Annotated in this window: 49 protein-coding genes (2 of these 49 only partly in view); 4 read left to right on the forward strand and 45 right to left on the reverse strand. The window is 43.3% G+C overall.

From position 1 onward, the window contains the following. The 39 genes from IQ13_RS11865 to nusG all read right to left on the reverse strand — a co-directional run. Window positions 1–233: the 5' end (the start) of an acyltransferase family protein gene (locus IQ13_RS11865; protein ID WP_144886592.1), read on the reverse strand. The gene continues 862 nt to the left of window position 1, outside the view; 233 of the gene's 1,095 nt are visible here — the first part of the coding sequence; its start codon is at window positions 231–233; its stop codon lies off the left edge, out of view. 47 nt (window positions 234–280) lie between these two features. Then, window positions 281–1,549, reverse strand: coding sequence for a glycosyltransferase family protein (locus tag IQ13_RS11870; protein ID WP_144886593.1), 1,269 nt, complete (start codon window positions 1,547–1,549; stop codon window positions 281–283). A 6-nt stretch (window positions 1,550–1,555) separates the two neighbouring features. Further along, window positions 1,556–2,776 carry a glycosyltransferase family protein gene (locus tag IQ13_RS11875; protein WP_144886594.1) on the reverse strand — a complete coding sequence of 407 codons (1,221 nt, stop codon included), beginning with the start codon at window positions 2,774–2,776 and terminating at the stop codon, window positions 1,556–1,558. Window positions 2,777–2,797: 21 nt separating this feature from the next. After that, a complete protein-coding gene (locus tag IQ13_RS11880; protein WP_144886595.1) occupies window positions 2,798–3,562 on the reverse strand; it encodes a hypothetical protein in 765 nt (254 codons plus the stop codon). Window positions 3,563–3,575: 13 nt separating this feature from the next. Beyond that, the gene (locus IQ13_RS11885; protein ID WP_144886596.1) at window positions 3,576–4,289 is read right to left on the reverse strand and encodes an FkbM family methyltransferase; all 714 of its coding nucleotides are present in this window, start codon (window positions 4,287–4,289) and stop codon (window positions 3,576–3,578) included. Window positions 4,290–4,302: 13 nt separating this feature from the next. After that, complete coding sequence (locus tag IQ13_RS11890) at window positions 4,303–5,319, reverse strand: glycosyltransferase family 4 protein (protein WP_144886597.1); 1,017 nt, start codon at window positions 5,317–5,319, stop codon at window positions 4,303–4,305. After that, window positions 5,316–6,365, reverse strand: a complete 1,050-nt coding sequence (locus IQ13_RS11895; protein ID WP_242009549.1) for an acyltransferase family protein — start codon at window positions 6,363–6,365, stop codon at window positions 5,316–5,318. Before IQ13_RS11895 ends, IQ13_RS11890 begins: the two co-directional genes overlap by 4 nt. Window positions 6,366–6,638: 273 nt before the next feature. After that, window positions 6,639–7,964 (reverse strand): glycosyltransferase, encoded by a 1,326-nt coding sequence (locus IQ13_RS11900; protein ID WP_144886599.1) that lies wholly within the window; start codon window positions 7,962–7,964, stop codon window positions 6,639–6,641. A 293-nt stretch (window positions 7,965–8,257) separates the two neighbouring features. Then, window positions 8,258–9,223 (reverse strand): glycosyltransferase family 2 protein, encoded by a 966-nt coding sequence (locus IQ13_RS11905; protein WP_144886600.1) that lies wholly within the window; start codon window positions 9,221–9,223, stop codon window positions 8,258–8,260. Continuing rightward, the gene (locus tag IQ13_RS11910; protein WP_144886601.1) at window positions 9,220–10,344 is read right to left on the reverse strand and encodes a glycosyltransferase family 4 protein; all 1,125 of its coding nucleotides are present in this window, start codon (window positions 10,342–10,344) and stop codon (window positions 9,220–9,222) included. The genes IQ13_RS11905 and IQ13_RS11910 overlap by 4 nt, the downstream gene beginning before the upstream one ends. A gap of 256 nt (window positions 10,345–10,600) precedes the next feature. Continuing rightward, the gene (locus IQ13_RS11915; RefSeq protein WP_144886602.1) at window positions 10,601–11,500 is read right to left on the reverse strand and encodes a glycosyltransferase family 2 protein; all 900 of its coding nucleotides are present in this window, start codon (window positions 11,498–11,500) and stop codon (window positions 10,601–10,603) included. Continuing rightward, window positions 11,490–12,389, reverse strand: coding sequence for a putative nucleotide-diphospho-sugar transferase (locus IQ13_RS11920; protein ID WP_144886603.1), 900 nt, complete (start codon window positions 12,387–12,389; stop codon window positions 11,490–11,492). Before IQ13_RS11920 ends, IQ13_RS11915 begins: the two co-directional genes overlap by 11 nt. Then, the gene (locus IQ13_RS11925) at window positions 12,386–13,300 is read right to left on the reverse strand and encodes a nucleotide-diphospho-sugar transferase (protein WP_144886604.1); all 915 of its coding nucleotides are present in this window, start codon (window positions 13,298–13,300) and stop codon (window positions 12,386–12,388) included. Before IQ13_RS11925 ends, IQ13_RS11920 begins: the two co-directional genes overlap by 4 nt. Window positions 13,301–13,341: 41 nt before the next feature. After that, window positions 13,342–14,487, reverse strand: coding sequence for an acyltransferase family protein (locus IQ13_RS11930; RefSeq protein ID WP_144886605.1), 1,146 nt, complete (start codon window positions 14,485–14,487; stop codon window positions 13,342–13,344). Between the two features lie 35 nt (window positions 14,488–14,522). Then, on the reverse strand, window positions 14,523–15,497 hold the full coding sequence (locus IQ13_RS11935) for a hypothetical protein (RefSeq protein WP_144886606.1): 975 nt from the start codon (window positions 15,495–15,497) through the stop codon (window positions 14,523–14,525). After that, window positions 15,494–16,489 (reverse strand): glycosyltransferase family 2 protein, encoded by a 996-nt coding sequence (locus IQ13_RS11940; protein WP_144886607.1) that lies wholly within the window; start codon window positions 16,487–16,489, stop codon window positions 15,494–15,496. Before IQ13_RS11940 ends, IQ13_RS11935 begins: the two co-directional genes overlap by 4 nt. A gap of 5 nt (window positions 16,490–16,494) precedes the next feature. Continuing rightward, window positions 16,495–17,325, reverse strand: a complete 831-nt coding sequence (locus IQ13_RS11945; RefSeq protein WP_144886608.1) for a glycosyltransferase — start codon at window positions 17,323–17,325, stop codon at window positions 16,495–16,497. Window position 17,326: 1 nt separating this feature from the next. Beyond that, window positions 17,327–18,040: a class I SAM-dependent methyltransferase gene (locus IQ13_RS11950; RefSeq protein ID WP_144886609.1), complete on the reverse strand. Its 714-nt coding sequence runs from the start codon at window positions 18,038–18,040 to the stop codon at window positions 17,327–17,329. A gap of 22 nt (window positions 18,041–18,062) precedes the next feature. After that, on the reverse strand, window positions 18,063–18,896 hold the full coding sequence (locus IQ13_RS11955; RefSeq protein ID WP_144886610.1) for a sialate O-acetylesterase: 834 nt from the start codon (window positions 18,894–18,896) through the stop codon (window positions 18,063–18,065). 52 nt (window positions 18,897–18,948) lie between these two features. Beyond that, window positions 18,949–19,509 (reverse strand): acyltransferase, encoded by a 561-nt coding sequence (locus tag IQ13_RS11960; protein WP_144886611.1) that lies wholly within the window; start codon window positions 19,507–19,509, stop codon window positions 18,949–18,951. A 23-nt stretch (window positions 19,510–19,532) separates the two neighbouring features. Continuing rightward, window positions 19,533–20,699, reverse strand: coding sequence for a glycosyltransferase family protein (locus IQ13_RS11965; RefSeq protein WP_144886612.1), 1,167 nt, complete (start codon window positions 20,697–20,699; stop codon window positions 19,533–19,535). Between the two features lies 1 nt (window position 20,700). Continuing rightward, window positions 20,701–21,810, reverse strand: coding sequence for a DegT/DnrJ/EryC1/StrS family aminotransferase (locus tag IQ13_RS11970; protein ID WP_144886613.1), 1,110 nt, complete (start codon window positions 21,808–21,810; stop codon window positions 20,701–20,703). Between the two features lie 97 nt (window positions 21,811–21,907). Beyond that, window positions 21,908–22,390 (reverse strand): acyltransferase, encoded by a 483-nt coding sequence (locus IQ13_RS11975; RefSeq protein WP_144886614.1) that lies wholly within the window; start codon window positions 22,388–22,390, stop codon window positions 21,908–21,910. After that, window positions 22,371–23,384 (reverse strand): Gfo/Idh/MocA family protein, encoded by a 1,014-nt coding sequence (locus tag IQ13_RS11980; protein ID WP_144886615.1) that lies wholly within the window; start codon window positions 23,382–23,384, stop codon window positions 22,371–22,373. Before IQ13_RS11980 ends, IQ13_RS11975 begins: the two co-directional genes overlap by 20 nt. Beyond that, on the reverse strand, window positions 23,385–25,307 hold the full coding sequence (gene asnB, locus IQ13_RS11985) for an asparagine synthase (glutamine-hydrolyzing) (protein WP_144886616.1): 1,923 nt from the start codon (window positions 25,305–25,307) through the stop codon (window positions 23,385–23,387). Further along, entirely contained in the window at window positions 25,295–26,380 is a 1,086-nt protein-coding gene (locus IQ13_RS11990) for a glycosyltransferase family protein (protein ID WP_144886617.1), read from the reverse strand. Before IQ13_RS11990 ends, asnB (IQ13_RS11985) begins: the two co-directional genes overlap by 13 nt. Continuing rightward, window positions 26,370–27,503 carry a non-hydrolyzing UDP-N-acetylglucosamine 2-epimerase gene (wecB, locus tag IQ13_RS11995; RefSeq protein WP_144886618.1) on the reverse strand — a complete coding sequence of 378 codons (1,134 nt, stop codon included), beginning with the start codon at window positions 27,501–27,503 and terminating at the stop codon, window positions 26,370–26,372. Before wecB ends, IQ13_RS11990 begins: the two co-directional genes overlap by 11 nt. Window positions 27,504–27,526: 23 nt before the next feature. Then, window positions 27,527–28,810, reverse strand: a complete 1,284-nt coding sequence (locus tag IQ13_RS12000; protein ID WP_144886619.1) for an ABC transporter ATP-binding protein — start codon at window positions 28,808–28,810, stop codon at window positions 27,527–27,529. Between the two features lie 103 nt (window positions 28,811–28,913). Beyond that, window positions 28,914–29,870 (reverse strand): glycosyltransferase family 2 protein, encoded by a 957-nt coding sequence (locus IQ13_RS12005; protein ID WP_158637382.1) that lies wholly within the window; start codon window positions 29,868–29,870, stop codon window positions 28,914–28,916. Continuing rightward, window positions 29,854–30,984 carry a dTDP-4-amino-4,6-dideoxygalactose transaminase gene (gene rffA / locus IQ13_RS12010; protein ID WP_144886621.1) on the reverse strand — a complete coding sequence of 377 codons (1,131 nt, stop codon included), beginning with the start codon at window positions 30,982–30,984 and terminating at the stop codon, window positions 29,854–29,856. Before rffA ends, IQ13_RS12005 begins: the two co-directional genes overlap by 17 nt. Continuing rightward, the gene (locus tag IQ13_RS21605; protein WP_144886622.1) at window positions 30,968–31,630 is read right to left on the reverse strand and encodes an acetyltransferase; all 663 of its coding nucleotides are present in this window, start codon (window positions 31,628–31,630) and stop codon (window positions 30,968–30,970) included. The genes rffA and IQ13_RS21605 overlap by 17 nt, the downstream gene beginning before the upstream one ends. Next, window positions 31,611–32,549 carry a beta-keto acid cleavage family enzyme gene (locus tag IQ13_RS12020; RefSeq protein WP_317129342.1) on the reverse strand — a complete coding sequence of 313 codons (939 nt, stop codon included), beginning with the start codon at window positions 32,547–32,549 and terminating at the stop codon, window positions 31,611–31,613. Before IQ13_RS12020 ends, IQ13_RS21605 begins: the two co-directional genes overlap by 20 nt. After that, a complete protein-coding gene (locus IQ13_RS12025) occupies window positions 32,467–33,312 on the reverse strand; it encodes a hypothetical protein (RefSeq protein ID WP_144886624.1) in 846 nt (281 codons plus the stop codon). Before IQ13_RS12025 ends, IQ13_RS12020 begins: the two co-directional genes overlap by 83 nt. A gap of 62 nt (window positions 33,313–33,374) precedes the next feature. Next, complete coding sequence (locus IQ13_RS12030; RefSeq protein WP_144886625.1) at window positions 33,375–34,241, reverse strand: ABC transporter permease; 867 nt, start codon at window positions 34,239–34,241, stop codon at window positions 33,375–33,377. 121 nt (window positions 34,242–34,362) lie between these two features. After that, the gene (locus IQ13_RS12035) at window positions 34,363–35,472 is read right to left on the reverse strand and encodes a glycosyltransferase family 4 protein (RefSeq protein ID WP_144886626.1); all 1,110 of its coding nucleotides are present in this window, start codon (window positions 35,470–35,472) and stop codon (window positions 34,363–34,365) included. Then, window positions 35,473–37,248, reverse strand: a complete 1,776-nt coding sequence (gene asnB / locus IQ13_RS12040; RefSeq protein WP_144886627.1) for an asparagine synthase (glutamine-hydrolyzing) — start codon at window positions 37,246–37,248, stop codon at window positions 35,473–35,475. It lies immediately after the preceding gene. Between the two features lie 355 nt (window positions 37,249–37,603). Beyond that, the gene (locus tag IQ13_RS12045; protein ID WP_144886628.1) at window positions 37,604–39,994 is read right to left on the reverse strand and encodes a GumC family protein; all 2,391 of its coding nucleotides are present in this window, start codon (window positions 39,992–39,994) and stop codon (window positions 37,604–37,606) included. 9 nt (window positions 39,995–40,003) lie between these two features. Further along, window positions 40,004–40,813, reverse strand: coding sequence for a polysaccharide biosynthesis/export family protein (locus IQ13_RS12050; protein ID WP_158637383.1), 810 nt, complete (start codon window positions 40,811–40,813; stop codon window positions 40,004–40,006). An 897-nt stretch (window positions 40,814–41,710) separates the two neighbouring features. After that, window positions 41,711–42,226: a transcription termination/antitermination protein NusG gene (gene nusG / locus IQ13_RS12055; RefSeq protein ID WP_144886630.1), complete on the reverse strand. Its 516-nt coding sequence runs from the start codon at window positions 42,224–42,226 to the stop codon at window positions 41,711–41,713. Window positions 42,227–43,688: 1,462 nt separating this feature from the next. Here nusG and IQ13_RS12060 point away from each other — a divergent pair. Continuing rightward, window positions 43,689–44,840 carry an acyltransferase family protein gene (locus IQ13_RS12060; RefSeq protein WP_144886631.1) on the forward strand — a complete coding sequence of 384 codons (1,152 nt, stop codon included), beginning with the start codon at window positions 43,689–43,691 and terminating at the stop codon, window positions 44,838–44,840. A gap of 237 nt (window positions 44,841–45,077) precedes the next feature. Here IQ13_RS12060 and IQ13_RS12065 read toward each other — a convergent pair whose 3' ends face one another. Both IQ13_RS12065 and IQ13_RS12070 read right to left on the reverse strand, forming a co-directional pair. After that, window positions 45,078–45,812, reverse strand: coding sequence for a sugar phosphate nucleotidyltransferase (locus IQ13_RS12065; RefSeq protein WP_144886632.1), 735 nt, complete (start codon window positions 45,810–45,812; stop codon window positions 45,078–45,080). 364 nt (window positions 45,813–46,176) lie between these two features. Next, window positions 46,177–47,631, reverse strand: coding sequence for a RapZ C-terminal domain-containing protein (locus tag IQ13_RS12070; protein WP_144886633.1), 1,455 nt, complete (start codon window positions 47,629–47,631; stop codon window positions 46,177–46,179). A gap of 157 nt (window positions 47,632–47,788) precedes the next feature. Here IQ13_RS12070 and IQ13_RS12075 point away from each other — a divergent pair, with 157 nt between their 5' ends. The 3 genes from IQ13_RS12075 (at window position 47,789) to IQ13_RS12085 (ending at window position 52,533) form a co-directional block, all read left to right on the forward strand. Then, window positions 47,789–50,569 (forward strand): TonB-dependent receptor, encoded by a 2,781-nt coding sequence (locus IQ13_RS12075; RefSeq protein WP_144886634.1) that lies wholly within the window; start codon window positions 47,789–47,791, stop codon window positions 50,567–50,569. Between the two features lie 81 nt (window positions 50,570–50,650). Beyond that, window positions 50,651–51,739 carry a metallophosphoesterase family protein gene (locus IQ13_RS12080; protein WP_144886635.1) on the forward strand — a complete coding sequence of 363 codons (1,089 nt, stop codon included), beginning with the start codon at window positions 50,651–50,653 and terminating at the stop codon, window positions 51,737–51,739. A gap of 23 nt (window positions 51,740–51,762) precedes the next feature. After that, complete coding sequence (locus IQ13_RS12085) at window positions 51,763–52,533, forward strand: DUF2490 domain-containing protein (protein WP_144886636.1); 771 nt, start codon at window positions 51,763–51,765, stop codon at window positions 52,531–52,533. A 516-nt stretch (window positions 52,534–53,049) separates the two neighbouring features. On the opposite strand, the gene IQ13_RS12090 is transcribed toward IQ13_RS12085, so the two are convergent. From IQ13_RS12090 to IQ13_RS12105, 4 genes are all read right to left on the reverse strand, one after another. After that, window positions 53,050–53,349: a GIY-YIG nuclease family protein gene (locus IQ13_RS12090; protein ID WP_144886637.1), complete on the reverse strand. Its 300-nt coding sequence runs from the start codon at window positions 53,347–53,349 to the stop codon at window positions 53,050–53,052. A gap of 466 nt (window positions 53,350–53,815) precedes the next feature. Next, on the reverse strand, window positions 53,816–55,759 hold the full coding sequence (locus tag IQ13_RS12095; protein ID WP_144886638.1) for a M1 family metallopeptidase: 1,944 nt from the start codon (window positions 55,757–55,759) through the stop codon (window positions 53,816–53,818). A 157-nt stretch (window positions 55,760–55,916) separates the two neighbouring features. Next, window positions 55,917–57,341: an APC family permease gene (locus IQ13_RS12100; RefSeq protein WP_144886639.1), complete on the reverse strand. Its 1,425-nt coding sequence runs from the start codon at window positions 57,339–57,341 to the stop codon at window positions 55,917–55,919. 32 nt (window positions 57,342–57,373) lie between these two features. Beyond that, window positions 57,374–57,671, reverse strand: the 3' portion of a protein-coding gene (locus IQ13_RS12105) for a hypothetical protein (protein WP_144886640.1). Its footprint extends 311 nt past the window's final position; 298 of the gene's 609 nt are visible here — the last part of the coding sequence; the start codon falls outside the window, past its right edge; its stop codon occupies window positions 57,374–57,376.

A 57,671-nucleotide genomic window follows, 5' to 3' on the forward strand; every position in this document is an offset into this window, starting at 1 on the left:
AAAGCAGAAAAGAAGTTGGCAGATGCTCTGGTCGATAGTAAAATACGGGTAATCAGGAAACCTGATAAAACAAAAAACAACGAAACGCCGGTTTGTCCGAATACCGCAACCTTCGATATAAAATGAACAACCGCAGAACCATCAGTTGCAGTAATGAAAAAATGAAAAAATAGTACCATCAAAGCAGCAATTGCCCGGATACCATCTAACTCTTTCAGATAAGAAACGTTCACAGGTAGATGAAACGGTTTAATAATTAAAAATAAGCATCTCCCAAAGCTTAAGCCATCGCCTTGTCCAGCAAACTGGCAAGTGTACGTGTTACTTCTTTGGCTGAATATTGTGCAAATGTTTGCTGATCTACCTCCTCCGGCTTAAACGCATTTCGGAACAATTGAAAACGGGTAAACTGTTCAACAAACCCATGGCTGATCGCCGAAACCGCTGCTGCTCCATCAAAGGCGAGCACGACACCTGCACGGGATTGTTCAAGTACGGCCACAGCTGTGCTGGCACTGTGCAATACCGCCAGAATCGGCTTCTTACTCAACACTCCCTGATAGGTTTTAGAGGGTGTATAATGCGGCTCGGTACTGCCCAATATAAACACAGCATCTGCAGCTTCTAAATGAATCAACACATCCAGGTAAGGAATCCGTTTCGGATACTCAAATACCACCGTTTGCCACAAGCCATAATGCTCGGCCAATGCCTTAATGTTATACCCCTGCGGATCATTCGGTGTTTTACCCGTACCGATAAAATGAAACGCCACCTGCTCAAACAAGTCCCGATGGGCAGCAATGGCTTTGAAAATTTCTTCCAATGGTCCGTATGCCTTCGGCAACATAGCACCGGCATACACAAATTGTAATTTGCTGTTGGCTTCAAACAAATAAGGCTTCAGCTGCAATTGCTTTAATCCGCTGTGATCAGCCGCTTCGCCGCCATAAGGCATCGCACCGGTTACACAACGTTGTAAATGCGGATTCCGGTCAAGTACCCCTTTGTAATACCCTTCGGCCACACCGGTGATCAACGAAGCAGACTTCACCGCTTTCGGCTCCAGCCATTTGGCCAGCTTGGTGCTGAACCAGTGACGGGAAAAAACCCGATCCGAGCCGGGAAACACATGCACCCACGGATCAATATAATCAATACCATACCGCACCCCCGTTTTACGCTGCAGGTAAGGACCAATCAGCGATACATAAAATGAAGGAATAGGTATGTAAACAAAAGCGATTTTTTCTTTTTGCACAAGCGCCAAAGCCTTTTTCCGCAGCTGAAAAAAAGCACGCAAACCAATATCGCCAATCAGTCTTGGTCGGGTTACAGGATAAGCCCGCACTTTTTCAATACGCTGCCCTGCCGGCAACAGCTTGTGCAGGTTCCAATCCAATTCCTCTTCGTAAAAATCTTCGTGTACGGTAAGGATGATTGGCTCCCAGCCAAACGCAGGCAAATGCTGCGCAAACAATCGGCTGCGATGCACCGCTGCCAGGTTGCTGGGCGGATAATGCGGTGTGATGATGAGAATTTTTTTCACAAAAAACTATAAATCAGAAACCAGCTTCAGTAACTGTTGTTGCTCGGCCTCCCAGTTGAAAAATGTTTTACCTAATAATAAAGCTGTTGCCCGCTGTCTGTTTAAAAGTTGTCGGTCTTGTGCATATCGTTGCAGGATTACAGCAAGCTCCTCTGCATTATCATGCGGATAGATAGTGCCTGTTTCCGGATAGCTTTTATAAAAAAGTGTTTGTGCTTCGGTATTTGAAAACAGAATGGCATTACCTGCCAATAAATACAAAAAGATTTTATTGGTTAAACAGATTTCACGGTTAACCACATGCGGTATCTCGCAGGCCAGGCCAAGATCATGTGCGGCTGCAATGGAAGGAATGGATTCTTCAGCGACTGCAGGCATAAATAAAAGTTGATCTTCGGCTAATCCTTTTTCGTTTGCAAAAGAAACAAAATAGGCTTTGATATCTTCGGAACAATTACCTAATAAAGTGAGAGAGATATTTTTCTGTCCGGTCTTTCCAATCGCTTCAATAATTGTTTCAAGACCTCTTTTTTTCCCTACAAACTGCGAAAACCAAAATAGTTTTAATCGGGTAGTGTCATGCAAACGCAATGCGGATTGCAGGTAACGGATCGAAAAACAATTATTAATGGTTGTAAACTTCACTGAAGGATATAATTGAGCATAAGCTGCGGTAATAAGCGGGCTGGCAGTTGTTGCATGATGAAGCAGGGAACTATATTGGTCTTCCACAATCTTCGTTTTGATCCAATGTAGTGAACCCTCCTGATCCTCCCCTCTGTGAAAATCCTCAAAATCAAATATTGCAGGCACACGATGCATATGCGCTGCATCAACAACCGCCGGTAAAGCACTTAAATTGTGTCCGGCATAAACATCACCCTTGATACGCTTTGCAGCAGAAATTAATTCCTGTGTAAATAAAGACATGGAGCGTACTGCTGTAAATGCATTATGGATGCCTGCACGAAAAAGGTATTGATAAAATTTTTGACGCAATCGTGCAAATACATACAAGGCTTTCTGTTCGGTGGAATGATACCCTGCACGAACCCATTTAATGGATGCGTATTTTTTAAATAAAGCCCTGTCATAAGCATCAGCCCAAGGTGATAAAGGACAATAAACAACGGTTACGGCATACCCTGCCTCAGAATAAGTAACAGCCTCCTTCACCAAACGGGGATTGGCAGAAGGTTGACCGGAAGAAACTAAAACAATATGCATGAAAAATAAACGACCCGGATATTAAAACCGCTTACGAAAAGCCAGTTTGTTATAGAGTAATTCAACGTAAGGAATAAACCGGCAGTTAATCAAATGGATGACATAAGCCTGTTGCATCCGCTTTCTGTTGCGATGAAAAGGAATCATCAGCGTAAAATAGTAGCGCAGTCGATACATTGTTGAACGTACCCATTTTTTTCGGTTTGCATTCAGCCAGTATTCCGGTACCAGTGAATAATTGTAACGGGTATCCAGTTCCTCGACAATACCCTTTGAAAAAGCAAGCTCATTAATAGCTCCCTGATCGAATGGTCCCCATACCTCGAAACCATCGGTTGTAAGATGAATTCCCTTTGCAACATGTTTTTCAAAAACTTCTTCAAACAGAGAACAATGATTTTTACCAAAAAGTAAAAAGCCGGTATTGCCATTAAAGCGGATATAAGGAGCTGTGGTATGTCCCTGGTTTGCATCCCTCGCCATAAAAAAACTGTCATCTGTTGTTGCAGGTAATGCAGGAGCAAATTTTGAAACAAGAATATCATCATCTGCGATGAGGTATGTATCGTAACCTGGAAAATATCTCGTCACTAAACATTTATTAAAATGTGGAGGACGTTCATACCCATACTTTTTCAAAAGATCTTCTTTCAATAGTACACACTTATATCCATGCCGCTTGCACCAGTGTTCAAAACGGGGCCAGGTAATATCCGTAAGCCTGCTGCGTTCACCAACCGATACCATCACACATAGAGTATTTCTTATTGCATTATTTTTCATCATTGATGCCAATCAATTAATCCCAATTCCTGTTTGTTACAAACTGTGAATCTTTTTTTGCAAATAATAGATCAATTTGATATAAAGCATTGTCATAAGGCCGTCTCATCAGTTCGGCAATGTCATACGCCTGAAAATTATGTTTATCCATAAAAGTAAGTACCTCTAATAGGATCGGCTCATCAAACAGATTTAAAACCGTAACTTCTAAAAGGCAAAACTCTGCATGTTTCAATGACTTTTCTGCACCGGCTAAAACCATCAACTCAAATCCTTGCACATCCAGTTTTATAAAATCAGGAAAAGGCAATTGTTTTCTTTCCAGCAAAGCATCCAACGATTCGCTCACACGACCATTTTCACTGCTATCAGATGACAAAACAACATGACTCGCTGTTTCGTTTTCAATGAAATTCAGCATTCTGCCGTCTTCATCCGATAACAAACAATGATGAAGTAAAACATCGGGATATTCTCTTGTAATAGCGGTAAGAACAGCAGATTTGGATTCCTGAGCTTCAATCATGATAATTTTTGCCGAAGGAAAAACTTCTTTAAAAGTAAGTGTCCACTTCCCTTCATAAGCACCGCCATCAATGACGAACGTTGGACGATACCCTCTTTGTTTCAACATCTGTAAACAACCATGCAGCCCCGGTACACCGAGCTTCTCTTTAATCGAACGCTTTCTTTTTGAGCTTAAGAAAAATTTCAGAATAGTGCTGATCATATGTTTCAGATGTTTATAACCTTAGATAATGCGCTGCCACCATCGGTACATCAAACTGTGCTTCTGCAACAGTCCTGCACCGCAGCCTGTTAATTGAACCAACTTTTTCAACAGCTGCAATCATCTCTTCTTTATTCTTAACAACAAATCCGGTTACGCCCTCCTGAACAACTTCGGGCACCGATCCGCTGCCAAACCCGATCACGGGTGTGCCGCAGGCCATGGCTTCGGTCATCACCATGCCAAATGGTTCGTTCCATTCGATGGGAAACAGCAATGCTTTCGCCTGGCCTAAATAATGATTCTTCTGTTCATCATTCACCGCACCCACATATTGTATTTGTGCACCATCAATCAATGGCTCAATCTCCTGTTCAAAGTAAGCACGTTCATCAGCCAGCGGCGATACATTGCCGGCTAGGAGCAAACGATGCCCCGTTGCTTTCGCAACAGCAATGGCCGTATGCGCTCCTTTGATCCGTTCAATACGCCCCAAAAACATCAGCGGCGCATCAGCAGCTACGGTAGGCTGTACAGTATATTGCTGAAAGGGAATAGCATTGTAAACGGCTTCCCAACGTCCGCCTGCATCAACACGGCTGATCAGATCTTTACTGCAACCGGTATACACCAGGTTCCGGTTGGGCAGCTTGTTGATGAGCTGAATATTACGGCTGCTGATCTCACGGCCGTAGGTCATGATCTTTTTGATCGGGTGATTCAGGAGCGGTAATAGGTAAGCCAAGCGGCCGAAATTATGCACCAGGTCAAACGTATTTCTGTTCTGCCATAAAAACTTCCAGGCAGTAGGTATGGCCATACGTGCATCCCATTTCTTTGGTGGAAATCCTTCTTTACCGAAAGGATGAACAGTACATCCTTCCACCACCGATCCGCTGGTAACAAGCAAATGCACTTCGTGCCCTAAACGGGCATACTCTTTCGCAAACATGTACACCAAACGTTCATGACCGCCATATCCTTTCGGAGGCACCAGAATACCCGGGTCCATTACAAGTAATATTCTCATATACTTATTGACTTAGAAAAACGATTACGTAAAAAAATACGGCTGGGCTTCTCAATCAGCTCATAACAAACAGCCGATACCAGCAACAACACCAGTAAATAGAAATAAAAAAAACTCGTGGCAGATAAACTGGCTTTCAATCCAAAAGTTTGCGTAAGCAACCGGTAAACAGGCACCTGCAGTATATAAAGTCCATAACTGATTTCCCCAAGATAAACAGGCACCCGTTTGCAAAATCCGTTAAACAATTGATGCCGGTTGAGTGACACAATAAAAATAAACAACAAAAAAACCGGTGCCGGCAACCCGTCATGATACACCTGGCTGAAAACCACATTACCGGTAAACATCAAAAACAACAACAGCAAAGCGCTCACAAGAAAAATGCGTTCAAGCAAGGCTTGATGGGCCATCACCCATGCCTGTTTTTCTTTATACAGCATACCACCCAAAATACCCACTACAAACGTGCTTAAATGAAACAATGGATGATAGAGTACCCAGGCTTCTTTTTGTTGTGCAAACACAATAAACAATGTTTGCATCACAACCCAGAACAAACCCACCACAAGAACCCGATGTTTAAAACGCAGCAACTGTAATCCTTTAAACAAAAAGGGAAACAACAGGTAGAAAAAGATTTCGACCGATAACGACCAGCCGGGATAATTATACACCAGTGCATATTTCTCCGTCCATGACTGCACTAAGAAAACGGAAAGTACTACCCGGTGAAAATCCAATTCAAACTCAAACGGTCGTAGACTGCGTATCAGAGCCAATGTAGCCAGCAGTGCAAACAAATACAGTGGATAGATGCGTGCAAAGCGGTTAAAATAAAACTGCTTCAGATCGATCTTATCTTTTGCATTGATGGCTAAAATAAAACCCGACAATACAAAGAAATAACTCACCAGCACATTCAGGAAAACCGTAAACCGATCAATACCGGTTACAGTAAAAGGAAACACATCCTTGTTGAAATGAAAAACAACAATGGCGATCGCCGCCACAAACCGGGTAAACGTCAGCTGCTCAATCTTCATCAATCCTTCACCATCTTAAATTCCATCAAATCAAATGTATTCTAATCAACCATTGCCAGCGCAGCGCCGCAATCCTCTTTTACTTCTTCTCCTTCTTTACTCCTATCAATTCTTCTTCATGAACCTCTGCGCCTTTGTGTCTCTGTGGTTCAATCATTGCAAGCGTAGCGCCGCAATCAAATCTGTGTTCATCCATCCCATCTGTGTCATCCGTGATTCTATTTCTTCATTGCCAGCGCAGCGCCGCAATCCTCTTTTACTTCTTTCCCTCCTTTATCTCTTAGCACAAACCTCCCCATACAACTCCACATACCTCCTCCCCACTTCCTCAAACCCCATCGGCCCCTTCACCCCATCCTGCAATCGCTCATACAATCCCTCCTCTTCAAGCAATCGGATCAATTGTGCTTGCAACGATGCCACATCATTAAACCGAAACAACAACCCGTTCACCCCATGCTGTAGCTGCTCTGCATTGCCATACACCTCACTCGCCAGCACGGGTATTCCTGCAGCAAACGCTTCCTGTATCACCAGCGGACTCATCTCCGAAAACGTAGAACACAAACACAACACATCATGCTGCTGCATCGTGGTTACCACTTCGGCCTGTTGCAGCTTTCCCTTCCAATAAATATTCGGCTGTTGAGCTGTGGAAGCTCGCAACGCATGTTCATACGCTTCATCATCTGAGTTGCCATAAACAGAAAGCTCTATCAATGCAGAATCAATATGCGTTAATGCTTCCAGCAGCAAATGCAATCCCTTGAACTTGTTGATCCGTCCCAGGAAAAGTAACCGCAATGGTTGATGAGCAGATTTATTTTTTAAAGGCACTGCTGTTGTTGCCAACGGCAACCCCTGCAGGATAGTACTGATTTTTTTTTCTTCAACCCCGTTTGCCAACAACACACGCTTGTACCAGTTAGTGATCGTTACTACACGATCGCAGGAGTCAACAAGTTTATGCAGATCCGACTTTAGTTTTGCTATGATCGGCACTGTTCCCAACGCAGTTCCAAGCTTACTGTTCCACTTCGATGCATCGATGGTCAATTGATGCAATACTGCAGAAGCACCGGTTATAAAAGGAGTTGCTGTGGCATAGCCTCTGTTATGCAGGTAACAGGTACTGCATTTCTGCAGATCAATCACGCCGTCACACAAACTTTCTCCTTTATAAACCAAGGTTCCTGTTTTGCAGGAGTAACCCGCCAAATGAAATGTCATGATGACTTTGGCACCGCCTGCTTTGGCCGCCTGCACATGTTGCAACGTAATACCATTACTGCCGGCCAGTTCATGAAAGTGAACAAGATCGGGTTGTTCCTTTTGCAAATACGCAACAAAATGTTTCAACCCATCCGGTGCACGAAAGCCCATGATGAGCGAACGGTCTACAACCGACGGTTCGGCGTATTGATGCACTGCCAATCCATCATATACATAATCTGCATCAACTGTTTTTCCATAATGCGGAATCAGCACCTGCACATCTACACCCTGCTGCTGCAATTGCTTACTAAACGCCCACGTGTACACTTCGGTACCAGCTGTTTGCTGCGGAAGAAAATGATTAAGGATCTCAATGACTTTCATCTGTAATGACAATCTTTAAAAACACTATCTCTATTAAGTAAGCTGATTCTCTTAAGCAAGCAAATCATTTGTTGGTTTTAAAAAATATCAATTATGCAGGAAAAGAGTTTTCTGATTCGTAAATACAGTTAATATAATTTGGCTTTAAAGCAGTTCTGTTTTGTAATTTCTCGATCTGTGGAAACTTTACCTTTTGTGATATTAATTTCAGAAAATGCAGAGTAACTATTTTGATTTACGGATATAATACCCAACTTTTTATGCTAAACGGAAATATGTTTTTACAGTAAAAATCAGCTGTCTTTTAAAACATGATGCTTAAAATGATACTTATTCATAAGTGGCTCTCCTAGTACCGGAGATGGTCTATAACTATAATCACCTTTTTTAAACAATAATGGCAAATCATTCCAGGACAACTCAATTTTTTTAGCTAGTACAAAAAAAGAATAAAAATGTCCTTTTAACATCGTGGAAGAAATAAAAATTTTAACAACCCCAATGCGAATATTTCTTACAATAACATCTTTCTCTTTGCCTGAAAGAGGAAAAGATAGATGATTGATTATTTCTTTATCAATTGAAACTCTTTCAAAAAATCCATCCAGACCATTTGCGATTTTTTTTGAAGCCTGATAATCACTCTGCCGCCAGAATATTAATCCAATAGGTACAAATAAAACCGGAGTTATAATAGCTAGTTTCTTTTTAATATAGGTATCCCCAATTTTATACTTTTCACTCATACCACCGCAGCTTCGTAAAACTTCTGTTTTAAAAAGCATTTCACCAAACCCGATTGTAGAAATCGGAATCATAGTTTGATAAATCAACTTAATAGATTCTTTAGGATGAACGAGGTAAGGAAATACATAAAAAGGAAAAAGTTGCGGATTTAAACCCCATAACATACCGGCTTCCGGAAAAGCCTGCACATATTCGGATAGATTGCGAAGTGAATCACGATATAAAATATCATCACCATCTACAAAAAGAATATATTTTCCAGCAGCCGCCTCTAATACTTTATTCCGGTTCGGATATTCGCCTATGTTCTGTTCATTACGCCATGTCCGGATGCGTGGATCCTTGTATCCTTGTATAATCGACCATGTATCATCGGTAGAACAATCATCAGAAATTAATAATTCAAAATCAGTAAACGAAGAACATAAAATACTTTCAATAGCTTGGCTCACCCATTTGCCTGAATTATACGTAATGGTGGCTACTGTAAAAAGAGGTTGACCTGTACTCATGCAATACTTGATAAGAGATGATGCAGTCGCTGCAATTCTGTTGCTTCGTTATAATTAAAGCGGATGCCCGTATTGGGCAGCATTGTTTTTCTACTGAAGATGGCACTTAATTCTCCTGTTGTTGTATACAGCAAACCGTTTGTTTCATTCACCAACTCGGGCGCACCGCCGCTGTTTTTCACGACTACACGTAATCCTGCTTTGTTTGCTTCTACAATTACACGGCCAAATGCTTCTGAACGGGAAGCTATAAGCAACACCTTATACTTCGGCATCTCCTCTTCCTTTACAAAAAATCCTGTTTCAATTTTCACCTGTTCAGTTAACCCATGCATGGCAATCAACTGATGTAAACGCTTTATGTAAACAGGGTCTTCACAAGGTCCTTTAATATGCAACTGAACCCGATGGCCCTCCTTTGCACTCAAAGCCATTGCCTCCAGTACCTCCGGGTGTCCTTTGGAAGCAACAATTTGTCCAAACATCAGGTACTCCGCTTCGGTGGCCGCATTCTGAAGCGCACGTACCCGCCAACTCACCGGCTGGTAGATCCGCTCTACCTGAACAGCAGGCAATAACGTTCTGAATTTTTTCGTAACAGCATCGGAATTACAAATAATGAGTTTACTCCATTGCTGCATGTTCGCATATGCATTTGAAGCATTGCCATTTCCAATGCTGAAACCAAAATCCTCTTCGCCGTACTCGTGTATCCACCATACATGCGGCAAACCCAGCTTGTACGCAGCTTTGGCAGCAACAAATGGCACAAGGGTATTGGTACAAACAAATGCAGCCTTTGCTTGCTGCAGCAATTCTTCAATCGCTTTTACAGCAATACGGGTGCGTATAAAACGCTTGATCCGTTTAACATAAGAACCTGCAGGAATTATTTCCGCCCAGCCATATTGCGGAATAATCGTTACAGGTACATTACGTTCAGCAAGTGCTTTGCGCATACTTCCTTCGTGTGGCAAAATCACATGCGAACGATACGTTGCATGCAATGCATCTATATATTCCAGCATGGCAATATTGGCACCACTCAGGTTTCCTTCGTGCGCTTGCCATACAATCAATGGCTTTTCCTGTTGTTCCTGTATGTGAACACGATTGTTCATTCGTATTTAAACCAACACAACCAAATTCATTGCAAGCAAAGCGCTGCAATCAAATCTGTGCTTATCCTTCCAATCAGTCTCATCCGTGAATCTATTTCTTTGTTGCAAGCGTAGCGCAGCAACCATTCGTGTCAATTAGTGTTCTTCGTGGTTAACAAATTGCAAGCACAGCGCCGCAATCAAATCTGCGCTAATCCTTTTAATCAGCGTCAACAGTGAATCTATTTCTTCCTTGCAAGCGTAGCGCCGCAATCACTTATATCTCCCTCCCCTCCCAAAACGCCTTCAATGCCCCTGCCGTTTGTCTCGTATAACCCACCCGTGGAAATGCACCGATTCGCTTTACAGTTGCAATAACCTTTTTCAAAAAAGACTGGTCTGTTTTCGAAACCTCCGACAAAAAATCCGTCCACTTTGTCTTCTGTATTTTATAATCACAAACAGCATGGATATTTTTAAATGCCGGCAGTCTGTAAATTTTTTCAATGATCTTCCGCTCCTCAACCGTAAACCGTTCGCTTAACGATTGTGTTTTCGAGTTTTCATGCAAACGAAAATGGACTAACAGATCATCCAGTTCTTTTACGTTGGGGAAACAATACAGGTAACGGATATACAGATCCCAGTCGAACGCATAATGAAACTGTTCATCAATACCACCGCATTGTTCAATCAACGCTCTCCGCATCCATACACCCGGCTGCACAAATTTTACACCCGGCTCCCAACACATCAATCCTTTTGCAGAGAGTCGTTGATTGGGAATAATCTCTTCTTCAGTAGTTGAAAAATTCCGCACCTTGCCAGCCACCATCTGCACCTGTTCATCAGCAAAAGCTGCGGCAATTTTGTGCAATGCTCCGGATTCTAAATAATCATCGCTGTTGAGCCAGTTGAAAATTTCGCCTGTACACAACTGTAATCCCTTGTTAATGGCATTGGCCTGACCCTTATCTTTTTCACTCACCCAATACGTAAAATGCTGTTGGTATTTTTTGATGATGTCAACCGAGTTATCGGTACTGCCACCATCAATAATAATGTATTCGAGGTTGGGATAGTTTTGATAAAGAACACTCTGTATGGTCTCTTCAATAAACTGCCCCTGGTTATAAGATGCGGTTACAATGGATATTTTAGGAAAGTTATTTGCCAAGGAATAATCGTTTAAGCTTTTTCATTATCCGTTGTTGCTGAAACTGAACATACCGCTTCATATCCTGCAATTCCAACAAAAGAATGCCCGATTTGCTGCGACCCATATTGCGGTAAAACCGAAGGATATCGTTTCGCAGCATTAACCGGAGCGATTTTGTTTCACTGCCCGCCCAATGCAAAACCGATGGATAACTGGCACCTGCACGCTGTAAATCAGCAAGTGTAATTTGATCAACTACCGGATATCGTATGCCAATTAAAAAATCGGCTTTGCCGATACTGATGCGCCCTGCTGCTTCCTGTTTAGGCAGCACATAATTTAAAATACCCTGGTCTACACAGGCAAAAATATCAGGCCGCTTAATTTCGGGGTATTCTTTCCAGTTAATTACATCTTCAAAATGCGCACGGGTTAACAAGCCCGTTGTTGCAATAAACTGACCTGTATTAAACGAATAGCCGGGAAAAGAAAAACCGGCATCCTGTTGTTGCAACAATTTATAATTAAAATAGCACTCGTTCATCCATTGTGCATAAGGCTCCGAATGAGGATCGGCCGAAACAACAAAATCCTGCGTAAATTTTTGCAGATAGTCGAGCACATAACCGGTAAATACTGTATCGGCATCTAATACCAGTACCCGTTCTTTTTTTTGTAAAAAAAAATATTCGATTTTTGAAAGCCCCCAGCCAAATTTTTTAATGGGCAAATCAATGATTTCAATCTGGTACTGCTTTTTTGCAAACGAAAAATCGGCTTCTCCTTTTGAAAAATCAAACACAACCGCAATGGGTATCTGCGGGTAATAATAGCGCACACTGGCCATACAGATTTCAGCAAGCCAGAAATCATGCTTATAGGTTGCAATAACTATTTTATCAATCATGCTTGGTGCTTTTTAAAAAACAAATAGCGGCTTATAAACTGCTTGATATAAAAAATGGCTGGCAGGCGTTTGTGGTAACACCACACCCATTTTACATACTGCTCTTCGTACACATAATCGGGCTTCATTTGTGCAGGGTGTTGCAGGGGCATGGACATTGCGGCTGTCGGTATATTCGCAGCAGGGTTTTCTGCTTCATGCGTATGTGTAGCATCAGCATCAAAGCCGATATTACTGACAAGGTTAACAGTCGGCACAATGGATAATTTGCGTTGTGTAAGCTGATGATAGATCCATTGCCAGTCCCACCACGTAATCGTTTCTTTCGTTACCGTTAAATCGAATTTATGCTGCCAGTACTTATACCAGTTAATATCGGTATCGAACAAAGCCTGGCGCATGTGTTGATATAAAAACCAAAGAGGCTGTTTTACCTGCTTCCATTCGCTTAAGGAATAATCAATGGACTGTGCACGATCGGCCCAGGTAGCCCAGCCCCACATATTCATAAACCGGCTGCAGGTATAACTGTTTCCATTGCTCAGTTGATACCCCAGATTTGAACCATTGATCGAAAGAATGCGTTGATCGTTGCGGTAACGTTCCAGCATAGCTTGCGCAAAACTGAAAAAATCAGGATGGGGCACACAATCATCTTCCAGAATAATGCCTTCGGGCTCCTGCGAAAAAAACCAGCTGAATGCAGTACGTGGACCTAAGCTGCAGCCCAGGTTCTGTTCCTGATACAACCGCTTTACGTCACAAGGCCAGTCAATGGTTTCGGTAACTGCTCTTGTTGCACGGCATTTCACTTCGTCGGTACTGTTACCCGGCCTTGCTGCATCGGCTGCAATGTACAACCTGGTAGGCTGAGCACGCCGTATAGCCTCAAATACTTTTTGTGTAGTCAAAGGCCTGTTGAAAATAATCAATAAAACGGCTGAAGTATTCATTACACTAATACAGAAAGCGAATGCTCCTCTTTAGTTTTAACCTGTGAAGGGAAGTACCTGTCTCGTAAATAGATAAATGGCATTTCAATAAGTTTAGAAAATGCAATCCCACAAACAATTGATAATAAAATATAAAGCACTTGTTGGTTTGACCATTTTAGATTTATTCCAACATAATCAAGTGTTTGCTTGCTTACGACCCACTCCTTTACAACGATATGCCACAGATAAATAGAATAAGAATATTTACCAGTTACAATTATTGGGCGCATAAAACGACTGGTTCCCCAGTTAAAATGAATCGCCGTAATAAGCAAATAACCAAAAGCCCACGAATTAGTTAACAAAAGAAAAACCACACCCCATTTTGTCGAACGCCCGAAATATATAGATAGTATAAGTAAGAAAAAAAACAATGGAAGTAAAATCGCCTTATACGATACAAAACGCTTTATTACCGCTGGTTTATACATCGAAACATAAGAAAGAAGTACGCCGAAAAATAAGGCATCGATCCGTAAATGAGTCATTGCAGAATTAAGTTCGTATTCGCTATCATACGCTATGAAATTATAATAGAACCTAAAAAATAAACAAACCAGCAAAAGCAATAGATATGCGAAAGCAATTACTTTAAAATTCAGCTTGTAGTACTTTGTAGTTATATACAAAAACCCTGCAAATAACAGATAAAAATGTTCTTCGATAGCAAGCGACCAGGTATGCCCCCAAACGCCATTATAATAATTTTGTATAAACAACAGTTCATATAGATAATTAGTACCAGTTACAACCACTGCACCGTCTGAGTGTAAATTTAAAAACGTCTTTGCCAGGCAAGTAACAATAAGCAGAAACCAGAAAGCCGGATAAATTTTAAAGCCGCGGCGTATCAAAAACATTTTAGTACTAATAGCACCAGTACGTCTATATTCTGTAAATAATAACGAAGAAATCAAATAACCACTCAAGACATAAAACAAATCCACCCCCATCCAACCACCCAAATTGAGCGGATAAAATATTTGGCCTAAAAGCTTGGAAGGCAACCAATTTATATGCGTAATAATTACTAATAAGATAGCAATTCCTCTTAAGAAATCAATACTTGCATTTCGATTAGTTATAGACTGAATTGGCCTCATTATTGAAAACTTAAAAATGCTTTTTATTCTTTATTCTACCAATAACAACCACCTTCTACTTTCTTTGCCTCCGGCACCAGTTCTGAAACATCAGGTCGTATCCAATAATCATTATATAATGGCGCAATGGCTGGGTGGTCATCCCAACGTTTCCCTTTTATTCCAAACAATATCTGTGTTGCGCCGCCAATATGAATAGCTATTTTCCCTTTCTCCTTTACATAAGCCGATAATGGTAATCCATAGGAGCCTGCCCCGACAATAGCAACGTCAAAATCTGTTGCGTCTATTTGATCTTGCATAGAAGCAAGTGCATCAAACCAATTGGAAAATTCTGTTTTAGTACCTGCTATTGATTGCACAGCCGTAATGGTTTTAAGCTCAAATGCAGGTAAAACAGATTTGTCATTAAACAAATGTTCCCTATTTGCAAATTGATTAATAATTGATTTAGTAAAAGGATGAATTACAAGTACCTTTTTCCCTTCTAATGCTCTCGACCACGGGTTAGTGAAAAAATAAGGTTCAAGCGCCTGCGGATCATAAGCTGCAGCATTGGCACAATATTTTTTTATCAGGAAGGTTTCGCCAGGCACAAAACCCCAAATACCAATAGCATCAATTTTTTTTACCTGTTCAATATAAAATGCAGCAAAGCGTTCAAGCATTTCATCTGTTGTTGGAAAAAAACCAACAAGATCCTGAAGGTCAGTTTTTACGTCTGTACGCCAGGTAGATACAGAACCGGTAAACTTAGCATGCAGCGTAGGGAGTACCCCTTTCTTTCTTGAATCCTGCAGTTCTAAGTAATTTAAAAGACATTTTGATTCAGGAGTGCCAAACCTGCTTACCATTGCCGGTTTACCTGCCAGAATAAGATCATAAATCATTCGATTGCTGCTTTCTGCATTCTGCACAACATCTGTATATACCGCATGCACTCTTTGATTCGCAGAAATACCAAAGCGACGATACAAAAATCGACCACCCTTATAAAATAAATTGCTCATCGGTGATTAATTAGTTTTTCAAAAAGACGAAGCAAAGATGGTTTATGAAAACCACCTGCTAAAACCCTCGCATTATACATACCCACTGTTGCTGCAAATTCGAGTAGAGAATTCTTTAAAGGGAGTATGTTTTTTATTCTCAGGTGTGAATATATTGCAACTAATAATTCCTTATTAGTAACTGGCTTTACAGGTATTGCAGCATCAGAAAAAATCTCATTAAAAGCCTTAATCTGGCAACTGCTTAATGCATATCTCAGTCTCAGCAAATATGAAAGCTTGGTCTTTGTATTACTTATTACATGTTCCAGATTCAAATTTTCTGAACATCCAACTGAATGCCCAAATTTTAAACAACAGTATATAATTTGTACATCTCCTGCACTATTTAAACTATACCCGGTTCGGTCGCTTGAAGTAATAGTTCCCTCATTTATTAATTCTAAATATTGTCCAAATGCATTTTTTTCAATGCACATACTTGATCCGGGTGGATAAAACTCTTCGCCTTTGATATTACAACTGTAATTGACTCCACTAAAATTACGTTCCTGAAACAATGGCCTAAGACTATGTAAAAAGCGTGTTTCCTTTTGGTTTTTAAAAACAACCTGAATTTTCCCAGCTCCCCAACACTTGACTCTTGGATACTTCACAGAAAGTATTGCTAATTCATTCAAATAATCATTCCCAGGTAAATTGTCATCATCAACAAAAATCAACCAACTATACTTAGCTTTTTGGTAGCCTGCTATTCGTGCAAAAGTTAAACCGGGTTTATTTTCCCGTACAAGTTGAAGGCTTTTATTAGTGATTACAATTTCATTCAAAAATTCATTCTGTTGAAGTTTAGGAGTTGAATTATTGTCAACAATAATCAATTCCGATTCAACATTACTGTGCTGCATAATTGATAGCAGGTTTGTAACCACATCTCTAAACATTGTCTGATCAGGATTGTGGGTGCAAACAATAAAAGAAAAACCTTGCATATGTTTTACAGATACTTCCGGGCTAAGAGATTATAGGTTGTGTTCTTTGTACGAACAACTTCAATATTCAAATGCTTAAGATATTTATCCCATGAAGCAGACTCCCATAAGTGATGGACATATGCATTGCGGAAAACAGTTGATTTTTCGAATAGCAGCTGAAGACCGGTTGCATTGTGAATTGGATAATGAAATGCAAACGGACTGATTTTATGTACTATTTCAGGATGTTCTTTGCTAAGCCTGTAAGGAACTAATACCGAATGTTCTCCCCAGTAATGATCATTCCCGTTAGAACGGAATGTTTTATACGATTCGAGCCAATGCTCAATGAAAGGAGCCCCCGGTTCAGCAAGCATTACTGCATTACAAAGTCCTGCTATATTTACACGAAAAGGTCTTAAAGTAGCATGTCTGATCATTTTTTTCACCTTCTCCTTAAGCGTATACTCAACTGGCTGTTCAAGCTCCTGTCCAATAGCAAAACTATGTTGTCTAAAGATGTCTAACGGTTTAATACTTATGGTATCTACATCCAGATAAATTCCCCCTGTCTTATACAAAGCCTGCAGGCGTATGATGTCTGCTTTATGTGCTACATGAAAAAGCTTATTTCCATGAATTTCAGACGGAGCTTCTACCTTATTAAGCGTCATCTGTCCTTTAATCATATCCCAGTATTCGCCGGATGGTTCATACTGATAATGAAAAATTACATCATCAGGTTTATTCACAATAATTGCTGAACGGATTGCCATGTAATGGGAGAAAGAGAAAGGCTTTCCTCCGAAGTTTTCACTTAGGCCAAAAATAAAATGCAAAACATTAGGAACCATTCTAATTCTCAATTAATGATGTTCGTATAAATGAATTAGAAAACCCTTCATGTGAAGGATCGATTTCAAGAAGAACCGATGCTTTATAGTTAAAGGGAGCTTTATCAACGTAAACTCCGGAGTTTTGAATTAACCGGATATCCCAATTCGAATTCATATCAATATTCGGTTCTACAGTCTTATCTGCTGGTATGTGTTCAGAAACAATAACATACTTATACTGCTTACACTTTTCTAAAATAATTTTTATATTATCATTAGAGAGATGTTGTAATACTTGTCTGATTAGACATAACTCAGCAGAAGGCAGGGCATCATCAACAGCATTAATACATAGAAACTTTACGTTTTTTGCACCGAAGGCTTTATTGTTTCTTTCTATTAAAGCAGGTACAATATCAACACCAACATAATCAATGCTAGTTTTATCAATTAAATTTCCAACTCTAAAATCTCCACAACCTAAATCTACAACTGACTTAATTCCTTTTTCTTTAATAAAACCATTAATCAATTCAATATATGGCGCTGTAACATTCTCGTCGCTGCCAGGTCCAGAATAAAACTCTCCCTTATCACCTCCCCATACATTATCGGAATACACGTAACTGAATATTTTTTTTAAATCCCCTGTCGACTTTACAATTTCTCCTTTGGGGATCTTTCGAATTTCGTAACCGAATGACTTGAAAACTTTCTTAATTAGTTGCTTCATGAATTCTTAATCTTTAAAAAACTTATTTTTTTAATGCCCTGTAAACATTAAAATATCTTCTGCCCAATTCTCTCTGTCCTGCTGCATTAAAATGAATGTCGTCAACTGTATTATCGGGTTTTGTAATAATAAACGGTTCCCTTGCACTGGCATACCCCGTACGGGAAACTCTTTCGGGCGTTTCACTTATTACAGAATCAGTAATTTTTCGGTCGTTACGTTGGCTTACCCAATAAGAAACCAGCCCTCCCAGAATAAACGGAATAGAATCTCCTGTACTACCTGCTACATCTCTCCGCATATTTACAATCATGCGATCTAACATACCTGCGTAATCCCGGCCCCAGTACACATCACTTTCACCTTGATGCCATAAAAAAGCACGCACTTTACTGCCGGGGTACTTTTCTAGCACATATTTAATACGTCGTACAATATCGTTATACAAGGTATCGCCTTTATTCCATTCACGGTTTCGGAACGAACTGCCGTCTTTTGCACCCGGTATCAAAAGCACTTGTCTGTTGCCCTCCCAGTAATATTGTAAATACTTCAATGCAAAAGTCATTGCAAACCCGTTTCGTCCATTGGCTAAAGTGTGGTGCTCCAGCGGATCTCTCGCAGCAATAATTTTGTAATTATTGCTGTCAAAACGTCCAAGTTGTTGAATGCGGGGGTCCGTTACATCAATTTCATAATCCAATCCAAAACCGTTGTAAGCATTCGATTGACCGATTACGGGAAAAATATCGTACGCAATTACAGGATTATTTTCAAGACTGTTTTCTGTACGCTGGCAACCTGCAACCAGCAGGATGCAGAAAAGTAAACAGTTCAGGTGAGTCAAACGTTTCATGCGGTTGGTATTAGTTCAATGGATATAGATAAGTTGCTTAGAGCTTTAGCTGTCAGCGTTGTTTGATAATTTTTGCAGGAGATCCAACTGCTATACTGTAAGGAGGTAAATCGGTCGTAACTACACTGCCCGCACCAACAATACAACCATCGCCAATGGTTACACCTGCTAACACTTTCACATCGGCACCCAGCCAAACATCGTTGCCAATAACTATTGGCTTTGCAATATCCGGCTGCAGTCGTATTAACGCATCAGGCGCTGCAATCGTATGATTAGCTGCAATTATTTTACAGCCCATCGCTATGAGGCAGTCATTACCAATCGAAATATTACCATGCCCGTATAACACACAATAAGGACCCAGAAAAACATTGGCACCAATGCTGATTTCACCACCAAAACAATCCAGCACACATCCCTTGCTTAATTTAGCACCGCTTAACAGGGCAATTTTGCCGGGCTTTATGCCAAAAAAAGTGGGTGTTAATCGTAACGCCACATCTTCTTCAAATAAACAATCCGCAGCTATACGGATACCCTGTAATTTCCACAAACGTATTTGCCTTTTGTGCAGGTATTGTTTGAATGTATGGATAATAAGATGTAGCATAAATAAACCGAAGTAAATGCTTTTCAGGAACGTTTTTTCAGCAGGGCTGCCGCAATCTCCTTTATCATAGGCCCGAGCATGCGTTTGCTGCTAAAATGCTCGCTGGCAAAAACATACCCGTTGCGGGCAATGGCTTCCCGTTCTTCTTCATGCAGAAGATAATGGGTAATCATGGTAGAACAATCCGCTTCTGTTGTGAAAGTTTTAAGCGTATTGGCCTCTTCCAGGAAACGGATATTCTCAGCAAACCTTGTTAACAAAAAACTGCCGGCACCCATCACTTCTTTAATTCGCATATTCAACGCCTTGTTATTGGCGGTATCTACATAATCGTTAACGACAATTTTCGATCGCCGGTACACCTCGTACATTTCTTTGCCTGCTACAATACCCTGCCAGCTTTTCACCAAATGAGGAAACGAATCGAGTAATGGGCCCTTGGGTCCCCACCATTGAAAAGGATGTTGGGCAGCAATCGCTTCCATCAGCAATGTTTTCTGCATTTGTTCCTTTGTACCCAGTAAACCAACAAAGCTTACCCCAATATCTTTGGCCACCGATTTATGGGCTTCTTCAATAATACCGTATTCAAAGAGCGAAGAAGCAATCCCGTTGATACGGAAAAAGGCATCATACTCAGGTATGATCGTATAGATTAGATCGGAATGCAGCGGACTCCAGTTTACCGGGTGAGCAATATTGCAACCAATTAATGTAACAACAAGGTGGTTTTTCTTTAATTCACGAAACAAAACATTGTTAACCTGTGCGGGCTCACGCAGAAAAATCACATCGGGTTTATAGTACGCAACCGCTTCTTGTATCAGCACATCGTTAAGAATCTGTGCACGCACTTCCTTTCGTGTTACAGCCGCCACCAAATCCTGTAAGGGCACATGATAAAACATCCTGCGCTTTGCAGAAGACAGCAACTGAAAAAACGAAGGCTTGATCCCTGTTTCGGCCTGCAGCTTTTGCCTGTACAGCAAATCCTGATTGTAAAAATCAATGACCTCCCAGCCTGCCTTTTCAAATGCTTCACTGATGACTTCACCGTAAGCAATCTGCTGCGAATGGATCCATTGTACATATTGTTCCAGCGAACAGCCTTGAATATAAGCACTGTCTCTTTCCTGTATTTGCCGGAAATAAGCATCGGGGTAAAGCAGGTCAAATTTTAATATCCGCATATCAGCCGGTAACTTGTTTTACAGCCGCACTCACATACGCAATAGCTGCTTCCGTTAATTCTGCAAACATGGGCAGCGAAATAATTTTTTCTTGAAACGAAGCCGCTACCGGAAAATCGGCAGGAGTATACCCGTTTTTGGCATAACAGGGTAAAAACGGCAAAGCCCTGGGGTAATGGATAGCTGTTTCAATACCTTGCTCTTTCAGCCGGGCCGATAATTCAGTGCGGTTGGCAACCTGTATTACATACAGGTGAAATACATGTTGCGATTGAGGCCTTACCTGTGCCGTTACAACCGCACTGTTTTGAAACAAGCTGTCATACTGCGATGCGTGAGCAATACGCTGCAGGGTCCAGCCCGGTAAAAAGGGAAGCTTTGCAGAAAGCACTGCTGCCTGCAATCCATCCATACGGCTGTTACGGCCTTCAATCACATGGTTATGTTTGCCTTGTTGCCCATGATTGGCAATCATGCGGCAAATTGTTGCAATCTGTACATCATTGGTCGCTATTCCACCCGCATCGCCATACGCTCCCAGATTTTTCCCGGGGTAAAAACTGAACGAAGAAGCGTGGCCGATCGTTCCTGCCATCCGGCCCTTATACAGGGCTCCATGTGCCTGCGCACAATCTTCAATTACCCACAAATCATAACGTTTGGATAGCTCCATCACAGGATCCATGTCAACTACCTGCCCGTATAAATGAACAGGAATAATAGCCTTTGTTTTGGCCGTAATCGCTGCTTCAATTTTCGAGGGGTCGATGGTATAATACACAGGATCAATATCAACAAATACAGGCTTGGCCCCCACTGCAGAAACGACTTCCGAAGTAGAAATCCAACTCATGGCAGGCACAATTACCTCGTCATCCGGACCTACTCCATAGGCTTTTAAAAGAATCTCAAGCGAATCGGTTCCGTTTGCACAGCTGACCACCGTTTGTACCCCAAGATAGGCTGCAAACGCTTTTTCAAATTCCTGAACAAAAGGATTATTGCCGCCGATAAATGCAGTTTGCTCCATTACAGCCTGCATCGCTGTGTCAATTTGCGGGCGGATGCTTTGATATTGGGCGCTTAAATCAACAAAGGGTATTTTTTTCATGCGCTAAGTATTATTTGATTTTGGCCGCATGTTATTCGCCACAATAAAATTTTCATTTCCGGTTGGTAAGAAAATGAATAGTTTATTATGCCTCATTTCATGAAAGACTTCTTATTTTTTTTGCCGGGTTACCGGCATAGATACCGGGTTCGTTTATATCCTTGGTAACAACTGCTCCCGCACCAATAACAACTCCATCGCAGATGGTTACTGGCAAAATTGTGGCATTACTGCCAATGGAAACATGGTGGCCGATATGGGTTGCTTTCCATTGCGAGGCATCACCACCCGCAGGTTTACCGGTTTGAAAAAGATCATTGACAAACATGACACCGTGACCAATAAAACAATGATCACCAATGGTTACCAACTCGCAAATAAAACTATGCGATTGGATTTTACAATAGGCGCCAATGAGTACGTTCTTCTGTATTTCAGTAAAGGGTCCAACAAAGCTATGGTCGCCAATACTGCAACCATAAATATTTACAGGCTCTACAACTGTAACCTGTTCGCCAAACCGCACATTCACGATGCCGGCCTGCTTTAACTTCGGGCTGTCAGAGATTGGCTGCTGCATATATTTTTTGAATAATTTCAACGGTTTTCAAGCCCTCAAATGCACTGGTGGTAATACTCCCGCCTTTTTCCAATACTTCAATCACATTATCGTAAACAAGGTCATGATTACTCATCGACCCTACATACGTGCCGTAATTATTCGGCTTATTCCCCTCGGGCAGATCTTTAATTGTATATCCCTCAATTTGTTGATACTCGAGCTCGTTCAGGTATTGACCGCCGATTTTTACAGTCCCTTTTTCGCCGAAAATCGTAAGCGAACCTTCCATGTTTTTTTCAAAACTGTTCACGGTATAATGAACAGTGCCCAGTGCTCCATTACTGAAACGTAGCAACACAACACCGGTATCTTCAAACTCAATGATGTTAGTATGATGATAATTCTGCATCATGGCTTTCACTTCATCAATATCCCCGATCATCCAGTACAACAGGTCAATAAAATGACTGAACTGGGTATATAAAGTTCCCCCATCCAGCTTCTTTGTTCCTTTCCATGAATTAGCGTAGTACGCTTCATTCCGGTTCCAGAAACAATTGAGTTGTACACTGTAAATTTTCCCGAGCTTTCCTTCTTCAATGATTTTTTTTACAGCTGCTACCGGTGGATTATACCTGTTTTGTTTAATGGCAAAAAGCCGGCGGTTGTTTTTTTCAGCAGCCTGCAGCATATTGCCGCAATCGGCAACGGTAAGGGCCATTGGTTTTTCGCATAACACATGTACGCCTGCATGTAACGCTTTTATGGAATGTTCAGCATGTAAACCATTCGGTGAACAAACAGACAATACATCAAAGGAAGCACTTTCCTTCAACAGGTCGTCAATAGAATAAAATGCTTTGGCACCATACGCTGCTGCAAGTGCATCAGCACGCTCAGGCACAAGATCACATACAGCGGTTAAACGGGCCTTCTTGCCAATATGTTCTGCATGACGTTGGGCAATACGACCACAGCCGACAATTGCAAACCGCAATTGAGATACATTCATTTAGGTTGATTTATAATTGAATAAAATATGGGCGTTAATAAATGGCCATACTCGGAAACACTCTGGCTCTGTCCAGTTGTTTTGTTTGTACTTTTTCTCAGCAAAGTCGAGAATATTTTTACCATTCCAGTAAGGACTGTTTCTAAAGGCTGCAGAGTGGAGCTCATCACGAATGAATTGCTTTAAATCCCCTTTATACCAGCTTAACAAAGGCGCATTAAACCCTGTTTTTAACTTCCTTGTTCTGATCTCTTCGGGCAATACATCCTTCATGGCATCTCGTAAAATGCGTTTCGTAAAGCCATTGCCCAGTTTACTTTTCATAGGTAGTGAAAAAACATAACTCACCAGGCGGTAATCCAGAAAAGGCATACGTACTTCAATCCCGTTCCGCATAGCCCCCAAATCAAAATTGCGGAGAATGGTCGGGAGAGCAGTGTAATGGAAGGCTTGATACAGTCCGGCTTCCGAACCCTTGAATGAAGAAGGAATCTGAAAAGGAATTGAAGAAAATTCCTGCAAAAGTGCAGGATCAACCCACCACTCCGATTGTGCAGCCGCTTGCAGTTTGCGACGTACCCGCTTTATCTGCCTGGTTAAAAACGACTCGTCAGGACTGCGAAATTCTTTTTCTTTTTGCAAACGTTGAGGCTCGGGCAGCATACGCATATACGTATCTAAAAGATCTGCGGCATAAACTTCATCTTTTTCCTGCCTGGCATATTGAAATGCTTCGTATACATTGTATGAATAACCATACAGCATCTCGTCCACACCATGCCCATCCATTGAAACAGTTACGCCGTTTGCCTTCATGGTACCATAAACACCATCCAGGATCATTAACGGTGTTGAATAAACAACATCATAGTCTTGCACCGATTGAATGAGCCGGTCTGTTAAACCATGCGGCGTATCCATCATATCAAAGAAAACGCCTGTTCCGCCTGTATGCGCCAAAACTTTTTCAGCATACACCCGCTCATCTTGCTCGGTACCCGGAAATACAGCCACAAAAGCTCTTTGCCAATCGGCCGGCAAACGGTAGGTATCCTGTTGGCCCCGCATCAGTTTATGAATCGTTGTATACACGGCCGACGAATCAAGGCCGCCGCTTAAAGCCGAACCGATACTAACATCACTGCGCAGTCGTAAACGTACGGCATCTTCAAATAATTCTCTGAACTCACGAACCTGTTCTTCGTAATCTTCCGGTACTGTTGTTAAGTGTGCAGATGTATCCCACCACTGTGTTTCATTAACCTCGCCGTTTGACCGGATACTTAAAAAATGACCCGGTCGAACTTGCAGAATATCTGAATAAATAGTTTTGCCGGTTCCTTCCAGCATCCATGGATTTTGTATGGCAACACTCAAACAGGCAGTATCTGCTTGTCGTTCGAATCCCTGCAGATATTTAAATTGAATTGTTTCAGAGCCAAATACAAATTGTCTGTCCTTTTCATGATAAAAATACAAGGGCTTTATCCCGAAACGGTCCCGTGCAATCCATAATTCACCAATACGTTCATCCCACAAAGCAAAGGCCCAAAAACCATTAAATCGGTTCAAACAGTCTTTACCCCACGCATGATAAGCAGCCAGCAACACCTCAGTATCCGAATCAGATTGAAAGAAGTAACCTTTTAGTTTTAATTCCTCTCTTAACTCAGCAAAGTTGAAAATCTCACCGTTGAACACAACAGTCAACAACCCATCTGCATAATGCATCGGTTGTGCACCTTGCGCAGATAAATCAAGAATGGATAATCTTCGGTGACCTAACCCGATGTGGCCATCCTGGTGAATCCAACAGCCTTCACCGTTAGGCCCGCGATGGGCAATTGCATCGGTTAAATGCTTTATCTCAGAACGCTCAACTTTTTTTGTACCAAATCGGATAATACCTGCTATTCCGCACATAAGTTTATTCCGGCTTTTAAAAAATCCTGATCAATGGCCCTATACTGCGACTCCCACGTAAATACATCCGGAGAAATAGCCGCAAGTTGTTGCCTGATTAGAGTGTAATGCTTTGTTACATCCTTTGCCTTTTCAAAGCAATCATGCCAGTTACCTGCTTCAAAAAGGGTGATAATACCCGGGTAACGCTCACTTAATTCTACAAGGTAAGGTAATCGTGCAGCTAAAACAGGCTTGCCATTTGCCAGGTAGTCAAATATCTTCAAGGGAGCGCAAAGCTCATCATTTACTGTAGTCGGAAAATACCAGGCCAAACCGATATGGATATGTTCAATAAAAGAACAATATTGTTCAGGTGGAATGTTACCGACATAAGTAAGAGCCTCTTCTTTTAACATCGCATCTAAATATTCATTACGTCCGCCGCTTAATACAAAATCAATTTGTTCCGCCTGAAGTGCTTTTCCAAGAACAGGGAACTCTTCTTGCTTACGGCCATACCAGAACGACCCGCCATAAAACAAACGATAACGGCCGTCTTGAAGCTGCTCCACAAAAGAACTGCTGACCGTTTTGTTGTACCCTGCCAGCGATTTGTTTTCGATGAGCGAATACAGAACCTTGTCCAGGTTTCTATGAAACTGTTGAAAGAATTGAATGCGTTGGGCATTTGGCACAATCACCAGATCTGCAGCCGTAAGAATTGCCTTTTCTGCTTCGGCCTTTTGCTGCCGGTAGAAGGGTTCCTCAGAAGCTGCCGGTATTTCATGCGAAAAAATCTCATGTGCATCATACACAAACCGGATGAAAGTGTATTTTTTCAGAAAAACCGCTGCCATCCCGGATGCCAGGTCATTGGCATGAATAAAAAATATACCGTTTCGTAAAAGGAACGACACTAACGAAACAAATTCCTTGAGCTTTCGCTTTCTGTCGGCATAATAAATATTCCAGTTTACATGCAATGAAAAAAACTTTATACCACGGTTTTCATAGTAATGCTTCCAGCGCAATTGCATCGGGTGATCGGCTGGCCAGTTCGAAGTAAGAAACAAAACCCGTTTATGCCTCATGTGTAAAATAACGGGTTAATAAATCGGCAATTTGTTCCGAAGCTGTGCCATCCCCGTATGGGTTAACACTTTTCGACATGCGTTCATAACTGTCAGCATCTTCCAGTAAACGGGAGGTTTGTTCAATGATCATTTCAGAGGATGTTCCTACCAGCTTGGCTGTTCCCGCAAGTATACCTTCTTCACGCTCAGTTACATCCCGCATCACCAATACAGGTTTGCCCAGAGAAGGCGCCTCTTCCTGCACACCTCCCGAATCCGTCAGCACGAGGTAGCTTTGTTGTAACAACCAGATCATTTGCTCATAACTCACAGGTGGAATCAGGTGTACATTTTTAATTGATCCGAGCATCCGGTAGACAGGTTCCTGTACATTCGGATTTAGGTGTACAGGATACACAATCTGAACAGCAGGGAAGCGATGTGCCAGGTAGGTGATCGCTTTACAGATATTATCGAAACCATCACCAAACGATTCCCGCCGGTGGCCGGTTACTAGAACAACCCGTTCGCCGGATTTACAAAAAGAAAACGCATCACGAAAATCCAGTGCCCGCTCTTCAATAATTTTTAACCCCATAAAAAGTGCATCTACAACTGTATTACCTGTGAGGTATACATGTTGCGCAATACCCTCTGCCTGAAGATTTGTTCTGGCCCGGTCAGTTGGTACAAAGTGTAAGGCAGCTATGGTGCCGATCAGTTTACGGTTAATCTCTTCCGGAAAAGGAGAGTAGATATTATTACTGCGTAGACCTGCTTCCAGGTGTGCTACTGGAACTTTTTGATAAAAGGCAGCCAAAGCACCCGCAAAGGCCGTAGTGGTATCACCTTGTACAATAACCAGATCAGGTTTTTTTTCTGCAATAACAGGCGATAATTTCGAAAGTATAACAGATGTAAGTGTACTGAGATTCTGATTCGGCTGCATCACATCTAAATCCACATCAGCACGGATTGCAAAAAAAGAAAGTACTTGTTGAAGCATCTCCTTATGTTGCGATGTTATACAAACCGTAAGATCAAACATCGGATCTTGTTGCAGCCTCTTGATCAGTGGTGCAAACTTGATAGCTTCTGGCCTTGTACCAAAAACAACCAGAATTTTTTTTGTTAATGCCATAGTGGAAACGCTTGAGTTAAATCTTAAATACGCTCGTAATCACTCCAGGGTAAACCTAATCGCAGTACACCCGGCCAGGGCCCCTTATATAAACCTCTTACTGTATCCTCATTATCCGAATCAACAGCCTCAAAAAACAAGGTTTCCTTCTCAACTACACTTGCTATAAGTGGGTCGAAAAAAGTAAGATGAACTAAAACACTGAACTTCCCTTCAGCCAATGTCTGTGCAGGTATAAGCAGTTTCTTTTTGTATAACCCCTTTAAAAGTTTGTTAGGTCTCCAATCACATCGATCAAATAAACATAACTCTTCCAGGTTATAGACATTGATGCCGGGAATAAGATTTTCTACATCTTCAAGTAATCGGAAGGTTACTTCAATTTCACAACCTTGGTTAATGTCTACCACATTTACACTTTCTCCCCCCTGCAAAATCCTGCAGGCTAAAAGTCGTACAAGATGATCGCCGGGCGACTGCTCTTCGCTCCATACCCGCTCTCCCAGATGCGAATCATGGCCTTCAAGATATTGTTTAATAACTGCGTCGGGAGTTCCGGTTGTTTCTACACTTCCTTTACTAAGTAAAACAGCTGAGTTACACAATTGTGTAACAGCAGCCATATTATGACTTACAAAAAGTACAGTTCTGCCTTCCTTTACACTCACATCCTTCATCTTCCCCAGGCATTTTTTTTGGAACTCAGCATCACCTACGGCCAGCACTTCATCTACAATCAAGATCTCCGGCTCAAGGTGAGCAGCTACAGCAAAAGCCAAACGCACATACATGCCGCTGCTGTAACGTTTCACAGGTGTATCAATATAGCGTTCCACACCGGCAAAGGCAACAATCTCATCAAACTTGCGGGTAATCTCCTGTCGGGTCATACCCAGGATCGCACCGTTCAGGTAAATATTCTCCCTCCCGCTCAGTTCGGGATGGAAACCGGTACCCACTTCCAGCAAACTGGCCACCCGTCCTTTGATTTTAATACTGCCCGTAGTGGGTGCCGTAGTGCGGCTCAGCAATTTCAGCAGGGTACTTTTACCTGCACCGTTACGGCCGATAATGCCCAATACCTCACCTTGCTTTACTTCAAAGTTAACATCCCGCAAGGCCCATACATATTCACTGTTACCGCTGGTAGTGCGGTCGTTGGTTTCACCTATTTTCAAATACGGATCTTCCTTGCCACGCACTTTATGCCACCAGCGGTTCACATCATGGCTGAGGGTACCCGTACTCACCTGCCCCAAACGGTATTGCTTGCTCAGGTTGTCTACTTTAATAACTGTATTGCTCATATGTAGAAACTCGTCGGTACGGGCGTTGCCCGTCAGACGGATAGTTTTAAATAGTCATTAAAAAAAGATCGCACAAGCTACAGCCCTGCTGCCGGCATTTTGCTCAACTGCTGCGTTGATACAACAGCTTCCTGTTCCAGAAATCAATAAAAAATTTCCAGTCGCCCGATTGTTGTACATAGCCTGTAACCATTCTGATACAGCTCAACAAATACCGGATATTAAAATGCCGCAGGTTGTATTTAACGTTAACACGGCTGGCAATAAGGATGCGTTTACGGGTTGTTTGCACACAATTACCTCTTAACACGTTGTATAATAAAAGGGCATTGATTAATGTTGTGCGATGAAAGCGCCGTATACTTTTTTCACTCCGCATGTTGGCTCCATGAAAACGGTAACCCACCGGCAATGTTGGCACATAGCCCATGTAACTGTTGCAGCTTAAGGTGGCCATTAAAAACAAATCGAGTGCCGGCGCCTGCCAGATAGCGGGTTGCTGCAAAAGATCAGCAATGGCCGCATACTCAAACATCAGCGAACTGGTAACAGGACAGTTAAAGATCAAATCATCGGGGTTCAGATTCCGGCGGATTGCACTGGTAACATCATGCAAAAATGCTCTGTTCGCATCTACATCATGCGCATCGGTAAAAATAATTTTACAATCCGGGTTGGCGTTAAAAAACTGTTTTGCCTTTTGCAGTTGTTGCACATCGGTATAATAATCATCTCCATCCAGCCAGGCAATATACTGTCCGCCTGCCGTCTTAAACGTTTCAACAAGGTTGTACCGGTTAACATTCACATCGGCTGAAAGTATAGGCCTGTTTTTGCGGCTGCGATAATAGTAACGGATGCGGTGAGGGTGTGCCGCTGCATACTGTTGGCAGATAGCACTGGTTCCGTCGGTCGACCCGTCATCACCAATAACCAGCTCCCAATCAAAATCAGTTTGCTGCATCAGTACACTTTCGATGCACTGTGCAATATAGTTGGCCTGGTTGTACGTAACCGTACAAACAGAAATAAGGGGCCGTATATCAGTAACGTTCTCCAAAAAAAGAATAAATGGCTGTAATCACCTGTTGCTGTTCTTCGCTGCTCAATTGTGTATGCAGGGGCAGACGAACAAGTCGTTGTTCAAACGCATCGGCATGGGGCAAACAAACAGCAGAATATCGCTTATGGGCAAAAGGCGATTGGTGCAGAGCCGGGTAATGAAACATTGCCTGTATCTGTTGTTGTTGTAAAAATGCAATCATCCGGCTTTGTTGTTCCTTGTCGGCAGTCAGCACATAAAAAATATGTGCGTTGTGCCTGGCATAAGCAGGTATAACCGGTAGTTGAAGCAGGCCTTTTTCGGCCAATGGCTGTAAGGCGTGGAAATAGTGTTCCCAGAGCCGTAAACGTTGTTCGTTAATACTGTCTGCCCGCTGCAACTGACTGTACAGCAGCGCTGCCCCGATTTCAGAAGGAAGATAATTTCCTCCCTGCCCGGTCCAGGAAAACGAAGATGTTTCCCGCCTTAAAAAAGCTGCTTTATTGGTGCCGTTGTAACGCACAATTTCGGCCGCAGTTGTCAGCTCCTGCCGGTTAATAAACAAAGCACCGCCTTGTAAACAGCTGATATTTTTCTGGCTCCCGAACGAGAGGGTTCCAAGATCGCCCAATGTACCGAGGTACCGGCTTTTGTATTGGGCACCGATGCAATGAGCCGCATCCTCTATAACAGGAATGCCTGTTTCCGTAGCAAGTGGAAGAAGGGCGTCCATATCACAGGCCACACCGCCATAATGCACAACTACAATGGCCTTTGTCCGGGCTGTGATTTTTTGCCGGATGCTGTCAATAGCCACATTCGGATGGGTGGCAGTACTGTCGGCAAACCGAAGAGTGGCACCGGCTTTTGCAAAGGGTGTTACCGTTCCCACATACGTGTATGACGGAACAATCACTTCATCGCCCGGTTGCAGCTGCAGGATAAGTGCAGCCATTTCAAGCGCAGCTGTACAGCTGGGGGTAAGAAAAACGTTGCTTTGATACCTTTTATTGAACCAGTTTTCGCAGGCAATAACAGCCTCGTTGAACCGGCCTTGCTGTAGCTGCTGCAACGCTTCTTGGATGTATTGTTCATCGCCTGCTGTAAAAGCGGGTTTAGACAACAAGATCATCTGCTGATAGCTCTTTTACGGGTTTACAGGGGTTGCCAAAAGCAACAACACCCTCTGGAATATCTCTGGTAACAACACTGCCGCCGCCGATGATACAGTTACGGCCGATCTTTACCCCGTCGAATACCACCGTCCCCATACCAAGCATAGTTCCGGCACCGATTGTACAAAAGCCGGCGATATGTGTTCCCGGCATAATGCTGCAAAATGGCTCAATAGTAGTATGATGGCCAACACTGGATTGCCGGTTGAGAAAAACAAAATCACCCAGTTGGCTATGAGCCGATACGACCACACCGGGCTCAATATAAATGCCCTTACCCATGTTTGCCGTTGAAGCAATGCTTGCGTTGGCCGAAACAAGATTCACCCACGCATCGCTTTCCCGTAACTGCGGAAGAAAATGAGCAACAATCTTTTTTCTGGTTTTGGGCTTGCCTGCTCCCAATACCAGTTGCGCAGGTGCCTGGCGTTGGGCAAATCCTACTTCATCCGTTTCATTTAATTCCACCAATGCATTTTGATAAGGATACTGGGACGGTACAGTTTGATTGTTGACAAGCACGGCGGTTGTAAACCCCAGCTGTCCGATGGTTTCCAGTAAAAAAGACAGGTAGCCTTCGCTTTTACCGAGTATGTAAAACATGATTATAAAAACCTTTTTCGCCCAATACACGGGAGGGCATTACCTTCCGCTCATGCAGCCCCAACAGTTGATGGATGCGCTGCAACAATGCAAGATTACTGGCAGAGATACTGCGGTCTCTGTCGAACCAGGTATTATCTTCCAGTCCAACCCGTACGCCGTAACCCGCTGCAATGGCAATAGCATTAACACGGAGCTGGTTGGCACCGATGCCTCCTAATGCGATAAAATGCGGTACAGCAGAGTGGCTGTTAATTTCACGGATGGCATTCCCCATCTGTGTTAGCTCGGCCTGCATTCCGGCAATATTGCCAAACAACAAGTTCCAGTAAAAAGGTCCTTGTATCAATTTCTTGTCAATCAGGTATTTTCCGTAATTGATCATACCCATATCAAAACATTCCAGCTCGGGATGCACCCCGTACTTCACCATCTTCTCGGCCAGTGCCTGGATCATATCAGGCGCATTCACAGAGGCCTGCTGTAAAAAATTAAGCGAGCTGAGTGTCAGCGAACACAGATCGGGTTGCAGTTCAATCACAGCCGAACGTTCTTCAAATGTTTTGGCATTACGGCCCGAAGTAGTCAGGCAAAGCAACAGATCAGGACAATGCTTCCGGATGCCTTCCATAATAGCTCGGTAGACCTCCGGATTGCTGGTCGGGCTTTCATCAGCATTGCGGGCATGCAAATGAGCGATAGTAATACCAACCTCATAAGCAGCATGCACCTCCTCCACAATTTGATGTACCTGTACGGGCACATGTGGCGTTTCACGGCTGGTAGGCACCATACCGGTAGGACAAAAATTTACTATACAATCAGGCACAAAAGAATTATAGGTTTGCAGCAGCAAATCTGCTTCTGCGGATAACACTTTGCTTTGAAAATCGCCTGTAACTGAATACACAAAATACACAGTAAGCAACAATCATCAGCTTAAACCAGGCAGCATACATATTCAGCAGATAAGGTCGTATACTCACGCCATGGGCTCTTTCTTCGCCTAAAAGCAAAGCCAGGCTGCGGTACATCAGCTTGCCGGCCACCGGAATTTTCTCCCAGTTGGCATAACGGATATCCTCATAATTAAAAGCACTGTTGTAATCAGCTGGTACAAGCTGGCTGTAAGCCGGCCATTGTTGTTTGATCTCAGCAAAATCGGCCCAGCCTCCGTCTTTCTTACTGGGGAAGGTTAACAGAAACAAGGGATCAATAACAGCCCAACGTTCCTGTTCCGGTAAAAAAACTTCTACAATAATATGCCCGCCATACAATCCGTTCACTTTCATCTGACCGATCCGCACCTTGTAACCCGACAGTTGCAGCGAACGGCTCAGCACTTTCGAAAAGCCGCCGCAGGCCCCATGCCCGTACATCAGGTCTACCCCAACCGAATTAAACAGCTTGTTTTTAAAACTCAGTTGCTCGCTATTGTTAAAGATCGCCAACCGGTCATACATCATGGTATGAATCGTCTGCATCAGATGACGGATATAAACGGTGTCGTTGGGTACTTGCGGCTGATTGGCCCGGGTAGCCCGGATAATATTAAAATAGATCGTATCCTCATGCTGGCGCTCCAGGTATAAAAACCCGATGGTAAGCAGAAACAAAACATGCAGCAGTAAGTGCCTTGGACTGTGATAAATGCCGGTAAAATAAGCAACGATTTTTTTCATGCGGTTTATTCGACTCATACTTCCTCGTAAGGTTAAATGAGCGGATCAACAACAGGCAAAAATCAGACCGTATCCATAAACGTCCGTTCTACCTTGCTGAACAGGAATGCACCGATGACAAGTACCACCAGCATAAACAACGCACTGTAACCTAACGACGGCAAGTTAAAGCTGCCCGTGTGAAATAATGCGTAACGGAAGCCTTCAACTACAGCACTTAAGGGGTTCCATATAACAAATCCTCCGTATTTACTCGCAGTTAAAAACGATAAAGGATAGGCAACTGGGGTGGCATACATCAGCAGCTGTACCGCAAAACTGATCAGCACGGTAAAATCCCGGTACTTGGTGGTAAGCGATGAAATGATAATACCCAACCCTAACCCGATCCCCGCCATCAGCACCACAATAACCGGTATAAGTAAGCTGTGCCAGCCGAACTGCAGCGGTTCGTTTTTAAACATGGCAAACCATAGCATGGCCACAACCAGTAAGCCGAACTGAATACCCAGCTTCACGATGTTCGACAGTACCACACTCAACGGCAACACCAGCCTCGGAAAATAAACCTTTCCGAAAATATGGGCGTTGGCCACAAACGTATTGGAAGTAGCAGTTAAACACGATGCAAAATAGTTCCAGATGGTAATGCCGCTCATATAGAACAAAATGGGTTCAATGCCATCGGTTTTGATACCTGCAATGGAATGAAACACCAGCAAAAACGTAAGCGTGGTTAATACCGGCTGAATGATATGCCATACCGGCCCCAGCACCGTTTGCTTGTACTGCGCCACAAAATCCCTGCGCACAAACAGCACCAGCAGATCTCTGTACCGCCACACCTCTTTCAGATTCAGATCAAACAAACCCGCCTGCGGCTTGATCTCTAAATCCCAATGTTCTGTTGTATCGTTCAAATGACTCATAAGTAATTAATAGCTGTTATAAGAATGGCTCGCCCCCAAACCTCATTGCGAGGAACGCCTGCCCGGTTTCGACGGGAAGCAATTTCTCTTTCGAAGCATTCGTTCCTATCTTTCTTACATACTACAACGCACACAACACTTGCCCCAAACGCTTCTTAAACTGCTCAAACGAAAAATAATCCAGCATCTCCCGCTGCACCTTCGCCGGATCCGTTTCCTGTTGCAAAACATGCAGCAACGCAGCAATCAGTTCATCCGCACTATCCGGATCAACCAAGGTCCCCAGTTTGCCAAACTGCAACGCCTCGGTACTGCCGTCTTTATTACCGGCAAGCACAGCCAGCCCGCAAGCCATGGCCTCAATATACACGATGCCAAAACCTTCTCCCTTGCTGGGCATGGCAAACACATCGGCCAGCAGGTAATGGTCAACTACTTCTTCATCCGCAACAAACCCGGCAAGTACAACATGCTCCTCCAGTCGCAGTTCCGCAATCAAGGCCTGGATGCGGGCCTGCTCAACAGCATCGGCCTTGCCTGCAAGAATATATTTGAAACGAACGCTCTGTTGCAAAAGCTTGGGTAAGACAGTAATTAGTGTATCGTAACCTTTATACCCTTCCTTACTGTTTAAACGGGTAAGGGTAAAAAGCACTTTTTCATCTTCAGCTATGCCATACCGTTGTTGCAGGTAAGCAGGTTTGCCGAAAGCTGCCGGCAGTTGAAAACAAGGATCGATGGTATTGGGGAACACGGTGATTTTTTCTGCGGGTAACTGCTGCTGCTTAATCAACTGATCTTTGGTATAGGTACTCACGGCAAGAATACGATCTGCTTGTTGCAGCACTTTCTTCTTAAGTCCGCTTACAGGACGAAACACTTCAATACCATGACAGATTACTACCAGTTTTTTCTTTGGCGCAAACAGCTTGATCAACACACCGATCAAGGCAAGATGCAGATGTCCGAGGATGATCACATCCTGCTGCAACCCTTTTACAAAAGCAGACAACACAAACGAAAGACGATGACCCTTGCTGCCGCTGAAAGCTTGCTGCCCGATGTAGGGTTGATCGGCTCTAGCATCATAGAGCGATGCTACGGAACTGCGGAGATGAAGCGTCTCATGCAAATCTCCCAGCGCTTTAATAAAAGCACGGTTGAATTTTTCAATGCCTCCCGTTTGAGAAAATGCAGTTAACAGCAACAGTAAAACTTTTCGTTCCTTCACTTAAATACGTTCCTCAAATCGGTTCATTAAAAGCGCACACCAATACCTGCCCCACGATAATTTTTTTTGTTGAAAAAGTCTGTACAGCTTTTCTTCCGCTCCATTCGACGGACGGATGTATTCATTCTCTTTCAGCCAGCCTTCAAACGGAAACGTAAACCCTTGCTTCTTCCGTTTCCAGATCGCCTCCGGCAACGCATGTTCAAATGCTTTCACCAACGGGTATTTTGGAGGCACTTTTTTAAACTTAATGGCAGGGTCAATGGCAGCAGCCATCAGCATCACTTCCTTATCTAAAAATGGAACACGTATTTCCAATCCGTGCCACATGCTCATAAAATCAGAATCTTTCAGCAATTGATTCTGCATATAAAAATTCGTTTCCAGCCAGCTGATCCTGTTGCCGTTTTTCAAATCCTTTACAGGATAATACGCACTCAGCTCCGCAAGGTCATCCTTGATTTCCGCTTCACTGGCGTCGAGCAGCGATGCCACAGAAACAGGAGTAAAAATCCCCCTGTAACTCAAATACTCTGCAGCACTGTTCTGCATTCCGATATAGCTGAGCTTACGCACCCGGTGATCGGGGAAATGCTGCAAGCCTCTTAACAAACGCTCGGGCATTTTCTCCACCAGCTCCATCTTTTTCTGTTGCTGAAAGGAGGGATATCCACCGAATAATTCATCCGCACCCAAACCCGAAAGCACCGCTTTTAACCCGTAGGCCTTGGCATACATCGAAATAAAATACGTATTGATACCATCCAGTGTCGGTTGATCCATCGCCTGCATGGCATCGGCCAGCTGTTGGTTAAAAATATCTTTGGTAACAAGAAAGGATTGATGTTTCGCTCCTGTTTTTTCAATGATGAGACGTTGGTATTTTTCTTCGGAAAATGCTTGCTCATTAAAAACAATGGAAAGAGTATGTAGGTTGTCTTTGCGTGTATGACTGGCAATCAGTGTTAATAAACTGGAATCGATGCCACCACTCAGGAACAAACCGATCGGCGCATCGGCAACAAGATGACGGGCAACAGCCTCCTCCAATGTTTCACGCAGCAGCTTGATAGCTTCCTCTTCCTGTTTCAATTTGGCATTGAACGTCCATTCAAAAAAGCGATGCTCCTGCACGTGCAGCGTTGGCAGATCGATAAGCAATGCTGTTCCTTTTTGCAGCGGAACAACATCTTTCAATGTAGTGATCGGCTCGGGCAAATGGCCAAACGTCAGAAACGCCGAACGCCACTTGCTGTTTTCTGCAAAGTTTTTACCCGAATGGGCAAAAGCCCTTATTTCAGAAGCAAAGTACAGGCTCTTCCCATCAATGTAATAATACAAAGGCTTAATGCCTGCATGATCCCTTGCAAGGAGCAGTTGCTGACGGCCTTCATCCCAGATGGCCAGCGCAAACATACCGTTGAAATACTCAAAGGCGTCCACACCCCACTGGCGGTAAGCTTTCAGAATGACCTCGGTATCACTTTCTGTGCGAAATGTATGACCGTAATGTTGGAGGGTGGCACGAAGCTCTTTGTAGTTATAGATCTCACCGTTGAAAACGATTGTCAGCTCTGCATCGATCATCGGTTGGTGACCGGCTTCAGTGAGATCAATCAACGACAACCGTCGGTGCCCCAGCGCAAGCGGCAATTGTGGGTGCACAAAAACACCCGACGAATCAGGTCCGCCCCGGTACATCGTATCCCGCATCGCAACAATACGTTCCCCTAAATATTGTTCTTCCGGATTAAAGATCCCCGCAATGCGGCACATAAAAAAAGGTATAAGAAATCAAAAATCTAAAATGAAAGCGAATGCAGTAAGCAAGCAGCAAACCCGTCTAAGGCATGCTGTGAGCAACCTTGCAAGCGCAGAGCCACAATTTTCGTGTCAATTCGTGCACTTAGTGGCCACCCCTTTTCGTGTCAATTCGTGTACTTCGTGGCCGCAACTTTTCGTATCAATTCGTGGCCACCCCTTTTCGTGTGAATTCGTGTCCTTCGTGGCATCCTGAGCAACGCCGAAGGGCATCTGCGTCCATCCGTGTCAATCTGTGGCGGCTAAACCTTCGTGTTAATTCGTGTCCTTCGTGGCCACCCCTTGCAAGCGTAGCGCCGCATCTTTAACCCTACTTGATCCCCACAAACTCCAGCACCTTATTATACCACTTATTCTTCTTCGGATCATTATCGTAATAGCCATACCCATAGCCATAACCATAACCATAGCCGTACCCGTAACCGCCATACCCGTAATAGCTGTTATAACCTTCCACTTTAATATCATTCACCACCACACTGGTAGCAGGGAATTTCTTCTGCTGGTACAATTCCTCCAGCATTTGCAGTTGTTTTTTGAACGTATATCGTTGGCGGATCACAAACAGGCTGGCATCCGCAAACTGTGCCAACGTCATCGCATCACTCACCAGGCCAACCGGGGCCGTATCGATGATCACCGCATCAAAATGGTCTCTGCAAAATTCAAACAACTCTTTGATCTTCGGATCAAGCAGCATTTCCGAAGGATTCGGAGGCGTCGGTCCGCAGGCAATAACAAACAGGTTCTCCGTGTCCGGAACCTTGATCGGCAATTCCTGCAGATCAATCTTACCGATCACAAAATGCGTAATACCAAAAGCACGCTGCAAACCCAGACCACTCACCACTTTCGGCTTACGTAAATCGAATTCCAGGATAACGGTCCGCTTACCGGTTAAAGCAATCGAAGCAGCCAGGTTGGTCGCCGCAAACGATTTACCCTCACCACTGAAAGAAGATGTAACCAGGATAACGGGAGTGCGTTCCCTCTTCAGTACCGGCTGCAGGTTGGTGCGGATGATCCGGAACTGCTCAGCCAGGATTGTACGGCTGTTCTTTACAACAACCAGCGTTTCCGCCTTATCATTATGACCAAGCTCCCCGATAACAGGAATATGAGTGTACTTCACAATATCGGCTTTGGTCGTCACCCGGTCATTCATCAGGTCACGGATCAGGATAATCAGTACCGGGATCAGGATACCAAAGAAAATAGCCAGCATATACGCATTTCTGCGTTTCGGAAAAATAGGTACACTGCTGCCTTCCGCTTCCGCAAAAATCTTCGAGTTCGAAACCAGTGAGGCTAACTGAATACCGGTCTCCTCCCGCTTCTGCAACAGGAACGTGTACAGTTCGTTCTTGATCAGCTGCTGCCGCTTGATTTCCCGGATCTGGCTTTCCTTTTCCGGCAAAGCAAACATTTCACCTCTGACCTTATTGGCCCTTCGCTCCAGCTCGTTCCGGTTCAACACATACGAACTGCGGATATTCCGCAGGTTTTCCTGCATCGAAGTCCGGGTCTTTTCAATAGCCGCTTCAATTTCCTGCACAGCCGGACTGTTGGGCTTGCTGTAACGTAATTCATTTTCACGCTTAAGAATAAGCTGATTATAATCTGCTACTAAAGCCGACAATGTTCCATCTGCAATGCCCAACGTTGTCGGAGTAATATTATAAGCGTTCTGTTTGTCGCCAATATACTTGGCCAGCAGATCCAGTACCCTGATCTGCATTTCCTGGGTAATCAGCTCCTGCTCCGATTTGCTGATTTCATCCATAAACATTTCCGATTGTCCTTCCATGTCCAGGAACTGGTTATCCTTCCGGAACTTCTGGATATTCGATTCCACCGTACCAAGATCGCCTTCCACCTCAGATAAACGGTCAACAATAAACTTCAAAGAATTCGCCGAAATCCGGCTCTTGTCTTCCACGTTGTAACGGCCATACTCGGCCATCACCTGGTTCAGGATGGCAATCCCCTTATCACTATTCTCAGTGGTAAAACTCAGGTTCAATACACTGGAATTTCGGCTTTTTGCCGAAATTCCAAGGGAACCACTGATACCCCCCGCCACATCCTTCGAAGGTTGCCATTTGTACGTAAACCGACGGCCTGCAGCAGTTGCAATACCCGGTTTTGGAATCACCCGGAAAACAGAACCATTAACATCGATATTACTATAGAACTGCTTTACGTTTTGCTCCTTGTTAAACTTAAACCGTTTCCCGTCCACCAGTACAACATCAAAACCATAATAGGCATTACTGTCAGCAATTTGTACCACCTCCACTATAAAAGGGGCATTTAGATACACATCACTGCTCCGCACTTTTCCATGCTCAATATATTGGTTGTTCAGGTGCAGACTGTCCACCACCCGTTTCAAAAACTCTTTGGAACGCATCAGGTCAATCTCATCTTCCGTATTGATCTTGTCCACCGGGTTAAATACACTCGCAAACTTATCGTTGCTCTTGATATTGGTGGCATTCTCCACCTTCACGATCATACTGCTGTACACCGTGTACAAAGGAGTACTCCAGCGCAGGTAAGCCCACGCCACAATCAGGGCAATACCCAGCGAAAAGAAAAACAACGGCAGGTTAGAGATGTATTTGAACAGGATTTCCTTTAAACTCAGCAGCTTATTATCCTGTTCGCTGGATTGAAGATGCGCAAATTCGTTTGACATGCCTTGATTTTAACGGAATAAAGTAGATAGGATGACAATAAGGTTAACAATACTCAAACCAAAGGACACATATTGAAATGTCCGTTGCGTAGTTTGATCGGTTGACTGTAGGTAACGTTTAGTGGGCTGTACGTACACAATATCATTCTGCTTCAGGTAATAATTCGGCGATTGAAAAAAATCACCACGTGTAAGATCCACCGTATGCATGGTACGCTTCCCGTTCTGTTCACGGATGATAAGGATATTTTTTAAATCACCCCCTTTTTCAATACCACCAGCCTCTGCTAAAGCATCCAGGAAAGTCAGGCGTTCCGAAGTAGAAAGAACCGGGCCCGGAGAACCTACTTGGCCATGAAAAGTGACCCGGAAATTTTTATACCGGATATTCACAATCGGGTCTTCTTTCAGGTATTCACTTGCTCTTTTGATGATCTCTTGCTCAAGTGCTGGCTTGGTCATACCATCCGCATGGATGATGCCCAGTAACGGAAGCTTGATTTCTCCGCTTGTGATATCAACCAGGTAATCATTACCCCCTGCCGAAGCTCCTGCACTGCTGGCTGCTCCGCCACCGGTAGGTCCACTCGTATAATTCTGACTGAACAGTTGGTTCGCAGAAGAACTTCTCGACGAAATACTGATCTGCAACAAATCCCCTTTCTGGATCACCGGCTCCACCAGCTGGTACGTATTCAGTTGGGCGGTATCCAGGCCTTCATTGAAATAAACCGTTTCCTTGCGCAGCTGCTCAGGCGAAACACAGGAATTCAACAGCAACAGAAAAACGATTGCCGGTAGTATATGTGTGCGTATCATGTTTATCATTTGGATGACTGAAAAATTAGTTCAAAAACGTCGACTTTGCTGTTTTATTGGTTGGCACTCTTGCTCCTTCGATTCAGCGAGGTTGCTTCTGAACACTTCGTGTATCGCTTTGCCTTTCTTCTATGCAATCTGCGTTCATCAGTACCCATCTGTGCAATCTGTGAGGCCTCTTTTTGCAAGCCCAGCGCAGCAAACTGCGTGTCAATTTGTACCTCGTCCTCCGAAGTTTGAACGCAAGATGGACCTTCGTGGTCAACCAAATTGCAAGCGAAGCGCAGCAAATTTCGTGTTAATTCGTGGCCTGACACTTGCAAGCGAAGCGCAGCAACAATCTGCGTTTATCAGCGTCTATCTGTGGCCAACCCTCGCAAGCGAAGCGCAGCAATATATCTGTGCCATCTGCGAAATCCGTGAGCCAACCTTGACAAGCGCAGCGCAGTAAATTTCGTGTTAATTCGTGTCCTTCGTGACCTAACCCTTGCAAGCGCAGCAACAATCTGCGTTCATCAGTGTCCATCCGTGGCCAACCTTTGCAAGCGCAGCGCAGCAAATTTCGTGTTAATTCGTGTCCTTCGTGGCCAACCTTTGCAAGCGAAGCGCAGCAATATATCTGTGCCATCTGCGAAATCCGTGAGCCAACCTTGGCAAGCGCAGCGTAGCAACTTTCGTGTTAATTCGTGCCCTTCGTGGCCTGACACTTGCAAGCAAAGCACAGCAACAATCTGCGTTTATCAGCGTCCATCCGTGGCCAACCCTCGCAAGCGCAGCGCAGCAACCTTTGTGTTAGTTCGTGTCTTTCGTGCTGCAACAAACAACGCTGCGTTCTCCTTCCCTCCTCTTCTCTGCGGTGAACCATTGTAAGCGCAGCGAACAATCCTTTATCTTATGCTACTCCTTCCCTCTTAACTCCACCGGCTCCAGGTTCCCTTTCTCAAACTGCGCACTCAACTCATAACCCAGACTTTCCAGTAACACATACGCCTTATTGTTCGTCACTTTAATCACAATCCCTTCCGTATCCATCAACAGCCCCGATTTAACCCGCACTTTCTGTCCTTCTGCCAATTGAATCGGCCTTGCTTCCACATCTTTATACTCGTTCAGAAACTTGCGGATCATCGCAATCTCCGCTTCCTTGATTACCGCCGGCTTCCCGTTCCAGTAAAGAAAATTAACCACACCATCTGTAAGCCGAATCCTCGGCTTTTCTGCCTCGTTTACATGCACGAACACATACGACTTAAACAAAGGCTCTTCGATAACCTTATAGCGGTCGCTCCATTTCCGCCGCACCTTGGTCATCGGGCAATAATACACAAGCCCCTTCCGCTCCAGTTGCTGGCAGATCTTCTTTTCCCAACGGGGTTTTGTATACACTGCATACCAATACCGCTCTACCTTCATACCGGAGTTTGCTTATTAATTGTTTGCTGCTATAGATCCTCATGACAGGCAACAAGCTGCGTTCATTTGCGTCTATCTGTGGCCGAACCACATTGCAAGCGCAGCGCAGCAATTTTCGAGTCAATCGGTGCCATTTGTGGCCAACCACATTGCAAGCGCAGCGCAGCAATTCATCCATCCTATCTGCGAAATCTGTGAGACCTTTCTGCTTGCAAGCGCCGCAACCTCCTTTATTTCTTCACTCTTTTTCTCTTACCCCCACACAATTTACCCCAAAGCTTCGCCTCCTCAGTCACATCCTTCAAAAAAAAGACTGAGCTACAAAAATTGCCTGTAAGCTATATAAGACAAAAGGGCAAACAAACCCATAAGGCTCGTTTACCCTCCATCTCTTAAATTATGTTGAACTGCAATGCAGTTGTACTTGTTGGTTGTTCGGTTTCACAATACAATTCCCTGTGCCGGAGCACCGTTTTCATAGATGCAAATATATGTCGTTTAAAGACTTATCATCCCCAAAACCCTATCCCTTCACACGACAAATTTTCCCCATGTGTTAATGCCCTGCAAGTTAATGGTTGAGTACCAATCTCGAAAAAATAATATTTTACACTTAGTCGCCCGAAGATGGTCATATCCATGGCTCGTCCTCCATGCAGGATACTCCCACCATCCTTTCAGCCTCCGTTCATGCTTCGCTGCTGAAGCCACTATCAAGGCAGGATCAAGCATAGATCAAGCGTATATAGAGCATGAAACACCTAAAAATCCGACACACTTGTAGCACATAACCCTTAACCCGTAACGCTTAAACCTTAACCACTAACAACCTCTGCGTAAAAAACTCTTTTTCTCCCTCCTTTGCGCCAACCCTGTAACCTGCAATTTGCGACCTTCGCACCCGTAACGCATAACGCTTAACTTACAACCTGCAACCACACCACCCTTAACCCATCACTCCTAACCCGTAACGTCCGGGATACTCCCACCATCCTTCGTTCATCCTTCGTCTTTTAAGCCACTTTACTCCCATGCAACTCCCGTCTTACTCCCACCCAAAGCCCACTCAAAGGCCACATAGCCCGAAAATTACGACACACCCCTAACCCTTATCCGCAACCTTTCCCTCCAACAACCTCTGCATTACAACTCCTTTTCTCTCCCGATAGCTATCGGGATCTCTGCGCCAAACCCGTAACCTTTAACCTGTAACCAGCCCACCCATAACTCCTAACCTGCAACCAGAAACCTGCAACCCTTAACCCTTAACCCGCAGCTACGAACAACCCTCTGCGTTACAACTCCCTTTCTCCCTTCTCTGCGCCAAAACTGCAACTCGCCCACCCATAACCCATAACTCCTAACCGGTAACCAGAAACCTGCAACCAGAAACCTGTAACCCACAACCGGAAACTTGCAACCAAAAACCAGAAACCTTCTTACTTTCAACAAAACAATTGCTTTGAACCAGCGCTTTTACTCCCTCGATGTATTCCGTGGTGCCACCGTTGCCCTCATGATCCTCGTTAACAACCCCGGCTCCTGGTCGCATATTTATGCCCCGCTCGAACATGCTGCCTGGCATGGTTGCACACCCACCGACTTGGTGTTCCCGTTCTTCCTCTTTGCCGTGGGCAATGCCATGTCTTTTGTGATGCCCAGACTGGAACAGGCAGGCGATGCCGTTTTCTGGAAAAAAGTCATCAAACGCACACTGCTGATTTTCCTTATCGGTCTTCTCCTTAACTGGAGCCCGTTTATCAAATGGGAAGCTGATCAAATCGTATTCAAACCCTTCAGCAACCTGCGCATCATGGGCGTATTGCAACGTATTGCATTGAGTTACTTTTTTGCATCGGTTGCAGTGTACTATTTTAAACAAAGAGGAGCTTTCGTGCTGGGAGCTGTACTCTTATTATTTTATTGGATACTCTGCTTACAGGCCGGTACACCCGGCGATCCTTACAGTTTAAACGGATGGTTTGGCAATAACATTGATAAAGACATTTTTGGCGAAGCGCATTTATACAAAGGCGAAGGCGTGCCTTTCGATCCCGAAGGATTGATGAGCACTTTCGCCGCCATTGTACAGGTAATCTTTGGTTACTTAGTTGGTGATTATATACAGAAGAAAGGCAAATCGTTTGAAATGGTAAGTGCCTTGTTTGTTACAGCAACTATCCTTACAATAAGCGGACTCGCATGGGGCATGGCCTTCCCTATCAATAAAAAAATATGGACCAGCTCTTACACCCTCTATACAACCGGCCTTGCTATCTATACCATTGCCACCATGATTTATTTCATTGAGTTTAAACAGGCCAAAGGATTCCTGCTGAAGTTCTTTGATGTGTTTGGCAAAAACCCCTTGTTCATTTTTGTATTGAGTGGCATCTTACCACGACTGCTCGGCTTGATCCGCATCCCCAACGGATTAACGGATGAAGGCGTTCAGAAATACCTCAGCCCTTTTGGTTGGTTCTACGAAAAAATCTGCAAACAAATACCGGGCCTCCCCGAAAACGGCTCACTTGTGTACGCCATTTCGATGATCATGATGTATTGGGCCATTTGTTATTGGTTAGACAGAAAGAAGATTTACATCAAAGTATAGTATTCTGAAATAAGATGTGGCAATAATCAAACACAACCTGTGTCACATCGGATGATCGTGCAACCACAACTGCTTTTCACTACAGTAGTACAACTGCTAAATCAAGGCTGATGCAGGGAATTTGGGGTAATAATTCCCTGCTTGACTTTTTGGTTCTTTTTTGTCAAGACAAAAGAACGAGCAGAATAATTGCATTAAAACAACTAACCAAAACATCTGAATGATCAAATAGAAGCGCTAATCAAAGTACGCTTCCGCCACCGCCACACTCTCCGGCTTTCCCACATCCACCAATACATCCCCACTATGGTCATACCCAAGAATGGTATGCGTTGCAGCAAGATCTAAATACGGCTCCGTTAACGAGAACTTACCCGTTTGTTTCACCAGGGAGAAGAAGCGTTGTTCAAACACCACCACACAACTGTAGGCTTTAGCAACGAGTTGACTTTTTTCATCTGCTGTATAGGTAAGCACCGGACCTTTTTCTTCACCGGTAGTAAGGTTGCGCCAACCACACAGTTGATCGTTTGCATTAAATAAAAAGTTACGTGCAGTTTTTCGGTTAGTTACACCAAACGAAACAAGTGGTTTGTGTTGCTGATGATACGCTAACAATTGATGCAGGTTAAGATTGGTAAGAATATCCACATTGATGGTCACAAACGGTTCATCATCTTCCAGCAAAGGTCTTGCTTTTAATAACCCACCGCCCGTCTCCAGCACAGCATCCCGTTCATCGCTGATAAGAATGTTACTGCCCCATCCTTTATTCACTTCAACCGCTTCAATAATCTGATCGGGGAAATGATGCACATTCACCACCACATCGGTAATGCCATATTGCTGCAGGTATTCAATATTGCGTTGCAGCAAACTCTTTCCATTAACCAACGCCAACGCTTTGGGATGATGTTCCGTCCACGGCTTAAACCGTGTACCCAAACCCGCTGCAAAAATCATTGCTTTCATATACGCTGTACTTAATCAATTTTAGTATTACCTGCATTCACTCAGCAGATCCTTCCTTACGTCGGTATGACAGCAAAACTGTTCGCCACATAAACCTTCATCACACCCGTAACTTCTTCTCTGCGTTCAACTCCTTATCTCCTTTCTCTGCGCCAACGCATCTTAACCTCAACCTTAACCTCAACCTCAGCCTTACGCCTTCCACCTTCAGCACCCGTAACCCATAACCCTTAACCCGTAACTTTTTCTCTGCGTTTAACTCCTTTTCTCCTTTCTCTGCGGTAAAGCATCTTAACCTTAACCTCAACCTCAACCTTACCCTTCGGCAACCGTAACCCACAACCCTTAACCCGTAACTTCTTTCTCAATACGTTTCATTCACCCAGTTCTTCGCTTCCTGCACAATATGTTTTACATCAATCTTCACCCCGTATTTATTTTTTAAATGACGGGCCAGTGCATCAGCAGCATACACACTCCGGTGCTGACCACCTGTGCAGCCAAAGCTCACCTGCAGATCGGAAAAACCACGCTGCATATAATCTTCCACTGCAATATCAATAAGATTATACACGCTGTTTAAAAACTGCGGCATCTTGGTTTGTTGTTCCAAAAAATCTTTCACCCCCTTATCCCTGCCTGTTTGTGTTTTGAACTCTTGTATTCGACCCGGATTTAAAATACCCCTGCAATCAAATACAAAACCACCACCGTTATCGGTTTCATCTTTCGGTATACCCGTAAGCTTATACGAGAAACTGTTGATGCGTACCACCAACGGTGTTTCGTCTGTTGCCTTCGGTGGTTCAAACCGGTGAATGATGTCATCTTCCACCATCAACCCCAGCAAACGTTCAAACTCAGGTAATACAATACCTACATGCTTGTTCTTTAAAAACCAACGCAGGTTACGTAAGGCTATGGGAATACTCGTTAAGAAATGCGCCTTCCGTTCAAACAAACCACGGAAACCATATGCACCCAATACCTGTAACAAACGAATGAGCACATAACCATTATACTGACTGACAAAACGTGTACGATCGATCTCTTGCTGCAACACCTGCTCTACACAATCCATATAAAATTCCAGCAGACTGTTCTTCCATTCGTCAGGCAGTTCGGCTTTCGCCTGCCATAACAACGAAGCCACATCATACTGAACCGCACCCTTCATCCCTCCCTGGTAATCGATGAAATGCACTTGCCCGTCTTTCACCTGTATATTCCGGCTTTGAAAATCACGGAACATAAAATACTTATGATCCACACGTGTGAGATAAATACTCAGGTCTTCAAAATCTTCAATCAGTTTTTCTTTATCGTAAGGAATCTTCAACGTATCCAGGAAATAATAACGGAAGTACAGCAGGTCAGAAACAATAGCCTGCCGTCCGAATTCTTTCGAAGTAATACACCAGTCGTAATTAAAATCAACATGCCCTTTGATCTGCATATGCGCCAGCTTCTGCAGACTTTGCTGAAACAATCCATACACATGTTCATTGTAACCATGCTGCTCCAGTTCATTCAGCAACGACACATCACCAAAATCTTCCTGCAGATAAATGGTTTCATCATCCGATACTTTATAGATCGTTGGTACAGGACAACCACTTTTCTTAAAGTGATTACTGAACTTTAAAAACGTTTGATTCTCCTTGATATTCTTACTGGCCGTAGCAATACAGGTAGGTTCACCGGTAACACGATAATACACACGATCACTTCCGCTCTGCGGCACTTTTTCAATAGACAAGGGCGCAGCTCCAAACGCTTCCCGGTATAAACTGCTGATCTGTTCGATAGATTGTAACATATAGGCTCTGATGTAAGGATGCGAAGGTAAGAAAGTGAAGCACTTGAATGTGCATCTGCCACAGCTCAACAGAAATTGTATACTGTTCACCCATGCAGGTTTTGCAAAGCCTTTATTTTTTAACTAATTTCAGGGAACACAACCAAACTAACTACAGATGATCAAACTGAAACTGCTTTTTTCAGCAATGCTTTTATTGCTGCTCCTTCCGGCATTTGCACAAAAACAAACCATTCGTGGTAAAGTAACCGATAAAAGCGGCTCACCGCTGGCAGATGTATCGGTCTTATTAAAGTCAACAAAAAAAGGTACTTCAACAGACAAAGATGGCAACTTCAGCATTGAAGCCGCATCAACGGATGTACTCGTTTTTAGCATTGTGGGTTACAAAACAGTAGAACAGTCAGTGGGCTCCTCCACCTCCTTCAGCATCAGTCTCGAACCGGGTTCAACCGATCTTGGAGAAGTGGTATTGGTAGGCTCTCGCAGAATTGGGCGTGTAAAAACAGAAACCGCAGTGCCGGTTGATGTGGTGAACATTGGCCAGGCGGCACTGCCAACTGCAAGAATGGATGTAACCTCTATCCTCAATTATGCAGCACCTTCTTTCAACTTCAACAAACAAAGCGGCAGTGATGGTGCCGATCATATTGATCTGGCAACATTACGTGGCTTAGGTCCCGATCAAACATTGGTACTCATCAATGGTAAACGTCGTCATCAAACAGCATTCGTTGCAGTGTTTGGCACAAGAGGCCGTGGCAACTCCGGTACAGACCTTAGTGCGATTCCTGTTGGTGCAATCGACAGAGTGGAAGTATTGCGTGATGGTGCTTCGGCTCAATACGGTTCCGATGCCATTGCAGGTGTAATCAACATTGTATTAAAAGAAACAGTAAATAAGTTGAATGCAAACATTGGCTATAGTGGCTACTACGATAAACGTTACAATCCACACTTTAAGAAAGAACAAAACCTGTATGTACATGATGGCGCTGTAGATGGTAATGCGTTTACGGCAAACATGAACTATGGTTTTAAAATTGCAGAAAAAGGCTTTATGAACCTCACGGGTAATTTCTTAAGCCAGGGAAAAACATATCGCCAGGCATTAGATACCGATCCAAACAGTCCCGACTTTATGTACACCAATATCTACCGCCGTGCACATGGCGATGGATCCTTAACAGCAGGTGGCTTATTTATGAATGCTGAAATTCCAATACAGGGTTCAACAAAGTTTTATGCATTTGGCGGTTACAATGCCAAGAGCTCCGATGCCTATGCGTTTACCCGTAACTGGAGCGCAAGACCCGAACGCTTTCCGACTGATAATAACTGGAAGCTCATCTATGTTCCGTCAATCATGAAAGTAATGGCCGATGACACAACGTACAGTCCGCACATTCAAACCAAGGTGAACGACTTTTCATTGGCAGCAGGTATAAAAGGAGTAGGAAGCAAAGGATGGAATTGGGATTTCAGTAATACAATCGGCCGTAACAATTTCCATTTCTATGGCGATAAAACATTCAATGCTTCACTCGGACCCAACCAAACACATTTCGATGATGGTGGTTTCAACTTCCTGCAAAACACACTCAATGCAAACCTTAGCAAAGAGTTGACTTCCAAAATAAACTTTGCATACGGCGCCGAATACCGTTTTGAACGTTACAGTTTATATGCAGGAGAAGAAGCTTCCTACAAAAACTTTAATGCAAATAAATACAGTGCGTTCTACGATAAATATGTAGCTGGCGGCGCACAAGGTTTCCCCGGCTATCAGCCTGCCGATGAAGTAACAGATACACGGCATGTTTTTGGAGCGTATGCCGATGCAGAGTTTGATATAACAAAAGATTTCCTGGTGAATGTTGCTGCACGTTTCGAAAACTACAGCGACTTTGGTTTTACACACAATTACAAAATTGCTGCACGTTTAAAACTGGCACCAACATTTAACCTGCGTGGATCATTCAGTACAGGTTTCCGTGCTCCATCGTTGCAACAGATTAATTTCAGTTCCACATTCACTACTGTACAGGGTGGTAATATTGCCGAAGTAAAAATTGCACCGAATTACAGCGAGCTTACACGACTTGCAGGCATACCCGAACTTACACAGGAAAAAAGCACCAACCTGAGCCTTGGTTTTACCTTTAAACCGGTAAGCGAATTCAGCATCACCATTGATGGTTATTTGGTGAAAGTAAAAGACCGTGTTGTGTTAAGCGGACAGTTTGATGCAGCTGACCCTAACCTCGATCCTGCATTGGCTAATCGTTTACAGGCATTGAATGTGAGCTATGCACAGTTCTTTGCAAATGCGGTGAATACAACCAACAAAGGTATTGATGTTGTTTTGGACTATAATAAACGTTGGGGCAAACAAAATATCCGTGCTTTGTTTACCGGCAACTTTCAAAACATGACCATCGATAAAATAAATGTTCCTTCAAACTTGAGTGGTTCGGCATTTTTACGTTCAACATTCTTAAGCGAACGTGAACAGAAATTTATTCTTGCATCTGCACCCAAAACAAAATTTGCTTTCAACATCGAATATGGATGCAACAAATTAACAGTAGGAACAAGATTAACTTACTTCGGCAAAATTGATCTGCTGGGTTATGGCGAAGATGGTTTAGGCATTAATCCGCAAGTGCCATTAGATGCAGATCCTTCGAAATATGTTCCTGATCAGTATATCTACAATGGAAAAATGGTAACTGATTTATACCTGGGTTATAAAATCAATAGTAAAATTTCATTGTTTGCTGGTGTAGATAATCTGCTCAACGTACATCCTGATTTGGGTGTTGCACCCGGTGCAAAAGGTTGGGCTTTTAACAACGAAACCGGAGGTCCTTGGGATGCTGTGCAAATGGGTGGCAATGGTATGCGCTTCTTTGTACGTCTCGGATTACAACTCTAACAGTAATTAATTATCTAAAAAAGCTGATGCAGAACTGCATCAGCTTTTTTATTAGTTGTAGGTGAATGCTTAATTTTAAACATGCGTCGTTTTTTACAGCGGCTTTTAACAAAGCCTGTTCTTCGTTTAGCCGATCGTTTTTCGAGCAGACCCGATGAGCAACGTGTGCACGATGCATTAAGCAAACTCTATGCACATACCAAAGAACATCCCGGTAAAAAAGGATTGCTGATTGAAGCAGATGCAACCACTGCCCGTTTCATCATTTTCAGCGATCAGCACAAAGGCGCAAAAGATGGACGTGATGATTTTATGCAGGCCGAACCGAATTATCTCGCTGCATTGGAGCATTATTTCTACGAAGGCTTTCACTTGATTGCATTGGGCGATAGTGAAGAGTTATGGGAGAACACAGTGGGACCTGTAAAAGCAAACAACAAATTAAGTACAGCAGCAGAGAAAAAATTTCTCGATCATCAACGCTTCACCAAAGTGTTCGGCAATCATGATCTGTTCTGGAATAACGATCCGTTTGCAGGATTACAATTGCTGAGTATGTACAGAGATACGGTACGCATTTATGAAGCGGTGATACTGCAAATGAAATTATCCGAAAAACAGTTTGACATTTTTCTTACGCATGGCCATCAGGGTGATGGACAAAGTGATGGCAATCCGTTTAGTGCATGGTTTGTATCGAGAGTGTGGGGACCGTTGCAAAGCTATCTCAATATCAATCCCAATACTCCTGCTGCCAGTAAAGAATTAAAAACAGTACACAACCGTTTTATGTACGAATGGAGTAAGCAGGAACAAAATCCTGTGCTCATCACCGGCCATACACATCAACCCGTATTTGCATCGCTTACACACCTGGAACGTTTGTACAAACAACTCATCGAAGCCAAGCAGCAAAACAACGAGGTCGTCATTGAAAAACTCAACAAAGAAATTCAATTCCGGCAGGAAGAATATGATTTTGTAAACAGCAACTATGCCAATATGCGTCCGTATTATTTCAATACCGGTTGTTGCTGTTACAGTGATGGTGATATTACCGGTATTGAAATAGCCGAGGGTATGATCCGTTTAATAAAATGGAAAAAGAACGGAGCGATTTCGGCACGAGAAGTATTGGAAGAAATGAAACTCAGCGATCTGCCTGTTTAGTGTTTTGCACCTACTTTTGCGGCATGAAATGGAATCAAATCAGTTGTCTGCTTGTTTGTGCACTATTTTTAACAAACATAAGTTTTGCACAAAACACCCGCATTATTGATTACAACAAAATCGGTTGGTACGCAGCAACCGGTACGTTTAGTTTTAACAGCAAATGGAGTGCACATCTCGAATACCAATGGCGCAGGGAAGATTATGGAAAGACCTGGCAACAGAGTTTATTGCGCACCGGCATTAACTATCACGCCAACAACAGTACCACCTTACGTATTGGTTATGCATGGGCCGAAACATATCCGTATGGCGATTATCCCATCAATGGCTTTGGTAAACAATTTACCGAACACCGCATGTACGAAGTAGCTACCTTGGCGCAACGTAGCGGTACAGTTGATATCAGTCACCGCATCATGCTGGAGCAACGTTGGTTACCACGCTATGCATCGGCTGCATCGGTTAAACCCGACGATTGGTTATTCATGAACCGTGCCCGTTACATGCTGCGTTTACAACATGCCTTAAAAGGCAAAACACTGGAAGATAAAGAACCCTACATTGCTGCTTACGATGAAATACTGATTAGCTTTGGCAAAAATGTAAACGAAAATATTTTCGATCAGAACCGGTTGGGTGTTTTAGTCGGCTATCGTTTTTCAAAAAGCTTTCGTTTAGAAGCAGGCTATCTTGGACAGGTTGTGCAATTAGGCAGAGAAATCGGCGGACGAAATGTATTTCAACACAACAACGGAGTGATTGTTTCTTCGATTGTGAATGTGAATTTATAAACGCTACTTTCATCCCGAGGTACGAGGGATCTCTTAAACTTCAAGATGTTTAATCATTTGAATGGTTTCACAACTTTCAGAGTTTTCTCGTTCCTCGGCAGACGAATACAAACGTCATCTCGACGAAGGAGAGATCTCTTAAACTTTAGCGTCCTTACAATTAACACAAGCGTGTTCAAATTTCAGCGATGCCTCGTACCTCGACATGACGAACTCGACCTTCATCCCGACGGAAGAGGGATCCCTTAAACTTCAAGATGTTTAATCATTTGCATGGTTTCACAACTTTCAGAGTTTTCTCGTTCCTCGGCAGACGAATACAAACGTCATCTCAACGAAGGAGAGATCTCTTAAATTTTAGCATCCTTAAAATTAACACAGGCGTGTTCAAATTTCAGCGATGTCTCGTGCCTCGACATGACGGATTGGAGGTGTTAATCAATTTACATCAACCAATCGTCACATCTTTTCGCTGAAAGGTATAGATATGCCTGTAATAATTATTCAAAAAGGAAACTACCATTTTTCAATCTCAGTCCACAAATCAATCCACTGAGAATTAAATAGAGTAATTAGTTCATTCTTCTTGGTCCGGTTCCACTTTTTTAACTCCTTCTCTCTTGCAATGGCTTCTTCAATTCGACTGAAGTTTTCATAATAAACACAAATAGTACAATTGTATTTATCAGTAAAGCTTCCTTTGAAATAATGTTCACGATGTTGTAAGATTCTGGTTCGAAGTTCAGAAGTTACACCAATGTAAACTACGGTACGGAGAATATTAGTCATAATATAAACAGATCCGCCATGAGCCATACGATTGTAAACGGTTTAGCAATTGTAAAATAGAACTTGTGATTTACATTACATAATCTCTGTCTAGGTTCAAACAAGTATCCGCATTTATCCAAACCGTCATCTCGATAAAGAAGAGATCTCTTAAATTTTAGTGTGCTTACAATTAAAGCAAGCATGTTCAACTTTTAGTGATGTCTCGTGCGTCGACATGACGGCGATTTTCGTCATCTCGACGCAGGAGAGATCTCTTAAATTTCAATATGCTTGAAATTAAAACAGGCGTGTTCAAATTTCAGCGATGTCTTGTACCTCGAAATGACCAATACAACCATCATCGCAACGAAGTAGAGTTCTCTTAAATATTAGTGTGCTTACAATTAAAGCAAACGTGTTGAACTTTTAGGGATGTCTCGTGCCTCGACATGACCTACAAAATCATCGGGATGGCAATAAAATAAGAGGGCCGCTTTGCGGCCCTCTTATTTTATTGTTTATTCCAGATGTTATTGCTGAAGTTCATATCAGGTAATCGCTTCTCCGGATCAACCACTACTTCTTTTACATCAGCTTTGGTTTCTACCGCTATATTCCAGGTATCACCACGCTGCCAAACTTCTACCGGCAATTTAATCAGTTGTGTTTCACCGTTCACATCTACAACTTTCACAGTAACAGGCATCGGCATTTTTTCCAGCAACTGGATAGTGATCATGGTACCGCTCTTCCCATTCGACTTCAATGGTTTTACTTCCTTCACTGCTACATCAAACTTCCAGGTGTTCAATGCCCAGCCACGCCAGAACCAGTTCAGGTCTTCACCTGCAACATTCTCAATCGTATGAAAGAAATCCCAAGGTGTGGGATGTTTGAATGCCCAGCGACGCACATATTCCTTCAACGCACGGTCGAAACGTTCTGCCCCCAATACTTCGTTACGCAAAACATACAACATCATACCGGGTTTAAAGTAAGCTGCCACACCCAGATTTTGTTGTTGCACCACATCTGCACCATTCAACATACCATCCATCTTATCGCCAAAAACATAATTGGCCATACCGCTTACACTCGGTACTTCTTTATACTCTCCGTTGTTAAACGCTTCACTTGAAAGAATATTGATGAACGTATTAAAGCCTTCATCCATCCATGCAAATTTGCGTTCGTTACTGCCCACAATCATCGGGAACCAGCCATGACCAAACTCATGATCGGTTACACCAAACAAACCCGCTTCTGTTGCACCTGCACTGCAAAACACAATGCCGGGATATTCCATACCACCAACAATACCTGCAACGTTGGTTGCTACAGGATAAGGAAACTCAAACAAATACTTGCTGTAAAATTCAATGCTTGCTTTCGTATATTCGGTTGAACGGCGCCAGTCGTTCGCATCTTTTTTTGATGCACTTTCTTTCGGATACACACTCACCGCCATTGCTTTTTTTCCGCTGGGTAAATTGATGCGAGCTGCATCCATGATAAACGCAGTACTTGCTGCCCAGGCAACATCACGTGTATTCTCACATTTGAATTTCCAGGTGGTGAACGGATTACCCGGACGTGAAGAAGCTTTACCCACTTCATCAGCCGAACGGATCACCACTGTTTTATCGCTGTTCATCGCTTCGCCCCAACGTTTGATCTGCTCTGCTGTAAAACAATCCTGCGCATTCTGCAAACCACCACTGCCCACAACAATCATGTTTGATGGAGCTGTAATGCTGTAATCGATTGTACCATATTCTAAATAAAACTCACCTGCACCGAGATAAGGATTGACATTCCATCCATTGATATCATCGTACACACATGCACGTGGAAACCATTGCGCCACTTCATAAATCCAACCATCTTTTTGTTTTAAACGGCCCATCCGGTCGGTTCCATACTCCGGAATGGTAAAGCCATATTCAATGATCACTTTCACCGAACCGCCTGTTGCTTTCACCGCTGCTGGTAACCACACCTGCATACGTGTATCAATCACTTCGTATTGCGCATCAGTTGTTTTGCCATCCTGCTCAATCTTTACTGCTTTAATGCCGTATCCATCGGTAAACTCGCCATTGGCCCAACGACCACCTAATGCTGTTGTTGTAGCCGATGCCCTTGAATCTTTGCGATAGATATTCTGGTCTAACTGCAGCCACAGAAAACGCAATGCATCCGGACTATTATTGGTGTAGTGCAATGCAACTTTTCCTTTTACCGTATGCTCGGCAGGATCGAGTGTGGCCTCAATTTTATAATCGGCTTTGTTCTGCCAATACTTTGGTCCGGGTTCGCCGCTGGCACTTCTGTACTCGGTACCGAAGTTGGGATAAAAGAACGGGTGAAAGGCTTCCCGATGATCGTACTTGCTTTGTCCGAAACCTGCAAACGCAATGCAGATACTGACAATCGCTAAACTGATTTGCTTCATAATAGATATATAATAGTGGCTTTAAAGAAACGAAGCTTTGCCAACATGGGAAAAAGAAAAATGTTAAAAGGCAGAATGCTTATCCCCTCCCGGGAGGGGCTGCAACAGCTCACACATCCAACACAATCAAAAGGGGTGGGTTTTGTATTCGTAAAATCTACTGCTGCACTTTTCTTTTTCTCTTCGACAACAAATAAACAGGAACGCCCGCCGCAACTATCAGCAATCCAAACAAGGAGTTGATAACCGCTGAAGTGCCGCTGCTATAATTCAGCACATCGTTGTACACTGTGCTCACCAAAAAGAAGGCTGTAAACAAGACAAATATAGCCGGCACAAACGGATAGCCCCATACTTTGTACGGACGATCAACTTCTTTCATTTTATAACGAAGTATGAATACACCCAAGGCACTCATGCCGTAAAATAACCAGCTCACAAAAATGAGCATGTCTGTTAACATATCAAACGATCCACTGAAGATGAGGAGGATGGTCCACACAGCATTAAAGAGCAACGCATTGGCAGGTGTTTGAAATTTCGGATGCACTTTTTGTGCGGCTTTGAACCACCTGCTTTCTTCGCCCATAACAAACGTTACCCGTGCCGTGGCCAATACATTGGAGTTGGTGGTGCCAAGCGTTGATGCAACAACCAGCAGCACAATCAATGCTGCACCGGTTGGTCCCCAAATAGCAGAGGCTGCATCAGCAGCAATAAAATTAGAGGCAGCAATCGCATCAGCAGGCAACACATAAATAAATGCCAGATTGATGAGTACATAGGTAACAATACAAACGATTAACCCAAACAATAAACTCTTCGGAATAATTTGTTGCGGCTGTTTAATTTCTCCTGCAATAAAGCCAATGTTGTTCCAGCCATCGTAGGCCCAGAATGCACCGGCCGTTGCGGCCATAAAAGCCATCACAAAAGCCCATCCTGTTGGGGCATTGGGTAAGGATGTAAATAAATGATCGGGTTCAATTTTACCCGAAGTAAACACACCCAGTATCAATAAAAAGATCGCAACAATTTTTAATGCCGTAAGCAAACGTTGAATACCTGCGCCGAGTTGCACACTCCGCATATTGATGAAGGTGAAGATGCAGATGAGCAGCACCGTTAAGAGTTTTACACCCAGGTCGTGCAAAGGATAAATGGTGCCGATAAACGGAATATGCAATTTTATACTGAGCTCTGTTTGCAAATCCACTTTAGGCAGATGCAGAAAATAATCGGCATAGGTACTGCACACATACGCAATGGATGCATTGCCCGCCGTGTTAAATACAGCAAAGGCCGACCATCCATATAAAAAGGCAAATGCATTGCCATACATTTTTTGAAAGAACACATACTGTCCGCCGGTTTCGGGAAACATGGTAGCAGCTTCAGCATTGGTTAATGCACCGCACAACACAATCAATCCTGCAACAATCCATACTGTAATCAATAATAATGGAGAACCCAGCTGCGCCATCATTACCGCCGGTTTCATAAAAATACCGGAGCCGATTACCCCGCCAATTACAATGGCAATTACAGATGAAAGAGTAAGCGTTCGCTGGAGTTGGGGCATTGCTTAAAGATAAATGAAAGAACAACAGCCTGCTAATCTGCAGGTACAGCCTGCAAAGCTTTACAGCGAAAATATTCCAAGGCCGCAGTAATTACTTCCGGGTCTTCATTAATAGAATTGAGTGCTATGATTTCTTCGAAAAAAGTATCTGTACCAGCATCGTAATAATGTACATGCAGATAGTTTTTTGCATCTTCGCCCTGCTCCTCCTCCATGTACATAGCGATTACGGAAGACCAGCTACAATAAAATCCATTGCGCAAATACCTAAATCCCTCCTCATCCACTTTTAATACAGGCTTTTGCAACTGCATACTTATGTTTAGCAGG

Source organism: Lacibacter cauensis (assembly GCF_007830055.1).
GTDB lineage: Bacteria > Bacteroidota > Bacteroidia > Chitinophagales > Chitinophagaceae > Lacibacter > Lacibacter cauensis.

Bases quoted from the DNA above. Each gene is read 5' to 3' on its own strand.
- IQ13_RS11875 (WP_144886594.1), bottom strand. From the start codon at position 2,776: ATGCATATTGTTTTAGTTTCTTCCGGTCAACCTTCTGCCAATCCCCGT.
- IQ13_RS11880 (WP_144886595.1), bottom strand. From the start codon at position 3,562: ATGATGAAAAATAATGCAATAAGAAATACTCTATGTGTGATGGTATCG.
- IQ13_RS11885 (WP_144886596.1), bottom strand. From the start codon at position 4,289: ATGATCAGCACTATTCTGAAATTTTTCTTAAGCTCAAAAAGAAAGCGT.
- IQ13_RS11890 (WP_144886597.1), bottom strand. From the start codon at position 5,319: ATGAGAATATTACTTGTAATGGACCCGGGTATTCTGGTGCCTCCGAAA.
- IQ13_RS11895 (WP_242009549.1), bottom strand. From the start codon at position 6,365: ATGAAGATTGAGCAGCTGACGTTTACCCGGTTTGTGGCGGCGATCGCC.
- IQ13_RS11900 (WP_144886599.1), bottom strand. From the start codon at position 7,964: ATGAAAGTCATTGAGATCCTTAATCATTTTCTTCCGCAGCAAACAGCT.
- IQ13_RS11905 (WP_144886600.1), bottom strand. From the start codon at position 9,223: ATGAGTACAGGTCAACCTCTTTTTACAGTAGCCACCATTACGTATAAT.
- IQ13_RS11910 (WP_144886601.1), bottom strand. From the start codon at position 10,344: ATGAACAATCGTGTTCACATACAGGAACAACAGGAAAAGCCATTGATT.
- IQ13_RS11920 (WP_144886603.1), bottom strand. From the start codon at position 12,389: ATGATTGATAAAATAGTTATTGCAACCTATAAGCATGATTTCTGGCTT.
- IQ13_RS11930 (WP_144886605.1), bottom strand. From the start codon at position 14,487: ATGAGGCCAATTCAGTCTATAACTAATCGAAATGCAAGTATTGATTTC.
- IQ13_RS11935 (WP_144886606.1), bottom strand. From the start codon at position 15,497: ATGAGCAATTTATTTTATAAGGGTGGTCGATTTTTGTATCGTCGCTTT.
- IQ13_RS11940 (WP_144886607.1), bottom strand. From the start codon at position 16,489: ATGCAAGGTTTTTCTTTTATTGTTTGCACCCACAATCCTGATCAGACA.
- IQ13_RS11945 (WP_144886608.1), bottom strand. From the start codon at position 17,325: ATGGTTCCTAATGTTTTGCATTTTATTTTTGGCCTAAGTGAAAACTTC.
- IQ13_RS11950 (WP_144886609.1), bottom strand. From the start codon at position 18,040: ATGAAGCAACTAATTAAGAAAGTTTTCAAGTCATTCGGTTACGAAATT.
- IQ13_RS11955 (WP_144886610.1), bottom strand. From the start codon at position 18,896: ATGAAACGTTTGACTCACCTGAACTGTTTACTTTTCTGCATCCTGCTG.
- IQ13_RS11960 (WP_144886611.1), bottom strand. From the start codon at position 19,509: ATGCTACATCTTATTATCCATACATTCAAACAATACCTGCACAAAAGG.
- IQ13_RS11965 (WP_144886612.1), bottom strand. From the start codon at position 20,699: ATGCGGATATTAAAATTTGACCTGCTTTACCCCGATGCTTATTTCCGG.
- IQ13_RS11970 (WP_144886613.1), bottom strand. From the start codon at position 21,810: ATGAAAAAAATACCCTTTGTTGATTTAAGCGCCCAATATCAAAGCATC.
- IQ13_RS11975 (WP_144886614.1), bottom strand. From the start codon at position 22,390: ATGCAGCAGCCAATCTCTGACAGCCCGAAGTTAAAGCAGGCCGGCATC.
- IQ13_RS11980 (WP_144886615.1), bottom strand. From the start codon at position 23,384: ATGAATGTATCTCAATTGCGGTTTGCAATTGTCGGCTGTGGTCGTATT.
- asnB (WP_144886616.1), bottom strand. From the start codon at position 25,307: ATGTGCGGAATAGCAGGTATTATCCGATTTGGTACAAAAAAAGTTGAG.
- IQ13_RS11990 (WP_144886617.1), bottom strand. From the start codon at position 26,380: ATGAGGCATAAACGGGTTTTGTTTCTTACTTCGAACTGGCCAGCCGAT.
- wecB (WP_144886618.1), bottom strand. From the start codon at position 27,503: ATGGCATTAACAAAAAAAATTCTGGTTGTTTTTGGTACAAGGCCAGAA.
- IQ13_RS12000 (WP_144886619.1), bottom strand. From the start codon at position 28,810: ATGAGCAATACAGTTATTAAAGTAGACAACCTGAGCAAGCAATACCGT.
- rffA (WP_144886621.1), bottom strand. From the start codon at position 30,984: ATGATCTTGTTGTCTAAACCCGCTTTTACAGCAGGCGATGAACAATAC.
- IQ13_RS21605 (WP_144886622.1), bottom strand. From the start codon at position 31,630: ATGTTTTACATACTCGGTAAAAGCGAAGGCTACCTGTCTTTTTTACTG.
- IQ13_RS12025 (WP_144886624.1), bottom strand. From the start codon at position 33,312: ATGAAAAAAATCGTTGCTTATTTTACCGGCATTTATCACAGTCCAAGG.
- IQ13_RS12030 (WP_144886625.1), bottom strand. From the start codon at position 34,241: ATGAGTCATTTGAACGATACAACAGAACATTGGGATTTAGAGATCAAG.
- asnB (WP_144886627.1), bottom strand. From the start codon at position 37,248: ATGTGCCGCATTGCGGGGATCTTTAATCCGGAAGAACAATATTTAGGG.
- IQ13_RS12045 (WP_144886628.1), bottom strand. From the start codon at position 39,994: ATGTCAAACGAATTTGCGCATCTTCAATCCAGCGAACAGGATAATAAG.
- IQ13_RS12050 (WP_158637383.1), bottom strand. From the start codon at position 40,813: ATGATACGCACACATATACTACCGGCAATCGTTTTTCTGTTGCTGTTG.
- nusG (WP_144886630.1), bottom strand. From the start codon at position 42,226: ATGAAGGTAGAGCGGTATTGGTATGCAGTGTATACAAAACCCCGTTGG.
- IQ13_RS12065 (WP_144886632.1), bottom strand. From the start codon at position 45,812: ATGAAAGCAATGATTTTTGCAGCGGGTTTGGGTACACGGTTTAAGCCG.
- IQ13_RS12070 (WP_144886633.1), bottom strand. From the start codon at position 47,631: ATGTTACAATCTATCGAACAGATCAGCAGTTTATACCGGGAAGCGTTT.
- IQ13_RS12075 (WP_144886634.1), top strand. From the start codon at position 47,789: ATGATCAAACTGAAACTGCTTTTTTCAGCAATGCTTTTATTGCTGCTC.
- IQ13_RS12080 (WP_144886635.1), top strand. From the start codon at position 50,651: ATGCGTCGTTTTTTACAGCGGCTTTTAACAAAGCCTGTTCTTCGTTTA.
- IQ13_RS12085 (WP_144886636.1), top strand. From the start codon at position 51,763: ATGAAATGGAATCAAATCAGTTGTCTGCTTGTTTGTGCACTATTTTTA.
- IQ13_RS12090 (WP_144886637.1), bottom strand. From the start codon at position 53,349: ATGGCTCATGGCGGATCTGTTTATATTATGACTAATATTCTCCGTACC.
- IQ13_RS12095 (WP_144886638.1), bottom strand. From the start codon at position 55,759: ATGAAGCAAATCAGTTTAGCGATTGTCAGTATCTGCATTGCGTTTGCA.
- IQ13_RS12100 (WP_144886639.1), bottom strand. From the start codon at position 57,341: ATGCCCCAACTCCAGCGAACGCTTACTCTTTCATCTGTAATTGCCATT.